Below are 45,256 nucleotides of genomic sequence, written 5' to 3'. Positions count from 1 at the left end.
CGGCAGCTAAGCCTTCCAGCGCCGATGGTACTGCACTCGCCAGGGTGTGGGAGAGTAGGTCGCCGCCGACATTCAACATGATCAGGTGATGCCCCGGACTTTATTGTCCGGGGCATTACTTGTTTTCGGGGCTCTTTCCGATCCGCTCCACTACGTGGCCCGCCGGGTGCGGCACGTCGCACAGGTTTCTGTGACCTCGTATCCTCTGCAGGGTCTGCGAGGTCGTAGGACGGTGTGCGAGGTCGAACGCACCCAGGCGGGGTGAGAGTGGGCGCCGATCCGGTCCGGGAGGGTGGCCCCCGGTGACCCCGTCCACCGCGACCACACCGCCCCACCACGACCCTGCGCCGTCCGCGAGCCGCGACCCTGCGCCGTTGGCGAGAGGGGACATGAGAGCGGAGTCTCGGTCGTGGGACCAGCGGTGGAGAACAGCGGCCGGCGGGAACGCCGGCCACTGCAGGCGTCAGAGATCAGAACCCACGGCGTCGTCGACACACGAGAAACCGTCGGCGCGCAGCAGCGCCGCGAGCTCCCGGTGGACCCGCGCGGGCCAGAGCAGACCGCCGTAGATGAACCCGGTGTAGGCCTGCACCAGCGCCGCACCGGAGCGGATCCGCCGGTAGGCCTCCTCCGCGTCGGCGATCCCACCGACGGAGATGACGACCTGGCCGTCGTCGAGCCGGGTGCGCAGCTGTCGGACGACCGCCCGGGCACGCTCGGTCAACGGGCGTCCGGACAAGCCGCCGGCACCGGCAGCGGCGACGACGTCGGGAGCGGTGCGCAGGCCGTCGCGTGACACGGTCGTGTTCGTGGCGACGACCCCGTCGAGGCGCAGGCGCCGGGCCAGGTCGGCCACGGCGTCGAGGTCCTCCGGGGCCAGGTCCACGGTGACCTTCACGAGCAGCGGGACACGACGAGCGCCGGAGACCCGGTCCAGCTCCTCGCGGACCGCGACGAGCAGCGGCTCCAGCACGTCGACCTGCTGCAGGTCCCGCAGACCGGGGGTGTTCGGTGAGCTGACGTTGACCACGACGTAGTCGGCGTAGGCTCCCAGCGCGGCGGCGCTCGCGCGGTAGTCCGACGCCGCGTCCTCGGCGGGCACCGCCTTGCTCTTGCCGATGTTGACCCCCAGCACCGGCATCCCCGGTCCGGGGCGGGTGCGCAGCGCGGCGAGGCGCGGCCCGACGGTCCCAGCACCGGAGTTGTTGAAGCCCATCCGGTTGACCAGGGCGGCGTCGTCGACGAACCGGAACAGGCGGGGCCGCGGGTTCCCGGGCTGCGCCCGCCCGGTCACCGTCCCGATCTCGACCGCTCCGAACCCGAGCCTGCCGAGTGCGAGAACACCCTCGGCGTCCTTGTCGAAACCGGCGGCCAGACCGAGCGGGCCGGCGAACTCCAGACCCAGCGCCCGGGTGCGCAGCACCGGGTCCGACGGGGCGAGCCGCTCCGCGACCCGCTCACCCACGACGGGCGCGGTCCCGAGTGCGCGGACCACACCGAACCCCATCCGGTGCGCGGACTCGGACGGGAGGTGCCGGAGCACGTGGCGCATGAGGGCGTCGTACATGCCCTCATCCTCACACCGGCCTAGGAGGTGCGGCGGGACAGCCCCAGCTGATCGAGCATCCGGCGGTCGCGTTTCGTCGGGCGCCCCGCCCCGCGGTCGCGGTGGGCGAACAGCGGCTGCCCCGCGGGGGTCGGCTCCGGCGGGGTGTGGTCGACGTAGCACTCCTGCGCGATCGGCGCGCCGACCCGCTTCTCGATCACCCGGGTGACCTCGACGATCCGGTTCCGGTCGTACACCCGCACCCGCACCCGGTCGCCGACCTGCACCGTCGCGGCCGGCTTCGCGGGCCGGTCGTTGATCCGCACGTGCCCGCCGCGGCAGGCCGTCGCGGCGTCGGCGCGGGTCTTGGCCAGACGCACCGACCACAGCCACCGGTCCACGCGGGTCCCCTCCATCCGACCATCGTGCCATCCGGGAGGGCCGTCCGGGCCGATCCGGCGCTGCGGTCGGGCGGCGGCGGTCCGCTCGCCGGGCGTCAGTAGTGCACGACCCCCGGTGTCCCTCCACCCGCGGCGACGGCGTCCCCGGTGACGGCGACCGAACGGGGCGAGCACAGGAAGGTGATGATGTCGGCGACCTCCGCGGCGGTCGTGATGCGACCGATCGTCGTCGTCGCGTCGAGCTCCGCACGCGCCTGCGCCTCGGTGATCCCCGCCGACTCCGCCCGCGCGGCGAGGGCGGCGGGCGTCCGCTCGGTCTCGGTGACACCGGGGTGCACGACCGTCACGTTGATGCCGTGCGGACCCAGCTCCTGGGCGAGCGCCGCCGTCATCGAGGCCACCGCGACGTTGCGCACCGACCCCACCAGCGACGACGACCTCCGCGCGTTCAGACCGCTGACGTTCACGATCCGGCCCCACCCCTGCGCGCGCATCAGCGGCGCGACGGCCCGCGCACACCGCAGGTAGCCGAGCACCTTCGTCTCCAGCTCGATCCGCACCGCGTCGTCGGTGATGGAGGCCAGGTCGGTCGGCGGGCCCGCGCTCGCCGGATGCGCGGCGGCGTTCACCAGCACGTCCACCCCACCGAGCCGGTCCGCGACCGCGGCGACGCCTCGGCGGACCGCGTCGTCGTCGGTGGTGTCGACGGCGACGGCGAGCACCTCCGGTGCCCCCTCGGCGCGCAGCGCGGCCGCGGCGGACTCCAGGGCCCCGGCGTCACGCGCGAACAACGCGACCCGGGCGCCCCCGTCGGCGAGCGCCCTGGCCGTCGCCAACCCGATGCCGCGGCTCCCGCCCGTGACGATCGCCCGACGCCCGTTCAGTTGCAGATCCATGACACCCACCGTGCCGCAACGGTGGCGGGGCCGCAGGCGTCTACGGTGTGCGCGTGGCTGAGCCGATCGACTCCGTGCTGGTGGTCTTCAACCCGGGCAGTACCGGAGATGCCGACGTGCTCGCCGAACAGCTGCGCGACGAGCTCCACGCCGCCCGGCCCGAGCTGAGCGTACGGCTGGTACCCACAGAGTACGCCGGGCACGCCCGGGGCATCGCCCGGGACGCCGCGTCCGCCGGTGGGCGCCCGCTCATCGTCTCGGCGTCCGGCGACGGCGGCTACAACGAGGTCGTCAACGGGATCATGGACGTGCCGGGCACCGCCGCCGCGGCCGCCGTGCTGGCCGCCGGGAACGCGAACGACCACGACCGCGTCACCGCACGTCGTCCGCTGGCCGAGGCGATCCTCGACGGCCGCCCCGAGCCGATGGACCTGCTTGAGATGCACCGCGACGAGGACCCGCCGCGCTACGCGCACTCCTACATCGGGTTCGGGCTGACCCCGGTCGTCGCGCTGCAGATCGAGAAGGGCGGCAAGGGCAGCATCCGGGAGGTCATCACCACGGTGCGGGCGTTCTGGGCGTTCACCCCGTTCGAGGTGGAGTTCTCCCGCGGCGACCGGCGCCGGATCGACAACCTGGTCTTCGCCAACATCGGCGAGATGGCCAAGGTCGCCGAGTTGTCGGCCACCAGTCGTCCCGACGACGGCCGGTTCGAGGTCGTGCTGCTGGAGCACCGTCCGAAGTGGAAGCAGCTCTGGGTGGCCGCCCGGGCGGCGTTCTCCGGACTCGGCCGCCAGCCCTCCACATCGGACTTCCGGTTCACCGCGTGCGGGCCGATGCCGGTGCAGATCGACGGCGAGGTCGACGAGGTCGCGGCCGGGACCGCGATCCGCATCCGCTGCGCGGCGGGGGCGTTGAACGTCGTGCGCTGACGCCCGGCCGGTCACGGGGCGAGGCTGAACTCCACCGAGCCGAGGTCGTCGCCGAAGCTCGCCCGGACCCGGGCGCCACGGTGCACGGGCACGGGGCTGGTCGTCGTCCCCGTGGTGACGACCGTGCCCGCCTCCAGCCGGAGCCCGTAGCCGGGCAGGACGTCGGCGAGCCAGGCCAGTGCCGCCCACGGGTCGCCGAGGACGGCCGCGCCGGAGCCGGTCGCCGTGGCGTCGTCGACCCGGAGGGTGGTCGGGGTCGACGCGAGGTCCAGGTCGAGAGCACCGGGCAGCTCCGGGCCCAGCACGAACCGCCCGGCGCACGCGGCGTCGGCCAGCATCGACGGCGCGCCGGCCGCGACGAAGTCGGTGAACCGCGACTCGGGCAGCTCCACCGCGCCGTGCACGGCGGCGACCGCGGCCCGGAGCTCCTCGCGGGTCGCGTCGGCGCCGACCGCCGCGCCCATGACGAACGCGAACTCCGCCTCGGCGACGGCCATGTGCAGGTCGTCGGAGGGCACCACGTCGCCGGGGGAGTGCCGGAACCGCTCGAACAGCGCCCCCGGCAGCGGGGCGTCCACCCCGATGTGGGCCTGCCCGGCGGGCGCGGTCGCGGCGAGCTTCCAGCCGTAGGACGGCCCGGCCCGCTCCGACAGCCTGCGTTGCGCGCTGAAGCCCTCGGCGAGGCTGCGCGGGCGCAGCAGCTCCGGCAGCGCGGCGATCCGCTCGCCGGTGGTCCAGGCCTGCCACAGCGCACCGGCGGTGCCGTCGGCCCGCACGAGGTCGACGGCGGTCGGGTCCATTCCGGCGGAGGTGTTCTCGACGCTCATCGGGGCGGCATCCTGCCAGGGCCGCGGGTCAGCCGTCGTGGCCGGTCCGGGCGCGCAGCACCTCGGCGACGCGACGGACCCGGTCGTCGGCGAGCGCGTCCTCCAACGACACCGGCAGCGGGATCCGCCAGTTCGGGTACTCGTCGACGGTGCCGGGCAGGTTCGGCTGCCGGGTCTCGCCCAGCACGTCGTAGAGGGAGGCCAGGACCAGCCGCGACGGCGCCGACGCCAGCAGCGCGTGCAGCGCGACGACGATCGTGTCCTCGTCGGTCTCGTCCGGGGAGTCGAGCAGCCCCTCCGCGGTCAGCAGCGCCAGCAGCTCGTCCCGCTCGGCGCCCGCCTTCGCCTCCTCGGTCGTCGGGTCGTCGAGCAGCCCCAGCTCGGCGCGCACCCGCACCTGCTCGCCGGCCAGGAACCCGGGCGCGGTCGGCAGGTCGTGGGTGGAGATCGTCGCGACCGACCGCTCGGCCCAGCGGCGCGGCGGGCGCAGCGGACCGTCGTCGCCGCCGGTCACGGGGTCGGGGTCGCGGGAGAACCACAGCACCGTCGAGCCCAGCAGGTTCCGCTCGGCCATGTCCTCGCGGATCCGCGGGATCACCGTGCCCAGGTCCTCACCGACGACCAGCGCGCCCGCGCGGTGGGCCTCCAGCAGCAGGACGGCGAGCATCGCGTCGGCGTCGTAGTGGACGTAGGTGCCGCGGTCGGCGGTCTGCCCGGACGGCACCCACCACAGCCGCCACAGCCCCATGACGTGGTCGATCCGCAGGCCGTCGGCGTGCGCGAGCAGCGCGCGGGTCATGTCGCCGAACGCGGCGTAGCCCGTGTCGGCGAGCCGGTCCGGGCGCCACGGCGGCAGGCCCCACGTCTGACCGCGCTGGTTGAACGCGTCCGGCGGGGCACCGACCGTCGCGTCGAGCGCGAGCACGTCCTGCAGCATCCACGCGTCGGCGCCCTCGGGATCGCAGCCGACGGCGAGGTCGTGGATGACCCCGACCGGCATGCCCGCGTCCTTCGCTGCGGCGCGGACCGCGGCCAGCTGGGCCTCGGCCTGGCGCTGCACCCACGCGTGGAACGCGACCCGTGGGGCCAGCTCCTCGCGGGCCGCGGCGACCCCGGGGCCGTCCGGCCGGCGCAGCTCCGCCGGCCACAGCGACCAGCGGCCGCCGTAGCGCTCGGCGAGGGCGCAGTAGGTCGCGAAGTCGCGCAGGTCGTCGCCGGGATGGCCCGCGCTGCGCCACAGCGCCTCCAGCGCGGACCGCTTCGCCGCCCACACGCGGTCGTGGGCGATCCGGTCACCGGTCGTCTCCGGACGCAGCGCGTCGACCTCGGCGCGGGTCGCGGCGTCGGCGGCCACGTAGGCGGGCAGGTCGGTGATCCGCAGCGCCAGCGGGGTGGCGTAGCGGCGTGTACGGCGACGGCTGCACCGGCGGCACCGGGGTGATCGCGTGCAGCGGGTTGAGCAGCACCGCGCCCGCCCCGTGCCCGCCGCGGATCAGCGCGGTCAGGTCGCCCAGGTCGCCGATGCCCCACGACCCGCGCGAGTGCAGGGCGTAGAGCTGCAGCATCCAGCCCCAGGTCCGGGGCGGGTCGGGCAGCGTGGGCGGTGCGACGACGACGTGGGCCCGCCCGGCCGTCGTCTCCAGCGCGTAGCGGCCCGGCTCCAGCCCGGCGGGGAGCTCGCCGTCGACGTCACGGGCCCAGCCCTGCTCGCCCCGCGCGCCGTCGACGGCGGTCAGTCGCCCGCGGCCCGGCACGGTGCGGGAACGGTCGCTGCGCAGCCCGATCGTCGGCGGCAGCGCCCCGGCGCCGGCGCGCTCGCGGGCCCCGGCGAGTGCCACGCGTTCCGCGTCGGGGGAGGCGACGTCGACCTCCAGCAACCCGAGGACGGTGCGGACCACCTCCGCGTCGATCCGCTGCTCGGTCCTGCTGCCGTCGAGGTACGAGGTCGCGACGCCGTGGGCGTCGGCGATCTCGGCGAGCTCGGGGGTCACCGGGTCGCTGGTCATGGGTCGATCCTGGCGGATGAGCAGCAGTCCGGCCCGGCCGCACGGGGTGAGACGGGCAACGTCGGTGACCGACACGCGGGACGCCTCCGCCCACCCCCGGTCAGGGGGTCCGCGGTGCTACGGTGCGTCGCCGGATGCGCCGAGCGGGTCACCGTGACCGGCCGGGCAGCGGGGCCCGGCGACGGGCACCTCCTCCTGGGCCGCACCGTGTCGTGGACGACGGTTCGCGCAGCTCCGGCAGGAGGACTTCGCAGATGTCGACGTGGGCCCTGCTCGGGCTGGTTGTGGTGGTGGTGCTGGTGGCCGTCGGGATCGCCGGGTTCCTGCGGTGGGGGCGGGGCCGGGAGGACGACGTCGCGTCGTCCGAAGGGGACCGTCCGCGCACCGTCGCCGATCTCGTCGACCGCCGCGCCCGCGGCCTCGACGACGGGTCGCGCAGGCTCGCGCCCGACCCGTCGCCGGGACCTCCCGCGTCCCCTTCCCCGGTGTCCCCGGTGGACGAGGACCTGCCGGAGCCCGAGGCCGCCGAGGAGCAGGCCACGGACCGTGCGGGCTCCGGGGCCGCCGCCGCGGTGGACGACGATCCCGGTGACGCGGCCTCCGCGACCACGCCCGTCGCCGTGGTCGGCCCGCGGGAGGAGCGTCCGCGGCCCCCCGCCGTCGCGGACACCGTGGAGGAGTTCGGCCCCTCGTCGTCGGCGCCCGACATCACCGAGGCGGTCGGCGCGGCCGACCCCACCGACGAGCTGCCGGCGGTCCCGCGGGTCACCCCCGACGTGAGCGCCGGGCCGGTCGGCCCGCCCTGGTCGCGCGGGTTCAAGGACGGCAAGCCGCTCGAGCCCGTCGAGCCGGCACCGGTCCGGCGGACCCCGACCCCGACGCCGTTCGTACGGCGACGGGCCGTCGCGGACCCGGCCGCCCGCGCCGCCGACGAGGTGACCGTGATCGGCGGCCCGGGACCGGACAGCTCGGCGCCGGACATCAGCACGCCCACCTCCGGAACCGGGGTCGCCGGGGACACGTCGACGACCGCCACCGGGGAGCCCGCGGCCGCGTCCTCGGCGGACGCCGAGGTTGCCGCGTCCGCCGGGACCGCGTCCGCTGGTGACACCGCCGGGACCACCGCGGCGGGGATCGCGGCCTCCGGGGCCGCCGTCGACGAGAAGGCCGTCGACGAGAAGGCCGGCGATGCGAAGGCCGGCGACGAGGCCCACGACGAGGTCGACGAGGCCCGGCCCGCCACCACGGCGCAGTCCCGCGCGCCGTTCGACCCGGACCTGGTCCGGCGGGTCACGGCACTGCCGTCGGAGCGCACGTCGGTGCGCGCCCCGGCCGACCCGGACACCGAGCGGGAGTTCCGCGAGGCCCGGGACCGCATCTCGACCCCGCACACCTGGGCGGGCCGTGTCCCCGAGCAGGCCGGCGCGCCCGAGACCGCCACCGACACCTCCCCGGTGAGCCGGATCCCGTCGATCGGGCTCGCGGCCGCCGGCGGTCGCGCCGCGCGCGAGACCGGCGACAACCCGGAGCCGCCGCCCCGGCCCGCCCCGCGGGTCCTGCGGTCGGTGCGTCCGGGGAACGGACCGCGGCACCTCGCCCCGTCGCTGCGCGGGACGCCCGCGGCCGACAGCGGCCCCACAGAGGACAACGCGGAGGACACCGCCGACGCCCCCACGGCTCCCGATGACACCGCGGCTCTCGACGACACCGCGGCCCCCGAGGTCGCCCCTGTTCGAGGACCGATGGGAGACGGCCCGACGGGAGACGGCCCGACCGCCGACGACACCCCGGTCGCCGCCACCGCGCCCGACACGACCGCCCCGACCCCGCTCCACCGGGAGCCGCACGAGCAGGGACCATCGGAGCAGGAGCGGCAGGAGCCGCAGGAGCAGGACCCGCAGGCCGAGGCCCCGACTCCGGATCCCACCATCCCGGAGCGGTCCTCCACCGCCCCGGAGGCCGAGGAGGCCCCTGTGCACGCCGGCCCGACCACCGCCGTCCGCCCCGACCGCGCCGAGGACGTGGCCCTGTCCGTTCCCCGGACCGGTCCCACGCCGTCGACGGTCGTACCGGGCACCGCGCCGCAGGACATCGAGGTCCGCGTCGTCGACGCCACCGACGCCCCGCTGCGCGGCGCCGAGGTCGCGCTGCGCGACCGCTCCGGCGGGTCCCTCGGCTCCGCGACCACCGACGCCGACGGGACGGCGCAGGTCACGGCGCCGGGCGCCGGGGCGTTCGTCGTCGTCGCCCGTGCCGACGGGTACCTGCCCGGCGTCGCCACCTGCACCGTCGGCGACGACCGGGCCGGCACCACCCTGCGTCTGGTCGCCGCCGCCGCGGTCCACGGCTCGGCGCCCGCGGGCGCCGTGGTCGTGCTCTCCCAGGACGGCGACCCGGTCGCCTCGTCGACCGCCGCGGCGGGCGGGACCTACCGCCTCACCGACCTCGACCCCGGCCGCTACCTGCTCACCACGGGCGACGGCCCGGGCGTGGAGGTCGAGCTCGTCGCCGGCGACGACGTGCGGCACGACCTGGCGGGCTGATGACCGGCACCACGGAGGTCCACGGCCGGCTCCCCGGCGTCGGTGGCATCGAGCTGTTCTGGCAGGGCCGCCTCCCCGCCGAGGAGCCGACCGGCGTCCTGCTCGTCAGTCACGGCATCGGCGAGCACTCCGGCCGCTACGCCACCGTCGTCGACACCCTGGTCCCCGACGGCTGGGCCGTGTACGGCCTCGACCACCGCGGCCACGGCCGCTCCGGCGGCACCCGGGTGCACGTCCGCCGCTACGACGACCTGCTCACCGACTTCGAGACGTTCCGTCGCGAGACGATCGCCCGCCACCCCGGCATCCCGGTGTTCCTGCTCGGGCACAGCCTCGGCGGCCAGATCGCGCTCGCCTACGCGCTGCGCCACCAGAACCGCCTCGACGGGCTCGTGCTGTCTGCTCCCGCGCTCGCCTCCGACGCCGTCCCGGCCGCGCTCGTCCCGCTGCTGTCGGTCGTCGCGAAGGTGCTGCCCACGGTCCGCCCGGTCGGGATCGACACGTCCGCGATCAGCTCGGACCCGGCCGTCGTCGCCGACTACGACGCCGACCCGCTCGTGCACCACGGCCGCCCCACACTGGCCCTCGGCGCGGAGATCTACCGGCAGATGGCCGAGCTGCCCGTCCGGGCCGCCGAGCTGCGGATCCCGCTGCTCGTGCAGCACGGCACCGCGGACCGGCTCACCGACCCGGCGGGCACCCGGCTGCTCGACGAGCGCTCCGGGTCCGCCGACACCACCGTGCTCTGGTACGACGGCTTCTGGCACGAGATCTACCACGAACCGGGCCGGGCGGCCCCGCTCGCGGACCTGCGGGACTGGCTCGACCGGCACCGCGACGCGGCCCGCCGGGTGACCTGACCCGAGCGATCTCCCGCCTCACCGCGCCGGATCCGTCCCGGTGGTGCGATCCTGGGGCCGGAACGGCAGAACGGGGTGGCGCGCACGGTGGATCGGTTCGACCGGCGGACGGAGGACGAGTACGTCCCCGTCCGCGACCTGCTGGCGACGATCGACTGGTCGGCGACCCCGCTCGGCGCGCGCGACACCTGGGACCGCGAGCTCGAGGACACCATCCGGTTCATCCTGGAGAGCCGCCAGCCGCTCGTCGCGTGGTGGGGACCCGAGCTCGTCGTGTTCTACAACGACGAGTTCGTCCCGCACGCGGGCCTGCACCATCCCGGGGACTTCGGCACACCGCTGCGCGACGCCTGGCCCGCGGCCTTCGGTCATCTCTCGGGGGTGCTGGAGGAGCTGCTCGGCGGCCGGCGTGACGGCATCTACCGCCGCGACGACCGCCTGGTGCTGCAGCGGTGGGGAGTGCCGGAGGCGACGTGGTGGACCTTCTCCGCCACCCCCGTCCGTGGTCCCGACGGCGGCGTCCGGGGCCTGATCGTCTTCACCGCCGAATCCACGGCCCAGGTCGTCGGTGGCCGGCGGATGGCGATCCTGGCCGCGCTCGGCGAGGTGTCCCGTGACGCCCCGACCCTCGACATCGCCGTCGAACGGCTCTGCACGGTCCTGACCGACCTGCCCGACGACGTCGGCTGCGCCGTCGTGACGGCGATCGGCGCCGACCCCGGCCCACTGGCCACCATCCGCATCGACGCGCCGCCCGCGGACTGGCTCCCGGACGGCCTCGACTCCGACCGCGCCACCGACGTCGAGTTCCTCGCCGTCGACCCGGTCGAGGTCCACGGCAACGACGGCGTCCCGGTCACCGACGTCGTGCGGGCCACGGTGTACACCCCCGACGGGTCGACCGGCGTCGCCGTCGTCATCGGGGCGCCACCGCTGCTCCCGCTCGACGACGACCACCGCTCGTTCCTGCGGCTGATCGCGGGCACCATCGGCGGCCTACTGACCGCCGCGCTCGCCCGCGACCGCGAGCGCGACCGGCGCGACGACGCCGGCCTGATCGAGCAGGCCCGCGCCGAGTACTACGCCGGTCTCGGCGACGAGTTCCGCGACCCGCTGACCCTCGTCCTCGGACCGCTGGAGCGGCTGCGCGACCACGACGACGCCGCCGTCCGCGCCCAGGTGGAGCTCGCGCAGCGCAACGCGCAGCGGATGCTCAAGCTCGTCGACGGTCTGCTGGACGTCTCCGCCCTGCAGACCGGCAGGTACGACGGCATGTTCGCGCCGACGGAGATCGGGAAGACCACCGCGGCGCTCGTCGACGCGTTCGCGCCCGTCGTCGAACGGGCGGGGCTGGAGCTGTCGGTGACCTGCCCGCCGCAGGCCCGGCCGGCCTGGGTGGACCGCGACGCCTGGGAGAAGATCGTCCTCAACCTGCTCAGCAACGCGGTCAAGTACACCCGTGAGGGCGGGATCACCGTCGACCTCGCCCAGGAGGGCGAGCAGGTCGTGCTGCGGGTCTCCGACACCGGCGCCGGCATCGAGGAGGGCGAGCTGGACGCGGTGTTCGACCGCTTCCACCGGCCCACCCGGCGGCACGGCCGCAGCGGCGACGGCAGCGGCCTCGGCCTGCCGCTGATCCGCCAGCTGGTCCGCCTGCACGGCGGCACCATCGGCGTGACCAGCGACCCCGGCGCGGGCAGCACGTTCACCGTGCGGCTGCCGCTGGGCTTCGCCCATCTGCCCCCCGAACGCCTCGTCCGGGCCCGGGTCGGGTCCCGATCCGCCCCGCAGCTCGCCGCGCCCTACGTCGCGGAGGCGCTGCGCTGGCTGCCCGACGAGCCCGCCGACGTCCCACCGGTCCTCGCCCGCGGCCGCTCGGTGGACGGGTCGGTCGTCGACGGACTGGAGGTCGACCACCGCGACCGGGTGCTCGTCGTCGACGACGACCGCGAGATGCGTGGCTACCTGCGCGACCTGCTCACCGAACGCTGGACCGTGCGGGTCGTCGCCGACGGCTCGGCCGCGCTGGAGTCCGCCCGCACCGACCCGCCGGACCTGGTCGTCGCGGATGCGGCGCTGCCCGGCAACGGTGGCATCGAGCTCCTGCGGGCGTTGCGGTCGGACCCCCGCACGGTCGGGGTGCCGGTCGTGCTGCTGTCGTCGCGGGCCGGGGAGGAGGCCGCCGTCGAGGGCTTCGCGGCCGGCGCCGACGACTACCTGGTCCGCCCGTTCTCCGCCCGCGAGCTGCTCGCGCGGGTCGCGAACCACCTGCATCTCGGCCGGGTCCGTCGGGCCGCCGAGCTGCAGTTCCGCGCCATGGCCGACTCCACCCCGGCACTGATCTGGGTCGACGACCCCGGCGGGCACCGGCTGTTCGTCAACCGCGGCTGGCTGGACTTCACCGGCGTCGAGGACGCCGCGCAGGAGCTGGGCCACGACTGGCGCCGCCGCATCCACCCCGACGACCGCGAGCGCTACCGCTCGGTGACCTCCGCCGCCGCCCGCGCGCACGCGCCGTTCGAGGTCGAGTACCGGCTCCTGGACCGGGCGGGCCGCTACCGCTGGGTGCTCGACCGGGGCGCTCCGGTCCGCGACGGCGAACGCTCCGCGGGCTACGTCGGCGGCTGTCTCGACATCGACGTCCAGCACCGTGAGCAGCGCAGGCACCGCATCTACTCCGAGGTCGCCGAGTCCCTGGAACGGGAGATCACCCGCACCGGACGCACGGACCAGCTCGTCCGGGCGGTCGTCGAGGACCGGCTCGCCGACATCGCGGTCGTCCACGACGGTGACGCGGTCACCGGAACCGGCACCCTCGCAGTGGCCGCGGAGCGCTCGGCGCTGGAACCCTCGCTGTGGCGGCTCGCCCCACTGGTCCCCGCCGCCGACGACGGACGCCCCGAGATCCTCGACGCCGCCCACCTCGACGAGGTCCTGAGCCGGCTCGCGCCCACACAGCGCCGGGCCTGGACCCGGCTGCGCATGACCTCGGTGATGGTCGTGCCGCTGCCCGCGCGGGGCCGCACCAGCGCCGTGCTGACCGTCGTCCGCACCGAGACCGACGACCCCTACACCGACGACGACCTGGACCTGCTGTCCGAGATCGGCCGCCGGGCCGGGCTGGCCGTCGACAACGCCCGCCTGCTGGAGCAGGAACGCGCCTCGGCCCAGCGCCTGGGCCTGCTGCACCGGGCCACTGCCAAGATGTCGGCCGCCGCGACCCCCGGTGAGGTCGCCGCCATCGCCGCCGACCACATCGTCGACCTGCTCGCCGCCGACCACGCGGGACTCTGGGAGGTCCGGGGCGAGTGGCTGCAGGCGCTCACCGGGCACGGCTGGGACCGCGACATGTGGCAGCGGGCCGCCCGGATCCGGACCGACGCGCCGCTGGCGTTCACCGAGGTCCTGTCCGGGCACGAGCCGTTGTGGTTCACCACCGCGCACGAGTGGGCAACGCGCTACCCCGCGGCCATCGGCATCGCACCGGACCACGCCCAGACCATCGGCTACCTGCCGCTCGTCGCCGGTGGGCGCTCGCTCGGGGTCCTCGCGGTCGCCATGCTGACCGAACGACGGCTGTCCGACGCGGACAAGGAGGCGGCCGTCGCCGTCGCCGAGCTCGCCGCGCAGGCGCTGGACCGGGCCTCGATGCTGGAGGCCGAGACCGAGGCCCGCCGGCTCGCCGAGCGCCTCGGCGCGGTCGCGACCGGGCTGGCCAGGGCCACCGACCTGGAGTCGGTCGCCGAGGTCGTCGTCGAGCACGGCCGGATCTCGATCGGGGCCGAGGCGGTCGCGGTGCTCGTCGTCGACGAGGGCGGCACGCTCTCGCTGCTGCGCGAGTCCGGCTGGCCGGCCGACGGCCCGCCGATGCGCACCCCCGGCCGCGCGCATCCGCTGAGCCGCGCCGTCAGCAGCGGGGAGCCGATCTGGAACGCCGGCGAGGCAGCCGAGGGGGAGGTCCGGCGCTACCCGGTGCAGACCGCGGTGCCGCTGATGGTCGCGGCCCGCCCCATCGGCGTCATCGGGCTGCGGTTCCCGGTCGAGCCGGTGTTCACCCCCGAGCAGCGCAGCTTCGTGCTCACGCTGGCCAACCAGTGCGCGCAGGCGATCGTCCGCGCCCAGCTGCACCAGGCGGAGCACGAGGTCGCGGTCACCCTGCAACGCAGCCTGCTGCCCCAACGCCTGCCCGACATCGAACGGCTGTCGCTGGCCACCCGCTACCGCCCCGGTACCCAGGGCACCGAGGCCGGTGGCGACTGGTTCGACGTCCTGGACCTCGGGGACGATCTGGTGGCGCTCGTCGTCGGCGACGTCGTCGGCCGCGGCCCGGCGGCGGCCGCGGTGATGGGGCAGCTGCGGTCCGCGGTCGCGTCGAACCTGGTCAACGGCCAGCCCCCGGCGCGGGCGCTGGAACAGCTCGACCAGTACGCGCTGCGGGTGCGCGGCGCGATGGCCAGCACCGTGGCCATCGCGACGATCGACACCGGGTCCGGCGAGATGCGCTACGCCAGCGCCGGGCACCCCCCGCCGCTGGTCGCCGGCCCGGACGGGGTGCGGACCCTGTCCGAGGGCCGCGGCGTGCCGCTGGGGATCTCGGGTCGGCCACCGTTCCCCGAGGCCGTGGACCGGATGGAACCCGGCGAGACGATCCTGCTCTGCTCGGACGGGTTGTTCGAACGCCGCGACGAGGTCATCGACGACGGCCTGGCCCGGCTGTCCGCCGCGTTCGACGAGCTGTCCGCCGCGCAGCCCCGCGACATGGCGGACACGCTGCTGCACCGGATGTCCGAGGGGATGGTCATCCCGGACGACACGGTCGTCGTCGTCGCGCGGCTGATGCCGCCGCCGCTGCGGATCGCGATCGAGGCCGACCCGAAACGGCTCGCCCCGCTGCGTCGCGCGGTGGCGGCCTGGGCCGCGCGGTGCGGGATGGGCCCGGACGCGGTCAGCGACCTGCAGCTGACCGTCGGCGAGGCCGTCACCAATTCCATCGAGCACGCCTACCTGCCCGAGGACACCGACGGGCGCGCCGGAGTCGACGTCGACCTGGCGTTGACCGCCGACGGCTCGGTCGCGGTGCGCGTCACCGACGGCGGACGCTGGCGGCCCCCGCCGGCCGACCCCGGCTACCGCGGCCGCGGCATTGCGCTCATCCGCGAGCTCGCCGGGGACGTGCACATCGACGCGTCGGACTCCGGCACCACCGTGCGGTTCCTGCTGCCCGCGATCCCGGTCGAGGTGGGCACCCCGGGCGCGGGTCCGCCGGTGGAGTTCGTCGCCGGGGAGCCCGAACCGGACCGCGACCGGGACGACACCTCGTCCGGCGAGGGTGACGACGGCACCGTCCGGGCCCGACTGCGTGCCGTCCCGGACGCGCACGGCGTGCGGATCGGGATCGTCGGCGACCTCGACCTCGGTGGGGTCTCGGCGATCCGGGCCCCGCTGATGGAGCACGTCGACCGCGGGCTGCCGATCACCCTGAACCTGCCCGGGGAGGCGTTCGTCAGCAGCGCCGGGATGGCCCTGCTGTCGGAGGTCGCGCGCCGGATGCGGGCAGGAGGGGCCGCGCTGACCCTCGTCGCGCCCGCCGGCAGCCAGGCCCGTCGTTCGCTGGTCCTGTCGGGTCTCGACACCGTCATCGGCATGTCCGACGACGACGGCGCCTGACCCGACCTGTCCGGACACCCGCGGGGCCCTCCCGCGGGTCGGACGGCGGGTTGAAGCGGTGCCCGTCGCTGTGATGGCATGCGGGACATGAGTCAGGCAGCGACCCTCGGACCCTTGTGGGGGACCCGTCGCGCCGACCACTTCGACCAGGGCTGTCGCCCGAGCTGAGTCCCTCGACCCTGCTCGCCCCGACCTTCCCCTGGAGCATCACCGTGTCCGCGCCCGCTTCCCTGTCCGCGTCCCGCCCCGCCCGCCTGCGTGTCCCGCACGCGCGGCCCGTCACCGCGCCCACCCCGTACGGCCTCGAGGACCTGCAGGAGCTGACCCGCGAGATCGCCGCCGAGGTGCGCGCCGGGCGGCACGAGGTCGTCGTCGACCCGGACCGCCGCTGGTACCGGCTGCTGCGCAGCGACGGCTTCGTCGACGTCTGGCTGATCAGCTGGGCCACCGAGCAGATCGCGGAGCTGCACGACCACGCCGGCTCGCTCGGCGCGCTGACCGTGGTGTCGGGCTCGCTGACCGAGCGCCGCTGGAGCGGCCCGTCCGGGCTGCGCACCCGCACCCTGCGCCACGGCCGCGGCGCCGGGTTCCCGCTGGGCCACGTGCACGACGTCGCGAACACCGCCGAGGCCCCCGCGGTGAGCGTGCACGCCTACTCGCCGCCGCTGTCGGCGATGTCGTACTACGACGTCGAGGAGGTCGCGGGCACCACCGGGCACCACCGCCTGCGCCGCACCCGCACCGAGCTCGTCGAACCCGGGCAGGGTGTCGGATGAGCCGCACCGTCGCCGACCTGCTCGTCGCCGCCCGCGCCCGGCTCGACCGGCCCACCCCGCAGCGCGCCGCGGAGCTCGCCGCCGCCGGGGCGCACCTGGTCGACACCCGGCCGGGCTGGCAGCGCCGCGAGGAAGGGCAGATCCCGGGTGCGCTGGTGATCGAGCGCAACCACCTGGAGTGGCGGCTCGACCCGACCTCCGACGCCCGCGTCCCCGAGGCCGTCGACCACGACGTCACCTGGGTGCTGTTCTGCTCGGAGGGCTACAGCTCCAGTCTGGCCGCCGCGTCGCTGCAGGACATCGGATTGCACCGGGCGACCGACGTCGACGGCGGTTTTCGCGCCTGGGCCGCGGCCGGACTCCCGGTCGAGCCCGGTCAGGACGGTCCGTCGGACGCCACTCGCCCGCCGGACAGGCGCGCGTCCAGGTAGCCCGCCACCAGCGCGGTCAGCTCGTCGACGACGACCGCACGCGCGAACCCCGGCCGCTCCAGCACGTAGCCGGTGGTCAGGTGCTCGACGGTCCGCACGACCGTCCACGCCGCGGCCCGCGCCGCGTCGGTGTCCCCGGCCCCGCGGGTCAGCAGCACCGTCGTGACCAGGTCGTCGATCCGGCCGGCGAACGCGGCGCGGCGCCCGCCGGGGGAACGCGGCAGCTGCTCGACGATCACCCGCAGCAGGTCCGGCTCCTCGCCGAACGTGTCGAGCAGCGCGTCCAGCGTCGCGCGCACCGCTGTGGCGGTCCCGGCGTCCGGCCCGGCCGTGGCGACCGAGTCGAGGAACGCGCGTGAGACGCGAGCCTCCATCGCGTCGAGGTAGCGGTCCAGCACCTCGGTGAGCACCGCGTCCTTGTCCGGGAAGTACTGGTAGAGCGACCCGGGCGACACCCCGGCGACGGCCGCGATCCGCTCCACCATCGTCCGGGATCGCTCCTGGCGCGGCTCGCGCCGCCGGGCCCGGCGGGCGGTCACCGGGTGTCCCGGAACGCGCGTTGAAAGCGAGCATTTGCTCGTGTCAGCATTCGTCCATGCTGGCAGAGCCGCCCGTCGCCCCGCGACGCTTCCGCAGTGCGCCCGAACGCGCGGCGCGCATCGCCCGTCCGCTCGGCCTGGTCGCCGGGGTCCGCGACCCCGACCCGGCACTGCTGGCCGAGATCGGCCGCCGGATGCTCACCCGCGACGAGACCGGCGCCGCGCTGGCCCGCGCGATGGGGCGCGACCGCGACGACCCGCAGCAGGTGACCATGCGCGCCCTGCACACCGCGCTCGCCGCGGGTGCCGCACCGGTCGACGCGCCGCCCGCGCTGCGGGACTTCTTCGCCGCCGTCACAGCGGACCCGGACTGGCTCGACCGGGACCTGCTCGAACGCGGCGCACGCGCCTACCGCAGGCTCGGCCGCAGCCGCGACGACGTGCTGCTCGGCCTGTCACTGATCGGCGGCTACCGCTACGGCGGCCCCACCGAGCTGCTCGTCCGCACCGGCGGGCTCACCGGCGCCGGTGCGATGCGACGCCTCGGCGAGACCCAGGCGTGGGCGTTCGCCGTCAGCCGTCCCGGCGGCATGGAGCCGGGCGGGGAGGGCTGGGTGGCCACGCTGCACGTGCGTGCGATGCACGCGCTCGTCGCGGAGCGGTTCGAACGCGGCGACCGCTACGACGTCGACACCCACGGTCTGCCGATCAACCAGTCCGACGCCGCGGCGACGCTCGGACTGTTCAACAGCACCGCGATCCTCGGCTGCCGCCTGCTCGGGCGGCACGTCCCGCGCGCCGACGGCGCCGCGATCATGCACCTGTGGCGCTACGTCGGGTGGCTCATCGGCGTCGACGACGACTGGCTGTTCGACACCGAGCGCGAGCAGAACGCGTTCAACCACCACATCGTGCTGGCCCAGGGCGAGGTCACCCCGGCAGGCCCGCAGCTCGCGGGCGCCCTGGTCGAGGGGCTGCGCAGCGAGCGGACCGGCGGCCGGGTCGACCGGCTCCGCGGCGCCTGGGAGCGGCGACGGCTGCTGTCGCTGCTGCGGGTGTTTCTGCGCGCCGAGGGCCTGCGCGACCTGGACCTGCCGGTGACCGCGCCGTGGATGTGGCCGTCGCAGGTGCTGCGCAACCTGGTCGAGTCGCTGCTCGTCGCGCGGACGGCCCGGGGGCGGCGGTGGCTGGAGCGGCTCTCGGACCGCCGCGTCGAGGCCGACCTCGCCCGCCGGTTCGGCCGCGAGAAGCCCGGCCCGCGCGACCTGCCCGCCTGACCTGCGCCCGCCGGGATCAGGTGAACGCGCTGATCCCGGTCACGTCGCGGCCCACGATGAGGGTCTGGATCGTCTCGGTGCCCTCGAAGGTGTGGATGGCCTCGATGTCGGCCCAGTGCCGTACGACGTGGTGCTCCAGCAGGATGCCGTTGCCGCCGAGCAGGTCCCGCGCCTCGGAGAGGATCTTGCGGGCGGTCCGGGTGTTGTGCATCTTCGCCAGCCCCGCGACGGTCGGGGACAGCTTCCCCGCCTCGGCCAGGCGCGCGGACTGCATGCAGTAGAGCTGCATGCCGGTCAGGTCGGCGAGCATCGCGACGAGCCGCTGCTGCACGATCTGGAAGCTCGCCAGCGGCTTGCCGAACTGCTCGCGTTCCAGGGCGTAGCGCAGGGCGGCGTCGTAGCCGGCGGTCGCGTGGCCCAGCGCCATCCAGGCGCAGGTGCCCCGGGTGGTCGCCAGCACCGCGGCGCAGTCGGCGAACGTCCGCGCCCGTGCCAGCCGGTTCTCCTCCGGCACCCGGACCCCGTCCAGCTCGATGTCGGCCTGCCAGAGCGCCCGCAGCGACACCTTCCCCGGGATGACGGTGGCCCGGTATCCCTCGGCCGGGGTCTCGACGACGAACCCGAGCACCTCGCCGGAGTCGGTGTCGCGCGCCCACACGACCACCAGGTCCGCGACGCTGCCGTTGCCGATCCAGCGCTTGGACCCGCGCAGCACCCAGTGGTCGCCGTCGCGGGTCGCGGTGGTCTCCAGCGCGACCGAGTCCGAGCCGTGCATCGGCTCGGTCAGCGCGAACGCGCCGAGAGAGTCCATGGTCGACATCGACGGCAGCCAACGCTGCTTCTGCTCCTCCGAGCCGCACATCGCGATCGCCTTCATCGCCAGGCCCGCGTGCACCCCGAGGAACGTGCCGAGCGAGCCGTCGCCGCGGTGCAGCTCCATGTGCACGAGGCCGAGCGCGAGCGGGCTCATCCCGGCCGCCCCGTAGCCCTGGATGTCCTCGCCGACGACCCCGAGCTCCGGCAACCGCCGGAACAGGTGCCAGGGCAGCTCGGCGCGCTCCCAGTAGTCGTTGATGTCGGGGAGGACCTCGGAGTCGACGAACGTGCGGGTGTCGGCGAAGCGCTGCCACTGCTCGTCGGTGAACTGGTCGCGCACCGAGAAGAAGTCGGTGCCCAGGGCCTCGCCCAGCTCGGTGTACGGGGTGGTCGGTGCGGTCATGATCGCGGGCCCCTCGCCGTCGACGGAGACCTGATCCTCACACCGATCCGCCGACCCCGCCGGATCCGTGCGGTGGCGAACGAATCCGGCTCCGGTGCGGGCGCCGGCCCGCACCGGTCATCCGGCCCGGACCGGCCCGAACGCCTCCAGGGCCACGTCCTGCCAGCGCTCCCACTCCGCGATCTGTGCCAGGTACTGCGCTCGGACGGCCTCGAACGACCGGCCGAAGAACACCCGCAGAGGCGGGTCCTCGGCGTCGACGACGGCGAGCAGCGCGGGGACCGTCGCCTCCGGGTCCCCGACGTCGAAGGTCCCCGCGGAGTCCCGGACGTGGTCGTAGTCCGGCAGCGGCGCGCTGTGCCGGGTGGCGTCGAGCCACCCCGTCGCGTACGGGCCTGGCTCGACGTTCGTGACGCGGATCCCGAGCTCGCGGACCTCGCCTGCGAGGGACTGCGTAAGCCCCTCCACCGCCCACTTCGACGCGTGGTACGCGCCGATCCCGGGGAACGCGCGGACGCCACCCTCGCTCGTCACGGTGACGAGATGTCCGCTGCGCTGGCGGCGGAGGACGGGCAGGGCGGCTTGCAGCACCCACAGTGCGCCGAAGAAGTTGGTCTCCATCTGCGCACGGATCTCGTCCTCTCTCAGCTCCTCGACGGCACCGAAGTGCCCGTACCCCGCGTTGTTCACGACGACGTCGAGCCGCCCGAAGTGCTCGACGGTCCGGCGGACGGCGTCGGCCACCGCCCGGCGGTCGGTGACGTCGAGGGAGAGCGGGAGCACCGCGTCGCCGTGGGCGGCGACGAGACCGTCGAGCGTGCGCACGTCCCGCGCCGTGGCGGCGACCCGGTCACCGCGCCGCAGCGCGGCCTCGGCCCACAGCCTCCCGAAGCCCCGCGACGCGCCGGTCAGGAACCACACCTTGTCGTTCGTCATGGCTCCAGCGTGCGTCGTACCGGCACATGCGACAAGCGAGACCTGTGCACGACAGGTATGAGAAGGACGCATACCATGGGGCCATGGCCGAGCTGACCGTCGCCGGGTTGCGGACCGTGTTCGAGGTCGCCCGGCAGGGCTCGTTCAGCGGCGCGGCGACCGTGCTCGGCTACACGCAGTCCGCGGTGTCCCGGCAGGTCGCGGCCACGGAGGCCGCCGCGGGCTCGGAGCTGTTCGAGCGGTTGCCGCGCGGGGTGCGGCCGACGGCCGCCGGTGAGGTCGTCGTCCGGCGGGCGGGCCGGGTGCTCGCCGAGCTCGACGGCGCGCTCGAGGAGGTCGCCGGAGTGCGCGACCGCTTCGCCGGGAGTCTCGTGGCATCGGGGTTCCCGACGGCGACGGCGGTGCTGCTGCCGAGGGCCGTCGCCAGGACGCGTGCCCGGCACTCGGGCCTGCGGGTCGCCCTGCAGGAGGCGGCGAGCCCGGTCCAGGTGCGACGGTTGCGTGCCGGACAGGTGGAGGTGGCGGTGGTCGCGGTGGGCGACGGGCTCCCCGCGCCGGACCTCGACGGCCTGCGTGCCGAGACGCTGCACGTCCCCCGTGGCTCGGGAGTCGCCGTCGGCCGGACGCATCGGCTCGCCGACCGGGACGTGCTCGACGTGGAGGACCTGGTCGGCGAGACCTGGGTGGCCGGAGCGGGCCCGGCCGGCGAGCCGCAGTTCGGCGCGTGGCCGGGCCTGTCCGAGCCGCACATCGGCTACGAGGCGCGCCACTGGGCGACCCGGTTCGGGCTGGTCGCCGCCGGGCTGGCCGTCACCGTGGTGCCCGGCCTCGCCGCGGACTCGGTGCCGCGCGACGTGCGCTGGATCCCGGTGCGCAACCCGGTCGTACCGGACCGTGCGCTGCTCGCGGTCACCGCCGGCGCGCCGTCGGGCGCCGCCTCGGCTCTCGTGCGGGCGATCCGGGAGGAGGCGGCGGCACTGGGTGCGCCTGCTACTCCTTGACCAGGCAGAACGGGTGCCCGATCGGGTCGAGGAACACCCGGAAGCTCGCCGGCGCGGGCTGGACGTCGTGCTTGCGCGCCCCGATCGCCAGCACCGCGGCCTCCCCGGCGTCGAGGTCGGGCACGACGAAGTCGACGTGCCCGCGCTGCGGGCGCACCTGCCCGGGCCACTCGGGCGGGGTGAACTCCCCCTCGGAGATCTGCTGGAACGCCAGCGTGGCGCCCGCCCCACCCGGGTCGAGCTCGACCCAGTCCGGGTCGGTGTCGGTGGGGCCGATCACCGGCCAGCCGGTGATCGCCGAGTAGAACCGGGCGAGCTCCATCGGGTCCGGGCAGTCGAGTGCGAAGAGACGGAACATGGCGATCGGTGCATCGGTCATGGTCGCAGTGTGCCCGCGACCCCCGACGGTCACAGCTCGTCGATCGCCCGCTCGATCCGCCGCACCGACACCGGGTGCCGGGTCTTCATCGGGTGGGCGTAGAGCGAGATGCGCAGCTCCTCGACCATCCAGCCGATCTCCCGCAGCGCCGGCGACGGCTCGGTGCCCTCGGGCAACGCGGCGAGCAGCCCGCGGTACTCGGCCTCGACCGGGGCGATCTCGGCGGTCCACCTGGCGTCGCGGGCGGGGTCGGCGCGCAGCTTCTCCAGCCGCAGCTCGCAGCCCTGCAGGTAGCGCTTCACGTCGCCGAGCCGGGTCGCCCCGGCGGCGGTGACGAAGCCCGGCGCGGTCAGCCGGCCCACGACCGCCGTCACGTCGGCGACGCCGTCGCGGGTGGCCGGGCCGCGCAGGTCCGCCAGCGCCGCACCCACCCGGTGCCACACCTCCAGTACGCCGCGGACGGCGTCGAGGACCTGCAGCGTCGTCGACGGCATCCGCATCCGCAGCAGCTCCGCGAGCCGCGCGTACTGCGCCTCGTCGAACGGGTCGCCGCCGCCACGGACCATCAGGTGGTCGGCGGCGGCGGTGGTGCAGTCGTCGAGCAGGGCGTCGAGCGAGCCGTGCGGGTTGCGCGACAGCGCCAGCCGTGCCCGGTTGTCCAGACCCCGCTGCACCTGTTTGCCCGGGTGGGTGCTGTTCAGGAGCAGGAGCCGCCGGGCGCCGCGGTGGTGGGCGGGGTCGCGCTCGGACGCCGTCGCGTACACCCGGACGTCGGCGCTCGTGCCGCGGTCGCGCAGGCCCGGGTAACCGGTGACCGTGTGCGCGCCGCGCCGGATCGGCAGCTCGCGGGGGAGCTCGCCGATCGTCCACGACGTCAGCCCGGTCGCCTCGACATCGCTGCCCGCGGCGGCCAGCTCCTCCCGCACCTTCGGGGCGAGGGCGCGGCGCAGCCGGTCCAGGTCGGTGTCGCGGGCCAGCTCGGCACCGGACTCGTCGAGCACCCGGAACGTCACCGTGAGGTGCTCGGGCAGCCGCTCCAGCTCCCAGTCCTCGCGCCGGATGTGCACGTCGCGCATCCGGCCGAGCTCGTCCTCCAGGACGTCCAGCAGCGGACGTCGCCCGGTCTCGCCGCGCAACCGGGCCAGCACCGCCTTCGCGTGGTCCGGGGCGGGGGAGAAGTTGCGGCGCAGGTTCCGCGGCAGCGTCCGGATCAACGCGGTGACGAGCTCCTCGCGCAGCCCCGGCACCTGCCAGGTGAACGGCGTCGGGTCGACCTGGTTCAGCGCCGCCACCGGCACGTCGACGGTCACGCCGTCCTCGTGGTGGCCCGGCTCGAAGGCGTAGGACAGCGGCAGCGTCAGCCCGCCCGCCTCGACGTGGTCGGGGTAGTGGTCGCGGTCGACCTGCTTCGCGGCCTCGGTCGCGAGCATCTCCTCGGTGTAGGTCAGCCGGTCCGGGGACCGCGTCGACTCCCGCTTCCACCAGCGGTCGAAGTGCGCCCCGGAGACGACGTCGGCGGGGACCCGCTCGTCGTAGAAGGCGAACAGGGTGTCCTCGTCGACGACGAGGTCGCGCCGGCGCGCCCGGTGCTCCAGCTCCTCGACGCTGTCGAGCAGCTCCCGGTTGGCGTGGAAGAACGGGTGCCGGGTGTCCCAGTCGCCCTCGACGAGAGCGTGGCGCAGGAACAGGTCGCGGCTCACCTCGGCGTCGATCCGGCCGTAGGCGACAGTGCGGTCGGCGACCAGCGGCAGCCCGTGCAGGGTGACCCGCTCGGTCGCGACGGCGCTCCCGCGCTTGCGTGACCAGCGCGGTTCCGAATACGTCTTCTTGACGAGATGTTCGGCGAGCGGCTCGATCCAGTCCGGCTGCACCGGTGCGACGGTCCGCGCCCACAATCTCGTCGTCTCGACGAGTTCGGCGGCCATCACCCAGCGCGGTGGCTTGCGCGCCAGCCCCGAGCCGGGCCAGATCGCGAACTTCGCGCCGCGGGCACCCAGGTAGTCCTTGGGGCCCCTGCGCTCCTTCCTGCCGGCTGTGCCCTTCTCCGCGCCCTTCCCTGTGTTCTTCTCGGAGAGCGGGTCCTGCATGCCGACCTGCGACAGCAGACCGGCGAGGACGGACTGGTGGATCCGGTCGGCGTGCCGCGGCCACTCGGGGTCGTGGTCGTTGACCTCCATTCCGGAGCTGCGTGCGGCCTGCCGGAGCTGGCCGTGCAGGTCCCACCATTCGCGCACGCGCAGGTAGTGGAGGAAGTCCTCGCGCAGCTCGCGCCGGAACCGGCTGCCCGACAGCTCGTCGCGGCGCTGCTGCAGGTGGTCCCACAGCCGCAGGAACGCGAGGAAGTCCGAGCCGTCCTCGGCGAAGCGGCGGTGCCGCTCGTCGGCGGCCTGGCGCTGCTCGGTCGGCCGCTCGCGCGGGTCCTGCACGCTCAGGGCGGCGGCGATGACCAGCACCTCGCGCAGGCAGCCGTTGCGGTGCGCCTCGACGAGCATCCGGCCCAGCCGGGGGTCCACCGGCAGCCGCGCCAGCGACTGCCCGACGGCGGTCAGCGAGCGCCGGTCCGGCCGCAGCGCGCCGAGCTCGTGCAGTAGGTCCAGACCGTCGGCGACGGCGCGCCGGTCCGGCGGCTCGACGAACGGGAACTCCGAGATCTCGCCCAGGTCCAGGGCGATCATCTGCAGCACGACCGACGCCAGGTTGGTCCGCAGGATCTCCGGGTCGGTGAACTCGGGGCGGGCGTCGAAGTCGTCCTCGGCGTACAGCCGGATCGCGATGCCGTCCGAGGTGCGGCCGCAGCGACCGGAGCGCTGGTTCGCCGAGGCCTGGGAGATCTTCTCGATCGGCAGCCGCTGCACCTTGAGGCGGCGCGAGTAGCGCGAGATGCGCGCGGTCCCGGTGTCGACGACGTAGCGGACGCCGGGGACGGTCAGCGAGGTCTCGGCGACGTTGGTGGCCAGCACGACCCGGTTGCCGGCGTGCGGCGCCCACACGCGCTGCTGCTCGGCCGTCGACAGGCGGGCGTAGAGCGGCAGGATCTCGGTGTTCCGCAGGTTGCGCCGCTCCAGGGCCTCGGTGGCCTCCCGGATCTCGCGCTCGCCGGGGAGGAACACCAGCACGTCGCCGGGGCCCTCGCGCTGCAGCTCGACGACGGCGTCGCCGATCGCGTCGTCCAGCTGCCGGTCGGGATCGGCGTCCGGGTCGTCGGGGTCGACGACGGGCCGGTACCGCACCTCCACCGGGAACGTGCGCCCGGAGACCTCGACGATCGGCGCGGGCGTCGGCTCGCCGCTCTCCGAGGCCGCGCCGAAGTGCCGGGCGAAGCGCTCCGGGTCGATCGTCGCGGAGGTGATGACGACCTTGAGGTCGGGACGGCGGGGGAGCAGCCGGGTCAGGTACCCGAGGATGAAGTCGATGTTGAGGCTGCGCTCGTGCGCCTCGTCGATGATCAGCGTGTCGTAGGCCAGCAGGTCCTTGTCCCCGGCCAGCTCGGCCAGCAGGATGCCGTCGGTCATCAGCTTGACCATGGTCGAGTCGCCGACGGCGTCGGTGAACCGGACCTTCCAGCCGACCGCCCCGCCGAGCTCGACGCCCAGCTCCTCGGCGATCCGGGTGGCGACGGTGCGCGCGGCGAGCCGCCGCGGCTGGGTGTGCCCGATCATCCCGTGCACACCGCGGCCCAGCTCGAGACAGATCTTCGGCAGCTGCGTCGTCTTCCCGGAGCCGGTCTCCCCGGCGACGATCACGACCTGGTTGTCGCGGATCGCGTCGGCGATCTCCTCGCGGCGCGCGGAGACCGGCAGCGTCGCGGGGTAGGAGATCCGCGGCAACGCGGCGCGCCGGCGTGCGATGCGGTGCTCGGCCTTCGCGACGGCGTCGGCGACCCGCTGCTGGGCGCGCCCGTCGCGGGCCCGGTCCAGCCTGCCGCGCAGGCGCTCGGCCTCGGCCGGGCCGATGGAGTCGAGACGCTCGCGCAGGGCGGTGAGCTCGGCGTCGTCGAGCGGGGGGAGCGGCGGCTCGGCGTCGCGGCCCCCGCCGGTGCGGCGACGCGGCCGGCCGGCGTCGGTCTCTGCGGCCGGGATGGGGCCCGAGGGGGCCGGGCCGTCGCGGTCGGGGCCGCGACGGCCGGGCTGGTCGGGGCCGGGCGCCGTGACGGCAGCGCGCCGACCCCGAGGCCCGCGGCGGCGCTGCGTCGATGCACGGCGGCGCTGCTGATCGCGGGCCGGGACGCCGCGCGCGGCGCCCTCCGTCCCGGGGGCGGCCTGCGCTGCGGCGAGGTCCGTTGAGGTGGTCTCGTGTGGAGGTGTGTCCTGCGGGGTGCCGGAGTTCCCGCCGCGCGGCTGGTGCTCGCCCCGGGCGCCGGGTCGGCGGCGGGGTCGGCGCGGTCGGTCGTGCGACGACGGCTGTGCGGAGGTCGGAGACGGGACGGGTTCGCTGGACATCGTTCGTTCAGTCTGCCTGCTCGCCCGGGACCGGGCGTGCGCCGACCATGGTGACCGGCCTCGCAGGCGTCGTCGAATGGATTTCGAGAAGGGGAGGTATGGGGTCCGAACCGGACGCCGGTCGCCTCGCGGCGAGTGGCGCATCGTGGCTCCAGCCGAACGGAACTCCACGGTGGCGGTTATCTATTGCGGCCCGGGGACTCGGTTCGCCCGGCTCGGACAGTCGGTGCAACGGGCGGGGGTCGCGGTTCATTCCCGCCCCGGGTGAGGAATCCCGGATGACTCCCCGTCCCCGTCGGGCTCCGCTGCGGCGAGCCGGGCCAGCAGGTCGCGCAGCCGGGTCCGGTCGGCCCCGTCGAGCGGGGCGAGGAACTCGGCGGCCAGCGCGCGGGCCTCGGTCGCGGCCCCGGTGGCCAGGCGTTCACCCTCGTCGGTGAGGTGGACCAGCCGACGTCGCTGGTCGGTCTCGGACCGGGTGCGGGTCAGCCAGCCGTTGCGCTCCATCCGGCGCAGCAGCTCGGTGGTGGTGCCCTTGTCGGTCGCCGCGAGCGACCCGAGCGTGACCTGGTCGATCCCGGGCCGTCGGCGCAGCGCGTCGAGCATCGCGTACTGCGGCTTGGTCAGCTGCGGGACGCGTTGCTGCCAGGCCGCGGTGTGGGACTGCAGGACCCGGCGGAGCAGGTGCACGACCGCCTCGTCGGCACCCGGGTTACGCTCGATCATGCGACAAGTATAGTTCGTATTCAAACAGTTAGTATACGAACTAGTTGGGAGGTGGCCCGGTGCGACTCGTCGTGGGGATCACCGGCGCGACCGGCGCGATCCTCGGGATCCGTCTGCTGGAGGCGCTGCGCGAGGCCGAGGTCGACACGCATCTCGTGCTCTCCAGGTGGGCGCGGGCGACGATCGTCGAGGAGACCGGCTGGACGGTGCCCGAGGTCGAGGCGCTGGCCGGGACCGCGCATCCGTTCGGGGACCAGGCCGCGTCGATCTCGTCCGGCTCGTTCCGGACCGACGGGATGGTCGTCGTCCCCTGCTCGATGAAGACGCTCGCGCAGATCCGGCACGGGATCGCCGACGGGCTCGTCGCCCGCGCCGCCGACGTCACGATCAAGGAGGACCGGAAGCTGGTCCTCGTGCCGCGGGAGACCCCGCTGTCGGAGATCCACCTCGAGAACATGCTGGCCCTGCGCCGCACCGGGGTGCGGATCGTCCCGCCGATGCCCGCCTTCTACAACCACCCGGCCGGGCTGGACGACGTCGTCGACCACGTCGTCGCACGCATCTGCGACCAGTTCGACCTGCCCGCCCCGCGGGCCCGCCGCTGGACCGGCGGGTCCGCCCGTCAGAGGAGGAGCGCCTGATGGACACCTTCCGCGACTACCTGGCCGAGCTCGAGCGGCACGGCCAGCTCCTGCGCATCGACGACGAGGTGAAGGCCGAGCCCGACCTCGGTGCCGCCGGTGCCGCCGCACCGAAGCTCGGCGACCGAGCCCCTGCGCTGCTGTTCACCGACGTCGCCGGGTTCCGCGACCCGAACATCGTGCTCAACGCGCACGGCTCCTGGGCCAACCACGCCGTCGCGCTCGGGTTGCCGCCGGAGACCCCGGTGCGTGAGCAGGTCGAGGAGTTCGGCCGTCGCTGGGACGCCTTCCCGGTGCCGGTCGAGCGGCGCGCCGACCCGCCGTTCGCGGAGAACACCGTCGCCGGCGAGGCGGTCGACCTGTTCGCGCTGCTGCCGCTGTTCCGCATCAACGCCGGCGACGGCGGCTTCTACATCGACAAGGCCGCCGTCGTCAGCCGCGACCCCGACGACCCGGACTCCTTCGGCAAGCAGAACCTGGGCATCTACCGGATGGAGGTCCAGGGACCGCGCACGCTCGGGCTGCAGCCCGTCCCGCAGCACGACATCGCGCTGCAGCTGCGGCGCGCCGAGGAGCGCGGCGAGGACCTGCCGGTCGCGATCGCGCTCGGCAACGAGCCGACGATCCCGCTGGTCGCGGGCATGCCGATCGCCTACGCCGACAGCGAGTACGAGATGGCGGGCGCCCTGCGCCGCTCGCCCTGCCCGATCGCCACCGGCCCGGAGACCGGGCTCGACGTCCCGTGGGGCTGCGAGATCCTGCTGGAGGGCGTCGTCCTCGGGCGCGAGCGGCACTTCGAGGGCCCGTTCGGCGAGTTCACCGGGCACTACTCCGGCGGCCGGCGCATGCCGCAGATCCGCATCGACCGGGTGTCCCACCGGACCACGCCCTACTTCGAGCACCTCTACATCGGCATGCCGTGGACCGAGTGCGACTACCTCATCGGGCCCAACACCTGCGTCCCGTTGCTCAAGCAGCTGCAGGCCGAGTTCCCCGAGGTGCGCGCGGTCAACGCGATGTACACCCACGGGCTGCTCGCGATCGTCTCGGTCCGCAACCGCTACGGGGGCTTCGCCAAGGCCGTCGGGATGCGGACCATGACCACCCCGCACGGCCTCGGCTACTGCAAGGTCGTGATCTGCGTCGACGACACCGTGGACCCGTTCGACCTGCCCCAGGTCATGTGGGCGCTGTCGACCAAGATGCACCCCGCGCACGACCTGGTGACCCTGCCCGACATGCCGGTGCTGCCGCTGGACCCGGGTTCCGACCCGGCCGGCATCACCCACAAGCTGATCATCGACGCCACCACGCCGACCGCCCCGGACGACCGCGGGCACTACTCCCAGCGCGTCGTGCCGCCCGACGACACCGCGGCCTGGGTCGAGCGTCTGGGCCGGCTCGTCGCCGGCGACCGGAAGGAGAACCGCTGATGACCTGCCCCCGCTGTTCCACCGACGGCGCCGCCGTGCTCGCGACCTCCCCGGTCCTCGGGGTGTGGACCGTGCACCGCTGCGGGCTGTGCGGCTTCGTCTGGCGCGACACCGAGCCGCCTGCGGTCCGCGACGTCGCGCACTATCCGGACCGGTTCCGGGTCACCGCCGACGACGTGGCCGCCGCGGTCGACGTGCCGACCGTGCCGGCGCGCCGGACGTGACCCCGACGCTGATGTGGGAGGCCCGCGCCGCCGACGGCCGCCGCGACGAGCTCCTCGACCACGTGCGCGAGCGGGCCGCCGTCGCGCTGGCCGGTGCCGAGCGCCACGAGCTGTTCGTCGCCGACGGCGGGCGGGTCGTCGTGATCGCGGTCGGGGTGCCGGCCGGGACGACGCTGCCCGAGCCGCCCGGCGAGCTGCTGGCCCGGCCGCCGCACTCCTGGGGCTTCGACCGGGTCGACCCCTGACCGGCCCTCAGCCGGCCGTGAGGGCTGCGAGCACCCCGTCCGTCCACGGCGTCCACGCCTCGATAGCCCACGGCCCGAAGTCCCGGTCGGTCAGGACGACGGCCGCGGCGCCCGCGTCCGGGTCGACCCACAGGAACGTGCCGGACTGCCCGAAGTGCCCGAACGTCCGTGGCGACGAGTGCTCCCCGGTCCAGTGCGGGGACTTGCCGTCGCGGATCTCCAGGCCCAGGCCCCAGTCGTTCGGTCGCTGGCGGCCGTAGCCCGGCAGCAGCCCGTCGAGACCGGGGTACGCGACAGTGGTCGCCTCGGCGACGGTCCGCGGGTCCAGCAGCCGCGGGGCCTGCAGCTCGGCGGCGAAGCGTGTCAGGTCCTCGACGGTCGAGACGGCGCCGGAGCCGGCGGCCCCCTCCAGCCGGGTGTGCCCCATCCCGAGCGGTGTGCAGACGGCCTCGTGCAGGTACTCGGCGAACCCGATGCCGGTCGCGGCCGCGATGGCGTCGGCGAGCACGGCGAAACCGGTGTTGGAGTAGATCCGCTTCTCCCCGGGGGCGGCCTTGACCTCGTCGGTGTCGAAGGCCAGGCCCGAGGTGTGCGCGATCAGGTGCCGCACCGTCGCACCCTCCGGGCCGGCCGCGTCGTCCCAGTCGACGGCACCCTCCTCGACCGCGACGAGCGCCGCGTAGGCCGAGAGCAGCTTGGTCACCGACGCCAGCGCGAACTCGCGGTCGACGTCGCCCGCGGTGGCGAGCACCGTGCCGTCCGCGGCGACGACGGCGGCGCCCACGTGGTCGACCGGCCAGTCCAGGACCCGGCGCACCGCCGGGGCGAGCTCGGTCACGACTCGAGGTGCGGTCGGGTACGCATGACGTCCATCCTGGCAAACGGGCGGCCGTCCAGTCGCCCCGAGACCGGCCCGGGAGGACGTCGTGCCCCTGCACCACGAGGTGACCGGGTCGGGACCGCCGCTGCTGCTGATCCAGGGCGGCGCGTCCGAGGCGGGCGCGGCACGGATGCTCGTCGACGAGCTGGCCGTGACCCACCGGGTGCTCACCTACGACCGTCGCGGGATCGGGCGCAGCCCGGCCGACGACGACGTCCCGGTCCCGCTGACCGCGCACGCCGACGACGCGGCCGGGCTGCTGGCGGGCACCGGACCCGCGGCCGTCGTGGGGGTGAGCATCGGCGCGGTGATCGGGCTGCTGCTCGCCGTCCGGCACCCGGGCCTGGTCACGACGCTCGTCGCGCACGAGCCACCGCTGCCCGGCCTGGTCCGCGACGCGGCCTTCGAGGCCGCCATGGACCGGGTCGAGGACCTGGTCGCCCGCGACGACATCGGCGCCGCGATCCGGACGATGGCCGCGCTGACCTCCGGCGACGACCCGGTCGAGCCCGGCTACCGGCCCGAGCCGCCGTCGGGGGACCCGCAGCCCGCACTGCGCCGCTTCCTGCGCCACGACGTCCCGGCCGTGCGGGCCGCCCGGATCGACCCGGCCGACGTCACCGCCAGCGGGGTGCGGGTGATCCCCACCGGCGGCTACGAGTCGCGCGGGCGCTGGGAGCACCGGTGCGCCGAAGCCCTGGCCGCCGGGATCGGGCGGGGCCTGGTCGAGCTGCCCGGGGGCCACGACGGCCCGGTGACCCACCCCGTCGCGGCCGCCGCCGCGCTGCGCGGACTGGTCGGTGGCACGTGAGCGGGACGCCCCGGGCCGGCACCGTGCTGGTCGGGACCTCGGGGTGGCGCTACCCGCCGTGGCGCGGCACGTTCTATCCGCCGGGGCTGGTGCAGCGCCGGGAGCTGGAGTACCTGTCCCGGAAGGTCACCTCGATCGAGATCAACGGGTCGTTCTACTCCCTGCAACGCCCGGAGAACTACCGCGCCTGGGCCGAGCAGGTCCCGGCCGGGTTCGTGTTCGCGGTGAAGGGCCCGCGCTTCGTGACGCACCTGAAGCAGCTGCGCGACGTCGCGGTGCCGGTCGCGAACTTCCTCGCCTCCGGGGTGCTCGGTCTGGGGCCCGCACTGGGCCCGGTGCTGTGGCAGCTGCCGCCCCGCATGCGCTTCGACGCCGACCGGGTGGCCCGCTTCCTGGAGCTGCTGCCCTCGACCACCACGGCCGCCGCCCGGGCCGCGACCGGACACGACGAGCGACTCGACGGCCGGGCGCTCGTCGAGACCGACGCCGACCGCCCGCTGCGGCACGCGGTCGAGCCGCGACACCCGTCGTTCCGGGACCCGGCGTTCACCGCGCTGCTGCGCGAGCACGGCGTCGCCCTGGTGCAATCGGACTCGGCGGGCACCTGGCCGGTGTTCGACGAGGTCACCGCCGATCTCGTCTACCTGCGGCTGCACGGCCAGGGCGAGCTCTACGCCGGTGGCTACACCGCCGCAGCGCTCGACTGCTGGGCCGCCCGCATCCGGGCCTGGCGCGACGCCGGGCACGACGTCGTCTGCTACTTCGACAACGACGCGAAGGTCCATGCACCGACCGATGCCCGGGCCCTGCTCGACCGGCTCGGCTGACCCGTTCGGTCCTGTACCCGCACGGCTGAACGGCCCTGTCCTCAGATTTGTTGATAAGAGCGGACCAGCTGATACGCGGGCCGCCGTCGCCGCGACAGCCGTGACGTGACCACTCCGCAGAACCGCCACGGCACCCCGGACCTCTCCGGCCCGCCGCAGCAGCAGTCCGGCCCGCACCGCGTCCCGCAGCAGTACCCGGGCCCCCAGGGCCCCGGCCACCACCGGCAGCAGTACGCGCAGGACCCGCGCGGCGCCGCGCCGCAGGGCCGGGCGCCGCACCACCAGCCCCGGCCGCAGCACTCCGGCGGGCACCCGAACCCGTACTACGACGGCAACCCCGACGTCCCCTTCGGCGGTCCGCCCTTCGGCCGCACCAACCCGGGCGGGATGCCGCAGCAGCAGGCGCCCGCCGGAGCCCAGCCCTGGCCGAGCGCGGCCCAGCGCGCCGCCGTCCCGCAGCAGCGCACCGGGGCCCCGGCCGTCGCCGTCCCGGCCGTCGCGCCGCGCAACGGCTTCGGCGTCACCGCGCTGGTGCTCGGGATCCTCGGCCTGCTCTTCTCCTTCGTCCCGTTCATCGGGGTGATCGCCTGGCCGCTGGTGCTGCTGGGTCTGCTGTTCGGCGTGCTCGGTGTCGTCCGGGCGAGCCGGGGCCGGGCGGACAACCGTGGGGTCGCGATCGCGGGCACGGTGCTCTCGGCGATCGGGCTGGTGGTCTGCGTCCTCTACGCCTCGGTGTTCGCCGCCGCGGTGTCCGGCCTGCCGACGACCGTGCCGACCGCGGCCCCGGCCGTGTCCGCGCCGGAGTCCGACGCCGACGCGTCGGCGCCCGCGACCACCGGTGGTGACGTGATCACCTACGAGGTCAGCGGTTCCGGCACCGCCGGGAACATCACCTACGTCAAGGACGACACGATGGGCATGGAGCAGGTCAACGGGACCTCGCTGCCCTGGACCAAGGACGTCACCTTCGACGCGGGTGTCCTCACCTTCCAGCCGCTGTCGTTGATGGCCCAGTCCGGGTCCGGCGGGAGCGGCGAGATCTCCTGCCGCATCCTGCGCAATGGTGAGGAGATCACCTCCTCGACCAGCTCAGGTCCCTACGCGGTCGTGAGCTGCAACGGCAGCTGACCCCCACACGTACGTCGGGACGCTCCCCAGCGACGTGCTCCCGCAGTCGCTGGAGTGGTCACACACGACGAGCGTCCCGACGGACGACGAGGCCCTCCCCGGGGACGCCCGGGGAGGGCGTCCCCGTGTCCCCGGTCAGACCGCCAGCCCCAACGCCAGAGCCAGCACGCCCAGCAGCGGCGGCCCCAGCTGGATCGACGCCGGTCGCCGCTTCGACGGGTCCGACAGCAGCAGCACCAGACCGGCGGCGACCATCGAGCCCGCCCCGGTGAACACCAGCGTCAAGCCGACGCTGCGGGCGCCGGTCGCGAACACCACGGTCCCGAGCAGCACGGCGACGGAGAGGAACAGGTTGTAGAAGCCCTGGTTGAACGCCAGTGCCCGGGTCTGCTCCGCCTCCGCGCGGTCCGTACCGAAGGTCGCCCGGGCCCGTTCGGTGGTCCAGAGCAGCGACTCCAGCACGAAGATGTAGACGTGGATCAGTGCCCCGATCCCGGTCAGCACCAGCCCGGCGACGATCACGACGCCCCCCTCCGCGGCGGAGCCGTTCCGTCGCAGAAGGACCGTAGTGGGCGCGGTGGCAGCGGGGTCAGCGGCTCGCGGCCCGCCGGTACTGCCAACTCGCCAGCGGCGCGAACACCGCGACGATCGCGACCGACCAGATCAGCACGTAGAGCACCGGGTGCTGCAGCGGCCAGGCGTCCGAGACGGACGCGGACGCCGGGATCGCGCCGTCGTTGCCGAACAGGGACCGTGCGGCCGCGGTCACCGCCGAGACCGGGTTCCACTCGGCGAACACCCGTAGCGGGCCGGGCAGCGAGTTCAGCGGCACGAAGGTGTTCGCGAGGAACGTCAGCGGGAAGATCACGACGAACGACGCGTTGTTCACCACCTCCGGGCTCGGCACGAGCAGCCCGACGAACGCCATCACCCAGGAGAAGGCGTAGGCGAACACGATCAGCACGGCGAACCCGGCGAGCGCCTCGCCGACCGAGGTGTGGATCCGCCACCCGACCAGCAGCCCGGTCAGCGACATCACCACCAGCACGATCAGGTTGTTCACCACGTCGGAGAGCGTCCGGCCGGTCAACACCGCCGACGACGACATCGGCAGCGACCGGAACCGTTCGATGATGCCCTTCTTGACGTCCTCGGCGAGCCCGGCGCCGGTGTTCGTGGCCCCGAAGATGACGGTCTGCGCGAAGATCCCGGCCATCAGGAACTCGCGGTACCCGGCCCCGCCCCCGGTCGGGTCGATCGCGCCGCCGAAGACGTAGGCGAACAGCAGCACGAACATGATCGGGGACAGGGTCGTGAAGACCAGCAGGTCCGGGACCCGCTTGATCTTGATCAGGTTGCGCTTCGCGACGACGGAGGCGTCGGCGAGCATGGTGGCGGCGGCGTTCACGGGGTCGGCTCCTCGGCCTGGTCCGCCTCGTCGGCGGGGCGCCCGGTCAGGGTGAGGAAGACGTCGTCGAGCGTCGGGCGGCGCAGCCCCGCGTCGTCGACCTTGGTGCCGGAGTCGGCGAGCCGGTCCAGCGCGGCGCGCAGCACGTCGACCCCGCCGCTGACCGGCATGGTCAGCGAACGGCGGTGCCGGTCGAGCACCGCCTCGCCGACGCCGAGCGGGGCCAGGTGCGCGGCGGTCGCGTCGAGGTCCGCGGCCGCGCTGACGGTCACCTCGAGCCGCTCCCCGCCGACCTGGGACTTCAGCTGGTCCGCGGTGCCGCGGGCGATGACCCGGCCGTGGTCGATGACCACGATCTCGTCGGCCAGCGCATCGGCCTCCTCCAGGTACTGGGTGGTGAGCAGCAGCGTCGTCCCGCGTGCGACGAGCCCGCGGATCACGTCCCACAGGTCGTTGCGGCTGCGCGGGTCCAGCCCGGTGGTCGGCTCGTCGAGCAGCAGCACCGGCGGGTCGGCGACGAGCGCCCCGGCCAGGTCCAGCCGGCGTCGCATCCCGCCGGAGTAGGTGCGGGCAGGTCGGTCCGCGGCGTCGGTCAGGCCGAAGTCCGCCAGCAGCTCACGGGCACGGTCCCGGGCCCGGCGGCGCCCCAGGTGGTAGAGCCGCCCGACCATCTCCAGGTTCTCGAAACCGGTCAGGTACTCGTCGACCGCGGCGTACTGCCCGGACAGGCCGATCCGGCTGCGCACCGCGGCGGGGTCGGCCAGCACGTCGACACCGGCGACGGTGGCCGTGCCCGCGTCCGGTGTCAGCAGTGTGGTCAGCACCCGGACGACCGTGGTCTTCCCGGCGCCGTTCGGGCCCAGCAGGCCGAGCACGGTCCCCTCCGGCACCGACAGGTCCACCCCGTCGAGTGCCCGCAACGACCCGTAGGTCTTGACCAGTCCCGTGGCGCGGATCGCGTCCGGCATCGTGAAGTCCCCCTCGAACGACGTGAGCGGACGCCACTGTGCACCACGACCCTGACAGATTCGGCCCTGTTTCCGGTCAGCGCCGCACGTGCGCGACCAGCATCCGACGCCCGACCAGCATCAACGCCGCCGACACCAGCATCACGACGGCGTTGACCGTCCACGCGGTCGGGAAGCCGGCGTGGGTGGCGAGCGAGCCGAAGACGATCGGTCCGGCGAAGCCGCCGGCGTAGACGCCGACCTGCACGATCGACGTCGCCGCAGCCGGGGCGGACGGGTTGAGCCGCACGACGGCGAACTGCAGCAGACCCGGCCACGCCCACCCGAGCCCGAACGCCAGCACCACGCCGACGACCAGCGCGGGCGTCCCCGGGACGGCGAGCAGCACGAAACCGGCCGCGCCGGACGCCAGACTCGCCGCCACCACGGCCACGTGGCCACCGGTGCGACGGTCCGCCAGCCACCCGTGCAGCAACCGCGCCGACAGGCCCACGACGCTGCCGAGGGTCAGCACCAGCCCGGCGAGACCGGGGTCGATCCCACGGTCCACCGCCGACGCGACCAGGAAGATGCCGAGCGCCGTCGCGGTCCCGGCGGCCAGCCCGGAGGCCGCGCCGATCACCGCGAGCGCGCCCGTCGCCCGGTCACCCTTCGCGGCGCGGGCCGGCGGCCGGGCGTCGGCCCGCGGGCAGGCGAACAGCGCGGCGAGGGCCAGCAGGGCGCCGATCCCGTAGGCCCAGCGCCAGCCCACGGTCAGTGCCACCGCGGGGACGGCCAGCCCGGCCAGCAGCGTCGCCGCCGGGATCGCGGCCTGCTTCACCCCGAACGACAGCCCCATCCGGTGCGCGGGCACCGAGCGCGCGAGCGTCAGGTTCGACGACAGCTGGCCCATCACGTTGCACCAGGCGCCGCAGAGCAGCAGCACGACGAGCGCGACGTAGGACCGCGCGCCCAGTGCCAGGGCCGCCATCAGCACCGCCGCCCCGACGACGGCGACCCGGCTGGTCACCCGCGACCCGGCCCGCTCGACGACCATCCCGACCGGCAGCGAACACAGCGCACTGACCCCGAAGTACAGCGCGACGACCAGCCCCAGCCCGGACGGGTCGAAGGCCAGGTCGCGCGACAGCTGCACCGCCAGGGCACCGGTGAGGAACACCGGCAGCACCGACGCCGTCGTCACGATCACCGCGCCGGTGGCGACGCGGAGGGCGGACGGTGCCGCGGTGTCCGTCGTGCCCGTTTCGGTTGCGATGCTCACGTTCAGCAACGCTAACCGATATGCGTCATCCCTGGATGCGGGAGTTCCCGCGACCTGCCCACTCCTTCTCGCGCAGCTCGAACTTCTGGACCTTGCCGGTGGAGGTCTTGGGCAGCTCGTCGACGATCTCGACGTACTTCGGCGCCTTGTAGCGGGCTATCGTCGTCTTGACGTGGTCGATGAGCTCCTGCGGCTCGGCCGAACGGCCTGCGCTGAGCACGGCGAAGCCCTTGCAGACCTCGCCCCACTTCTCGTCCGGCACCCCGACGACGGCGGCCTCCAGCACGGCGTCGTGCGACACGATCGCCTGCTCGACCTCGACGGTGGAGATGTTCTCCCCACCGGAGATCACGACGTCCTTGGCCCGGTCACGCAGCTCGACGTACCCGTCGGGGTGCACGACCCCCAGGTCCCCGGAGTGGAACCAGCCGCCCCGGAACGCCTCCGCGGTCTTCTCCTCGTCGCGGTGGTAGCCCTTCATGACGTTGTTGCCGCGCATCACGATCTCGCCCATCGTGGCGCCGTCGCGGGGGACGTCGGCCATCTGCTCGTCGACCACCCGCACCCGGTCCGCGCACACCATGCCGACGCCCTGGCGGGCCTGCAGCCGGGCCCGCTCCTCGCCGTCGAGGTCGTCCCAGGCGTGCTGGTACTGGTTCACCGCGTACGGCCCGTAGGTCTCGGTGAGCCCGTACACGTGCACGATCCGGAACCCCATCCGCTCCATCTGCAGGATCGTCGTCGGCGACGGCGGCGCCCCGGCCGTGGTGATCACCAGCTGGTAGTCCAGGGGGACGGCCTCGGGCGCGTTCATGATCGTCGTGACGACGGTCGGGGCGCCGTTGAGGTGGGTGACGCCGTGCTCGCCGATCAGCCGCCAGATGGTGTCGCCGCGGACCTCGCGCAGGCAGACGTGGGTGCCACCGACCGCCGTCACCGCCCACGGGGTGCACCAGCCGTTGCAGTGGAACATCGGCAGCGTCCACAGGTAGACGCTGTCCGCGCTGTGCCCGGAGTGGACGATCTCGCCGAAGGAGTTCAGGTACGCACCGCGGTGGTGGTACTCGACGCCCTTCGGGTGGCCGGTCGTCCCCGAGGTGTAGTTGATCGTGATGGTGGCGCGCTCGTCGTCGACGGCCCACGGCCGCGGGGCGTCCGAACCGCGGGCGAGCAGGTCGGCGTAGCCCAGACCGGAGCCGACGCCGTCGCCGGGCGCCGCCGGGTCGACGACGGTGACGATCTCGCGGACCGTCGCCAGCTCGTCGGCGACCGGGCGGACCGTCTCGTACAGGACAGCGTCGACGACCAGCACCGTGGCCGCCGAGTGGTCCAGGATGTAGCGGACCTCCTCGGTCGACAGGCGCGTGTTGATCGCGACCAGGACCGCGCCCGCGAGCGGAACCGCGAAGTGCGCGACGAGCATCTCCGGGACGTTCGGCAGCAGGTAGGCGACCCGGTCACCGGGTTCGACGCCCGACGCGGCGAGTGCGTTCGCCACCCGGGTCGCCTCCGCCGCGAACTCGGCGTAGGTGTACCTGCGGTCGCCGTGGACGATCGCCGTGGACTCCGCGAACACCTCCGCCGAGCGGCCCAGGAAGGCCAGCGGGGTGAGCGGGGTGGTCCAGACGTCGGTCGTCGCGCCCTGTGTCACGGTCGGCTCCTTCGCAGGCGGTGCACTCGTCGCCGCGATCCTGCTCGCCGCGGGGAGTGCCCGGCAACCTGCTGCTCCGCCCGCCGACCGCCGGGGGCGCGCTGTTGCTTCGTCCCTCGACCGCGGGGGCTCGGTGCTGTTGCTTCGCCCCTCGACCGCCGGGGCTCAGTGCCGCTGCTTCGCCCCTCGACCGCCGGGGCTCAGTCCTCGATCGTGATGGCGGCCTTCGGGCAGCTCCGTGCTGCCTCCTCGACCTTCGGCCGCAGCGCCTCGGCCGGGTTCTCGTCGAGGATGTAGAGGTAGTCGTCGTCACGCACCTCGAAGACCTCCGGCGCGACACCCATGCAGACCGCGTTGCTCTCGCAGCGGTCGAAATCCACGATGACCTTCATGGCACACATGGTGCCCCCGTCGGGTCGACGCCGCAGGACTGAGGGCCCCCTGAACTGCGGTTATGCTTCCCTTCCTCGATCGGGAGGGCTGCAGGTCAGCGGCTGTCGCCAGTCCGGGCGGCGGTCGGCAACGGCTGCGGAGCGAGGTTCGCGCGGGCCTGCACGGGCGTCGGCGGCGGGGTGGTGTGCGGTACCCCGGTGAGGAGGGCGGTCGTCGCCCGGGTGGTCACCGGGATGCTGCCGACCGACGACATGCGCACGTCGTCGGGTTCGAGCATCGCGGCCACACCGAGCACGACACCGAGCGCCACCGGGGCGGCCAGTGCCGCGAGTCGCAGTCGCGCCGAGTCCACGCACACCTCCACGTCGACGACCGCGCGGAAGGATGCCGGGGAGCGGCAGCGGCCGTCGACCAACCATCGGGACGTGGCCGCCCGCCGTTACCGCCATCGGGTGATCCGGGTCAAGCGGAACGCCTCCGGACCACCCGATGGAGGGCGCTCACTCCCTGCGCAGCACCGGACGCAGCGTGTCCAGCACCGACGCGTCGTCGATGGTGGAGGGCACCGGCTCCTCGACGCCGTCGGCGATCCCGCGCATCGTCTTGCGGAGGATCTTGCCGGAACGGGTCTTGGGCAGGGCGGGGACGATCGCGACGTCCTTGAGCGAGGCGACCGCGCCGATCTGGTCGCGCACCATCTGCACGAGCTCGGCGCGCAGCCCGTCCTCGTAGCCCTCCGCGTCGCTGTCGACGCCGGACTTCAGCACCACGAACCCGCGCGGGATCTGCCCCTTCATGGTGTCCGCGACGCCGATCACCGCGCACTCCGCGACGTCCGGGTGCGAGGCCAGGACCTCCTCCATCCCGCCGGTGGACAGGCGGTGGCCCGCGACGTTGATGACGTCGTCGGTGCGGCCCATGACGAAGACGTAGCCGTCCGCGTCGAGGTGGCCGCCGTCGCCGGTGAGGTAGTAGCCCTCGAACGCCGACATGTAGGAGCTGACGTAGCGCTCGTCGTCGTTCCACAGGGTCGGGAAGGCGCCGGGCGGCAGCGGCAGCTTGGCCACGATCGCGCCGTCGACACCGGGCTCGACCCGGTTGCCCCGCTCGTCGAGGACCCGGACGTCCCAGCCGGGCATGGCACGGGTCGGCGAGCCGGGCTTGATCTCCAGCAGCTCGATGCCCGCCGGGTTGGCCGCGATCGGCCAGCCGGTCTCGGTCTGCCACCAGTGGTCGATGACGGGGATGCCGAGCAGGTCCGAGGCCCAGCGATGCGTCTCGGGGTCGAGGCGCTCACCGGCGAGGAAGAGGTACGTCAGCGACGAGACGTCGTACTGCGCGAGGAACTCGCCCTTCGGGTCCTCCTTCTTGATCGCCCGGAACGCCGTGGGCGCGGTGAAGACCGACTTCACCCTGTTCTCCTGGACGACCCGCCAGAACTGGCCGGCGTCCGGCGTGCCGACCGGCTTGCCCTCGTAGAGCACGGTCGTCGCCCCGGCCAGCAGCGGCGCGTAGACGATGTAGGAGTGGCCGACGACCCAGCCGACGTCGGACGCGGTGAAGATCGTCTCGCCGGGGCCGACGTCGTAGATGTTGGGCATCGACCAGGCCAGGGCGACGGCGTAGCCGCCGGAGTCGCGCACCACGCCCTTCGGCTTGCCGGTGGTGCCGGAGGTGTAGAGCACGTAGAGCGGGTCGGTGGCCTGCACCGGGACCGGGTCGGCCGGCGTGGCGCGGGCGACGGCCTCGGCCCAGTCGACGTCGGTCGGGCCCAGCTGCGCGGTGGCCTGCTCGCGCTGCAGGATCACCGTGGACGCGGGCTTGCGCTCCGACAGCTCGATCGCCCGGTCGAGCAGCGGCTTGTACTCGATGACGCGCTTGCCCTCGATGCCGCAGGACGCCGAGACGACGACCTTGGGTCCGGCGTCGTCGATCCGGACCGCGAGCTCCTTGGCGGCGAACCCGCCGAAGACCACCGAGTGGACGGCGCCGAGGCGGGCGCAGGCGAGCATCGCGATCGCGGCCTCGGGGACCATCGGCATGTAGACGACGACCCGGTCGCCGTGGCCGACGCCCTGGTCGCGCAGCACGCCCGCGAACAGCGCGACCTCGTCGCGCAGCTCCGCGTAGGTGTAGGTGCGCCGCGACCCGGTGACCGGTGAGTCGTACACCAGTGCGGTGCGGTCGCCGTTCCCGGCGTCGACGTGCCGGTCGAGCGCGTTGTACGCGACGTTCAGCTCCCCGCCGGGGAACCAGCGGTAGAACGGCGGGTTCGACGCGTCGAGCGCGCGGGTCGGGGCGACGTCCCAGTCGATCCCGTCGGCCGCGCGGAGCCAGAAGCCCTCACGGTCGTCCACGCTGGAACGGAAGATCTCCTCGTAGGCGGTCACCGTCGTCCTCTTCCCCTGGCGATCCCGGCGGCCCACGGTGGCCGCCCCTCGTGTCGCCGACGACCCTAGGACGGGGCACCGACAGTGCGCAGCCCTCGCCCGGCAGGACCGATCCCGAGGGGGAGGCCGTTCGCCGACCACGGAGCGCCGATCGTCGCAGTGTGACCGGACGGATCCGTAACGTGATCGGGTGACGGCTCGACACAGCGCGTGGGGCACCCGTCCGGTCCGCGGGCGGGGCGCGTGGAGGAGAGGCGGTGCCGGTGCGGCCCGACGACGGTGCGGTCCGGTGGCGTGCGCGGCGCGGGCCCGCCGGCGCGGCGGTGCTCGGGACACTGCTCGCCGGACTCGTCGTCGTGGGCTGCGGTCCGGTCCCGTCGGTCGTCCCGGCCGCCGCCGCGGCGACGACGTGCACGCCCGGCTGGACCGCCGCCTGGCACGCCGCGCAGCAGGCCGTCCCGGGCGACAGCCTCGCCGGTCGGACGCTGCGGATGGTGGTGCGGCCCGGCGCCGCGGGGGAGCAGCTGCGGCTGCGGCTGTCCAACCGGCACGGCGACGGGCCACTGCGGATCGCGGCGATGACCGTCGGCACCACCGGCTCGGGTGCCGCGGTGACCCGGCCGGTCCCGCTGACCGTCGGCGGCGCGCCCGTGGCCGACATCCCGGCGGGCGCCGAGGTGCTGACCGACCCCGCGCCGGTGGCCGCCGCGGCGGGCGTGCCGCTGACGGTGAGCCTGTTCCTCGCCGAGGTGCCGCGCACGATCGGCTCGCACCCGGTCGCGATGCGCACCGCCTGGCTGTCCGGGCCGGGGGACCGCACCGCGGCCCCGGACGCGGCGGGCTTCGACACGACCCTGCAGTCCTGGCCGGTGCTGACCGGGCTGGAGGTCCTGGCGCCCCGTCCGGACGGCGCCGTCCTCGTGATCGGGGACTCCCTCGTCGACGGCGTGGGTTCCACCCCCGGTGGCGACGACCGCTTCCCCGACCAGCTCGCCGCCCGGCTGTCGGCGGTGGGCGGCGACCGGCCGATGACCGTGCTGAACGCGGGACTGTCGCGCAACCAGCTGCTGCAGGACGACCCGCCGGCCGGCGGCGACGCGCCGTCGACCCGATGGGACGACGACGTGGCCGCCGTCCCCGGCGTACGCGACGTGGTGCTGCTCGTCGGGACCAACGACCTCGCCGCAGGCGCGGCCGGCGGCGACCTCGTCGCCGGGATGCAGGAGTTCGCCCAGCGGGCCCGGGCCGCGGGTCTGCGCGTGTTCCTCACCACCATCCCGCCGTCGGCCAGCGGCGGTCGCGCCGCACCGTCGGCCGTCGCGGCCCGGGACGAGGTCAACGACTGGCTCCGTTCGGACGGCCGTCGCTGGGCCGACGGAGTGATCGACGCGGCCGCCGCACTGGGTGACCCGGGTGACCCGCTCCGGCTCCGTCCCGACCTGGACTCCGGCGACGGGCTCCACCCGTCGCCCGCCGGGTACCGGGCGCTGGCGGCATCCGTGCCGGTCGGGGAGCTGTCCGGCAGCCCCTGCCGGACCTCCCGGGATCGCTGAGACGCACCCGCCCTCCGCAGCTCCGCGTGACCGGCCGTCACCCGGGAAGGGGCGTGCAGGGTCCACACACGATGGGTAACGTCTTGGTCACAGCCACAGCACGTGGCGGTACCGACGGACACCGGCTCGCGGCGCGCCCCACCGGACGTGCCCGGAGCAGGTCCTGGCGGCCTACGGGGAGGCCTCGTGACCATCGGCGCGAAGCGCGGCATCGACGACGACACCAGTTCCATTCCGGCGCCGCGGAACGCGGCCGACGCCTTCAAGGTGTCCGACGAGCAGGTGCAGCGCGCCCGGCTCGTCGTCGCACGGAACTCCGACGACTCCGAGGACCTGCGCGAGCTGCTCGACATGCTGGGGCTGATCTCCGGCAACCCGGAACAGCCGCCACCCGTGGCTCGCTGACCTGCGGCGACGCCGGAACCGGGGGGTGGTTGCAGGGTCCCCCGGACCGGTGTCGTAAGGTTTCCTCACTCCCAACGGACAGCCGTTGAGGGAAGGTCGAGGCCCACGGGCCTGGTCCCAGCCCCCATCGTCTAGCGGCCTAGGACTCCGCCCTTTCAAGGCGGCAGCGCGGGTTCGAATCCCGTTGGGGGTACCGGGAGAGGTGTCGGATACGATGCCTCTCGCAAGAGCAAGGCCCAGTGGCGCAGTTGGTTAGCGCGTCGCCCTGTCACGGCGAAGGTCGCGGGTTCGAGTCCCGTCTGGGTCGCTCCACTCTCTGGATCTCCGGTGTTCCGGAGGCCGGGGCCAGGTAGCTCAGTTGGTACGAGCGTCCGCCTGAAAAGCGGAAGGTCGGCGGTTCGACCCCGCCCCTGGCCACACCTTCTGACCAGCGGCGGAGCCGCTCCGAAGCCCGATGGGTAACCCTGTCAGGGTCACTGTGGTCTCAAATCTGGTCTCAATCGCCTCCTCGCAGGAACTCGTCCAGCCGTAGGGCGACGTCCTGCCGGAGCACCGCTGTCACGTGCTGGTAGCGCTTCGCCATCGCAGTATTCGACCAGCCCATCACGTCCATCACGACACGCTCGGGGACGCCGAGCAGCAGCAGCACCGTTGCGGCCGTGTGACGGGCGTCGTGCAGCCGGGCCGCACGAACCCCGGCGTCGTTGAGCAGCTGTAGCCACTGCTCGCGGTCCATCGTCGGGCCGATCGGTCGGCCGTTCTCCTGGGCGAACATCCAGCCGCCGTACTCCCAGATCGACCCCGCCCGTTCCCGTTCGGCGTCCTGGGCGATGCGGTGTCGTTCGACCAGCTCGGCGAGCTGTTCGGGCAGGACGATCCCGCGACGTCCGGCACGGGACTTCACCTCCGTCTCGACCAGTCCGCCGCCGTGGCGCTGCGGGCACCACCGGGCGTGGCTCGTGCAGTCGGCCGGGCAAGGCGGTGGACACGCCCTGGTGTGCCGCTTGCAGTCCGCCCGGCACTGCTCGCGCTTGTGGTAGCGCTCGCCGCAAGAATGCGGGTCGGAACAGCCGTGCTGCCAGGTCTGCCGCTGGAGCTGCCGCACGATCCGGAGGAAACGGGTTGACGCCGAGTACCGCTCCCACCGGAGTCCGATCGTCTCGCCCTGGCGGGTGCCGAGCGCGAGGGCCAGGACGTAGCGGACGCCGTTGCGGCGGGTGAGCGCCGTCGCGATCAGGCGGCGGATCTCTTCGACCTCGAACGGTTCGATCTCCTCCTCGTCGAGGCGAGGCGCCTTTGCCAGGGCGACAGGATTTCGGCCGATGTTCCCACGCTTGTACGCCTCGCCGAATGCCGTCCGGGCGGTTCGGTGCACTTGGTGCGCCGTCGCCGGGCGTGCCCCGGCAGACGTCATCTTGGAATACAGACGCTCGAAGTGTTCGGGCCCCACCCTGTCGAGTCGGTGTTTGCCTAGTTGTGATGTCCAGGGAGGTTGGTCAGCCTGGTGACTGGTGGCTGGCCGCCGATGGCGGAGTGAGCGCGGTGGTGATTGTAGAAGTGCAGCCAGCCGGGTAGGGCGTCGTTGCGTTGGCGGGTCGACTCATAGAGTCGGGCGTAGGCCCAGCCGTCGGCCAGGGTCC

Annotated in this window: 40 protein-coding genes and 3 tRNA genes; 20 read left to right on the top strand and 23 right to left on the bottom strand. The window is 74.3% G+C overall.

Annotated elements, in window-relative coordinates:
* Window positions 1-463 precede the first annotated feature (463 nt).
* The 3 genes from FVA95_RS16615 to FVA95_RS16605 form a co-directional block, all read right to left on the bottom strand.
* Window positions 464-1,567 carry a quinone-dependent dihydroorotate dehydrogenase gene (locus FVA95_RS16615; protein WP_149665029.1) on the bottom strand — a complete coding sequence of 368 codons (1,104 nt, stop codon included), beginning with the start codon at window positions 1,565-1,567 and terminating at the stop codon, window positions 464-466.
* A 20-nt stretch (window positions 1,568-1,587) separates the two neighbouring features.
* Complete coding sequence (locus tag FVA95_RS16610) at window positions 1,588-1,962, bottom strand: RNA-binding S4 domain-containing protein (RefSeq protein WP_149665028.1); 375 nt, start codon at window positions 1,960-1,962, stop codon at window positions 1,588-1,590.
* A gap of 80 nt (window positions 1,963-2,042) precedes the next feature.
* Window positions 2,043-2,843 carry an SDR family NAD(P)-dependent oxidoreductase gene (locus FVA95_RS16605; RefSeq protein WP_149665027.1) on the bottom strand — a complete coding sequence of 267 codons (801 nt, stop codon included), beginning with the start codon at window positions 2,841-2,843 and terminating at the stop codon, window positions 2,043-2,045.
* 53 nt (window positions 2,844-2,896) lie between these two features.
* On the opposite strand from FVA95_RS16605, the gene FVA95_RS16600 reads away from it, so the two are divergent.
* Window positions 2,897-3,775: a diacylglycerol kinase family protein gene (locus FVA95_RS16600; protein ID WP_149665026.1), complete on the top strand. Its 879-nt coding sequence runs from the start codon at window positions 2,897-2,899 to the stop codon at window positions 3,773-3,775.
* A gap of 11 nt (window positions 3,776-3,786) precedes the next feature.
* Here FVA95_RS16600 and FVA95_RS16595 read toward each other — a convergent pair whose 3' ends face one another.
* From FVA95_RS16595 to FVA95_RS33510, 3 genes are read right to left on the bottom strand one after another with little or no spacing between them, the layout of a single operon-like run.
* The gene (locus tag FVA95_RS16595) at window positions 3,787-4,602 is read right to left on the bottom strand and encodes a 2-keto-4-pentenoate hydratase (RefSeq protein WP_240051545.1); all 816 of its coding nucleotides are present in this window, start codon (window positions 4,600-4,602) and stop codon (window positions 3,787-3,789) included.
* A gap of 28 nt (window positions 4,603-4,630) precedes the next feature.
* A complete protein-coding gene (gene malQ / locus FVA95_RS16590) occupies window positions 4,631-5,956 on the bottom strand; it encodes a 4-alpha-glucanotransferase (RefSeq protein ID WP_255474653.1) in 1,326 nt (441 codons plus the stop codon).
* Window positions 5,895-6,608 (bottom strand): 4-alpha-glucanotransferase, encoded by a 714-nt coding sequence (locus FVA95_RS33510; RefSeq protein ID WP_255474652.1) that lies wholly within the window; start codon window positions 6,606-6,608, stop codon window positions 5,895-5,897. The genes malQ and FVA95_RS33510 overlap by 62 nt, the downstream gene beginning before the upstream one ends.
* A gap of 254 nt (window positions 6,609-6,862) precedes the next feature.
* Here FVA95_RS33510 and FVA95_RS16585 point away from each other — a divergent pair, with 254 nt between their 5' ends.
* The 5 genes from FVA95_RS16585 (at window position 6,863) to FVA95_RS16565 (ending at window position 16,885) form a co-directional block, all read left to right on the top strand.
* Window positions 6,863-9,151 carry a carboxypeptidase-like regulatory domain-containing protein gene (locus FVA95_RS16585; RefSeq protein WP_149665025.1) on the top strand — a complete coding sequence of 763 codons (2,289 nt, stop codon included), beginning with the start codon at window positions 6,863-6,865 and terminating at the stop codon, window positions 9,149-9,151.
* Window positions 9,151-10,011 carry an alpha/beta hydrolase gene (locus tag FVA95_RS16580; protein ID WP_149665024.1) on the top strand — a complete coding sequence of 287 codons (861 nt, stop codon included), beginning with the start codon at window positions 9,151-9,153 and terminating at the stop codon, window positions 10,009-10,011. The genes FVA95_RS16585 and FVA95_RS16580 overlap by 1 nt, the downstream gene beginning before the upstream one ends.
* Before the next feature lie 87 nt (window positions 10,012-10,098).
* Window positions 10,099-15,678 (top strand): SpoIIE family protein phosphatase, encoded by a 5,580-nt coding sequence (locus FVA95_RS16575; RefSeq protein WP_149665023.1) that lies wholly within the window; start codon window positions 10,099-10,101, stop codon window positions 15,676-15,678.
* A 212-nt stretch (window positions 15,679-15,890) separates the two neighbouring features.
* Window positions 15,891-16,454 (top strand): cysteine dioxygenase family protein, encoded by a 564-nt coding sequence (locus FVA95_RS16570; protein WP_193564368.1) that lies wholly within the window; start codon window positions 15,891-15,893, stop codon window positions 16,452-16,454.
* A complete protein-coding gene (locus FVA95_RS16565) occupies window positions 16,451-16,885 on the top strand; it encodes a rhodanese-like domain-containing protein (protein WP_020626310.1) in 435 nt (144 codons plus the stop codon). Before FVA95_RS16570 ends, FVA95_RS16565 begins: the two co-directional genes overlap by 4 nt.
* Here FVA95_RS16565 and FVA95_RS16560 read toward each other — a convergent pair.
* A complete protein-coding gene (locus FVA95_RS16560; protein ID WP_205015879.1) occupies window positions 16,831-17,424 on the bottom strand; it encodes a TetR/AcrR family transcriptional regulator in 594 nt (197 codons plus the stop codon). The genes FVA95_RS16565 and FVA95_RS16560 overlap by 55 nt on opposite strands.
* Before the next feature lie 56 nt (window positions 17,425-17,480).
* Between FVA95_RS16560 and FVA95_RS16555 the strand changes: the two genes are divergently transcribed.
* A complete protein-coding gene (locus tag FVA95_RS16555) occupies window positions 17,481-18,701 on the top strand; it encodes an oxygenase MpaB family protein (RefSeq protein ID WP_149665022.1) in 1,221 nt (406 codons plus the stop codon).
* A 16-nt stretch (window positions 18,702-18,717) separates the two neighbouring features.
* On the opposite strand, the gene FVA95_RS16550 is transcribed toward FVA95_RS16555, so the two are convergent.
* Window positions 18,718-19,920, bottom strand: coding sequence for an acyl-CoA dehydrogenase family protein (locus FVA95_RS16550; RefSeq protein WP_075308701.1), 1,203 nt, complete (start codon window positions 19,918-19,920; stop codon window positions 18,718-18,720).
* 117 nt (window positions 19,921-20,037) lie between these two features.
* Complete coding sequence (locus tag FVA95_RS16545) at window positions 20,038-20,856, bottom strand: SDR family NAD(P)-dependent oxidoreductase (RefSeq protein ID WP_149665021.1); 819 nt, start codon at window positions 20,854-20,856, stop codon at window positions 20,038-20,040.
* Window positions 20,857-20,939: 83 nt separating this feature from the next.
* Here FVA95_RS16545 and FVA95_RS16540 point away from each other — a divergent pair, with 83 nt between their 5' ends.
* Window positions 20,940-21,857 (top strand): LysR family transcriptional regulator, encoded by a 918-nt coding sequence (locus FVA95_RS16540; protein ID WP_149665020.1) that lies wholly within the window; start codon window positions 20,940-20,942, stop codon window positions 21,855-21,857.
* Here the strand turns inward: FVA95_RS16540 and FVA95_RS16535 are convergent.
* The 3 genes from FVA95_RS16535 to FVA95_RS16525 form a co-directional block, all read right to left on the bottom strand.
* Entirely contained in the window at window positions 21,847-22,236 is a 390-nt protein-coding gene (locus FVA95_RS16535) for a VOC family protein (RefSeq protein ID WP_149665019.1), read from the bottom strand. The two genes, FVA95_RS16540 and FVA95_RS16535, sit on opposite strands and share 11 nt — an antisense overlap.
* Before the next feature lie 29 nt (window positions 22,237-22,265).
* Entirely contained in the window at window positions 22,266-26,675 is a 4,410-nt protein-coding gene (gene hrpA, locus FVA95_RS16530) for an ATP-dependent RNA helicase HrpA (protein ID WP_167306423.1), read from the bottom strand.
* A 249-nt stretch (window positions 26,676-26,924) separates the two neighbouring features.
* Complete coding sequence (locus FVA95_RS16525) at window positions 26,925-27,398, bottom strand: MarR family winged helix-turn-helix transcriptional regulator (protein ID WP_149665018.1); 474 nt, start codon at window positions 27,396-27,398, stop codon at window positions 26,925-26,927.
* Between the two features lie 59 nt (window positions 27,399-27,457).
* Between FVA95_RS16525 and FVA95_RS16520 the strand changes: the two genes are divergently transcribed.
* From FVA95_RS16520 to FVA95_RS16505, 4 genes are read left to right on the top strand one after another with little or no spacing between them, the layout of a single operon-like run.
* Complete coding sequence (locus FVA95_RS16520) at window positions 27,458-28,039, top strand: UbiX family flavin prenyltransferase (protein WP_020622621.1); 582 nt, start codon at window positions 27,458-27,460, stop codon at window positions 28,037-28,039.
* Window positions 28,039-29,472, top strand: coding sequence for a non-oxidative hydroxyarylic acid decarboxylases subunit C (locus FVA95_RS16515; protein WP_149665017.1), 1,434 nt, complete (start codon window positions 28,039-28,041; stop codon window positions 29,470-29,472). Before FVA95_RS16520 ends, FVA95_RS16515 begins: the two co-directional genes overlap by 1 nt.
* Window positions 29,472-29,696 (top strand): non-oxidative hydroxyarylic acid decarboxylases subunit D, encoded by a 225-nt coding sequence (locus FVA95_RS16510; protein WP_149665016.1) that lies wholly within the window; start codon window positions 29,472-29,474, stop codon window positions 29,694-29,696. Before FVA95_RS16515 ends, FVA95_RS16510 begins: the two co-directional genes overlap by 1 nt.
* Window positions 29,693-29,941 (top strand): hypothetical protein, encoded by a 249-nt coding sequence (locus tag FVA95_RS16505; RefSeq protein ID WP_149665015.1) that lies wholly within the window; start codon window positions 29,693-29,695, stop codon window positions 29,939-29,941. Before FVA95_RS16510 ends, FVA95_RS16505 begins: the two co-directional genes overlap by 4 nt.
* Window positions 29,942-29,948: 7 nt before the next feature.
* Here FVA95_RS16505 and FVA95_RS16500 read toward each other — a convergent pair whose 3' ends face one another.
* Entirely contained in the window at window positions 29,949-30,779 is an 831-nt protein-coding gene (locus FVA95_RS16500; RefSeq protein WP_149665014.1) for a serine hydrolase, read from the bottom strand.
* 88 nt (window positions 30,780-30,867) lie between these two features.
* Between FVA95_RS16500 and FVA95_RS16495 the strand changes: the two genes are divergently transcribed.
* From FVA95_RS16495 to FVA95_RS16485, 3 genes are all read left to right on the top strand, one after another.
* A complete protein-coding gene (locus FVA95_RS16495; RefSeq protein WP_149665013.1) occupies window positions 30,868-31,632 on the top strand; it encodes an alpha/beta fold hydrolase in 765 nt (254 codons plus the stop codon).
* Complete coding sequence (locus FVA95_RS16490; RefSeq protein WP_193564367.1) at window positions 31,629-32,459, top strand: DUF72 domain-containing protein; 831 nt, start codon at window positions 31,629-31,631, stop codon at window positions 32,457-32,459. Before FVA95_RS16495 ends, FVA95_RS16490 begins: the two co-directional genes overlap by 4 nt.
* A 105-nt stretch (window positions 32,460-32,564) precedes the next feature.
* Entirely contained in the window at window positions 32,565-33,587 is a 1,023-nt protein-coding gene (locus FVA95_RS16485; protein ID WP_149665012.1) for an MmpS family transport accessory protein, read from the top strand.
* Window positions 33,588-33,722: 135 nt separating this feature from the next.
* Here FVA95_RS16485 and FVA95_RS16480 read toward each other — a convergent pair whose 3' ends face one another.
* The 8 genes from FVA95_RS16480 to FVA95_RS16445 form a co-directional block, all read right to left on the bottom strand.
* Complete coding sequence (locus FVA95_RS16480) at window positions 33,723-34,109, bottom strand: DUF1304 domain-containing protein (protein ID WP_149665011.1); 387 nt, start codon at window positions 34,107-34,109, stop codon at window positions 33,723-33,725.
* Window positions 34,110-34,176: 67 nt separating this feature from the next.
* Window positions 34,177-34,995 (bottom strand): ABC transporter permease, encoded by an 819-nt coding sequence (locus tag FVA95_RS16475; protein WP_369804802.1) that lies wholly within the window; start codon window positions 34,993-34,995, stop codon window positions 34,177-34,179.
* Entirely contained in the window at window positions 34,992-35,963 is a 972-nt protein-coding gene (locus tag FVA95_RS16470; RefSeq protein ID WP_020622752.1) for a daunorubicin resistance protein DrrA family ABC transporter ATP-binding protein, read from the bottom strand. Before FVA95_RS16470 ends, FVA95_RS16475 begins: the two co-directional genes overlap by 4 nt.
* Before the next feature lie 76 nt (window positions 35,964-36,039).
* Window positions 36,040-37,224 (bottom strand): MFS transporter, encoded by a 1,185-nt coding sequence (locus tag FVA95_RS16465; protein WP_240051544.1) that lies wholly within the window; start codon window positions 37,222-37,224, stop codon window positions 36,040-36,042.
* Between the two features lie 25 nt (window positions 37,225-37,249).
* Complete coding sequence (locus FVA95_RS16460; RefSeq protein WP_149665009.1) at window positions 37,250-38,875, bottom strand: long-chain-fatty-acid--CoA ligase; 1,626 nt, start codon at window positions 38,873-38,875, stop codon at window positions 37,250-37,252.
* A 200-nt stretch (window positions 38,876-39,075) separates the two neighbouring features.
* Window positions 39,076-39,267 (bottom strand): ferredoxin, encoded by a 192-nt coding sequence (locus tag FVA95_RS16455; RefSeq protein ID WP_043276655.1) that lies wholly within the window; start codon window positions 39,265-39,267, stop codon window positions 39,076-39,078.
* Window positions 39,268-39,362: 95 nt separating this feature from the next.
* Window positions 39,363-39,620, bottom strand: coding sequence for a hypothetical protein (locus FVA95_RS16450; RefSeq protein WP_149665008.1), 258 nt, complete (start codon window positions 39,618-39,620; stop codon window positions 39,363-39,365).
* Window positions 39,621-39,768: 148 nt separating this feature from the next.
* Complete coding sequence (locus FVA95_RS16445) at window positions 39,769-41,658, bottom strand: propionyl-CoA synthetase (protein ID WP_149665007.1); 1,890 nt, start codon at window positions 41,656-41,658, stop codon at window positions 39,769-39,771.
* Window positions 41,659-41,915: 257 nt separating this feature from the next.
* On the opposite strand from FVA95_RS16445, the gene FVA95_RS16440 reads away from it, so the two are divergent.
* From FVA95_RS16440 to FVA95_RS16420, 5 genes are all read left to right on the top strand, one after another.
* Window positions 41,916-43,211 (top strand): GDSL-type esterase/lipase family protein, encoded by a 1,296-nt coding sequence (locus FVA95_RS16440; protein WP_149665006.1) that lies wholly within the window; start codon window positions 41,916-41,918, stop codon window positions 43,209-43,211.
* Window positions 43,212-43,397: 186 nt separating this feature from the next.
* Window positions 43,398-43,616 carry a hypothetical protein gene (locus FVA95_RS16435; protein ID WP_020622469.1) on the top strand — a complete coding sequence of 73 codons (219 nt, stop codon included), beginning with the start codon at window positions 43,398-43,400 and terminating at the stop codon, window positions 43,614-43,616.
* Between the two features lie 120 nt (window positions 43,617-43,736).
* Window positions 43,737-43,809, top strand: a tRNA-Glu gene (locus FVA95_RS16430).
* A 40-nt stretch (window positions 43,810-43,849) separates the two neighbouring features.
* Window positions 43,850-43,923 (top strand) — tRNA-Asp (locus FVA95_RS16425).
* A 36-nt stretch (window positions 43,924-43,959) separates the two neighbouring features.
* Window positions 43,960-44,033: transfer RNA gene (locus FVA95_RS16420), tRNA-Phe, on the top strand.
* Window positions 44,034-44,112: 79 nt separating this feature from the next.
* Here FVA95_RS16420 and FVA95_RS16415 read toward each other — a convergent pair.
* Together FVA95_RS16415 and FVA95_RS16410 are read right to left on the bottom strand one after the other, a co-directional pair.
* Complete coding sequence (locus FVA95_RS16415; protein WP_240051543.1) at window positions 44,113-44,991, bottom strand: tyrosine-type recombinase/integrase; 879 nt, start codon at window positions 44,989-44,991, stop codon at window positions 44,113-44,115.
* A 95-nt stretch (window positions 44,992-45,086) separates the two neighbouring features.
* Window positions 45,087-45,256, bottom strand: a 170-nt coding sequence (locus FVA95_RS16410; protein WP_149665004.1) for an integrase core domain-containing protein, incomplete at its 5' end; no start/stop codon positions are given.

The organism is Pseudonocardia sp. EV170527-09, from assembly GCF_008369905.1.
Taxonomy (GTDB): domain Bacteria; phylum Actinomycetota; class Actinomycetes; order Mycobacteriales; family Pseudonocardiaceae; genus Pseudonocardia.
Note: the sequence above shows the minus strand (reverse complement) of the source record. Positions and strands in the feature narration are given on the sequence as shown.

Bases quoted from the DNA above. Each gene is read 5' to 3' on its own strand.
- FVA95_RS16615 (WP_149665029.1), bottom strand. From the start codon at position 1,567: ATGTACGACGCCCTCATGCGCCACGTGCTCCGGCACCTCCCGTCCGAG.
- FVA95_RS16610 (WP_149665028.1), bottom strand. From the start codon at position 1,962: ATGGAGGGGACCCGCGTGGACCGGTGGCTGTGGTCGGTGCGTCTGGCC.
- FVA95_RS16605 (WP_149665027.1), bottom strand. From the start codon at position 2,843: ATGGATCTGCAACTGAACGGGCGTCGGGCGATCGTCACGGGCGGGAGC.
- FVA95_RS16595 (WP_240051545.1), bottom strand. From the start codon at position 4,602: ATGAGCGTCGAGAACACCTCCGCCGGAATGGACCCGACCGCCGTCGAC.
- FVA95_RS33510 (WP_255474652.1), bottom strand. From the start codon at position 6,608: ATGACCAGCGACCCGGTGACCCCCGAGCTCGCCGAGATCGCCGACGCC.
- FVA95_RS16585 (WP_149665025.1), top strand. From the start codon at position 6,863: ATGTCGACGTGGGCCCTGCTCGGGCTGGTTGTGGTGGTGGTGCTGGTG.
- FVA95_RS16580 (WP_149665024.1), top strand. From the start codon at position 9,151: ATGACCGGCACCACGGAGGTCCACGGCCGGCTCCCCGGCGTCGGTGGC.
- FVA95_RS16565 (WP_020626310.1), top strand. From the start codon at position 16,451: ATGAGCCGCACCGTCGCCGACCTGCTCGTCGCCGCCCGCGCCCGGCTC.
- FVA95_RS16555 (WP_149665022.1), top strand. From the start codon at position 17,481: ATGCTGGCAGAGCCGCCCGTCGCCCCGCGACGCTTCCGCAGTGCGCCC.
- FVA95_RS16550 (WP_075308701.1), bottom strand. From the start codon at position 19,920: ATGACCGCACCGACCACCCCGTACACCGAGCTGGGCGAGGCCCTGGGC.
- FVA95_RS16545 (WP_149665021.1), bottom strand. From the start codon at position 20,856: ATGACGAACGACAAGGTGTGGTTCCTGACCGGCGCGTCGCGGGGCTTC.
- FVA95_RS16540 (WP_149665020.1), top strand. From the start codon at position 20,940: ATGGCCGAGCTGACCGTCGCCGGGTTGCGGACCGTGTTCGAGGTCGCC.
- FVA95_RS16535 (WP_149665019.1), bottom strand. From the start codon at position 22,236: ATGACCGATGCACCGATCGCCATGTTCCGTCTCTTCGCACTCGACTGC.
- hrpA (WP_167306423.1), bottom strand. From the start codon at position 26,675: ATGTCCAGCGAACCCGTCCCGTCTCCGACCTCCGCACAGCCGTCGTCG.
- FVA95_RS16525 (WP_149665018.1), bottom strand. From the start codon at position 27,398: ATGATCGAGCGTAACCCGGGTGCCGACGAGGCGGTCGTGCACCTGCTC.
- FVA95_RS16515 (WP_149665017.1), top strand. From the start codon at position 28,039: ATGGACACCTTCCGCGACTACCTGGCCGAGCTCGAGCGGCACGGCCAG.
- FVA95_RS16510 (WP_149665016.1), top strand. From the start codon at position 29,472: ATGACCTGCCCCCGCTGTTCCACCGACGGCGCCGCCGTGCTCGCGACC.
- FVA95_RS16470 (WP_020622752.1), bottom strand. From the start codon at position 35,963: ATGCCGGACGCGATCCGCGCCACGGGACTGGTCAAGACCTACGGGTCG.
- FVA95_RS16455 (WP_043276655.1), bottom strand. From the start codon at position 39,267: ATGAAGGTCATCGTGGATTTCGACCGCTGCGAGAGCAACGCGGTCTGC.